52 protein-coding genes and 1 tRNA gene are annotated in these 56736 nt (G+C 61.9%); 33 read left to right on the top strand and 20 right to left on the bottom strand.

Features of this window, described 5'->3' with window-relative positions; all coding sequences use genetic code 11:
- Positions 1 to 1575: 1575 nt before the first annotated feature.
- The 5 genes from trxA to HAV21_RS12975 all read right to left on the bottom strand — a co-directional run bounded on the left by trxA (position 1576) and on the right by HAV21_RS12975 (position 7506).
- Positions 1576 to 1902, bottom strand: a complete 327-nt coding sequence (gene trxA, locus HAV21_RS12995) for a thioredoxin (protein ID WP_014923339.1) — start codon at positions 1900 to 1902, stop codon at positions 1576 to 1578.
- Between the two features lie 35 nt (positions 1903 to 1937).
- A complete protein-coding gene (gene trxB / locus HAV21_RS12990) occupies positions 1938 to 2894 on the bottom strand; it encodes a thioredoxin-disulfide reductase (RefSeq protein ID WP_166841995.1) in 957 nt (318 codons plus the stop codon).
- Positions 2895 to 3123: 229 nt separating this feature from the next.
- Positions 3124 to 4824 (bottom strand): ABC transporter substrate-binding protein, encoded by a 1701-nt coding sequence (locus HAV21_RS12985; RefSeq protein WP_166841994.1) that lies wholly within the window; start codon positions 4822 to 4824, stop codon positions 3124 to 3126.
- Between the two features lie 139 nt (positions 4825 to 4963).
- Complete coding sequence (murJ, locus tag HAV21_RS12980) at positions 4964 to 6976, bottom strand: murein biosynthesis integral membrane protein MurJ (RefSeq protein WP_166841993.1); 2013 nt, start codon at positions 6974 to 6976, stop codon at positions 4964 to 4966.
- A gap of 26 nt (positions 6977 to 7002) precedes the next feature.
- The gene (locus HAV21_RS12975) at positions 7003 to 7506 is read right to left on the bottom strand and encodes an NUDIX hydrolase (protein WP_026005276.1); all 504 of its coding nucleotides are present in this window, start codon (positions 7504 to 7506) and stop codon (positions 7003 to 7005) included.
- Between the two features lie 196 nt (positions 7507 to 7702).
- On the opposite strand from HAV21_RS12975, the gene HAV21_RS12970 reads away from it, so the two are divergent.
- From HAV21_RS12970 to HAV21_RS12950, 5 genes are all read left to right on the top strand, one after another.
- On the top strand, positions 7703 to 9172 hold the full coding sequence (locus tag HAV21_RS12970) for a CCA tRNA nucleotidyltransferase (RefSeq protein WP_166841992.1): 1470 nt from the start codon (positions 7703 to 7705) through the stop codon (positions 9170 to 9172).
- A complete protein-coding gene (locus HAV21_RS12965; RefSeq protein WP_142937308.1) occupies positions 9169 to 9750 on the top strand; it encodes a histidine phosphatase family protein in 582 nt (193 codons plus the stop codon). Before HAV21_RS12970 ends, HAV21_RS12965 begins: the two co-directional genes overlap by 4 nt.
- Positions 9751 to 10348: 598 nt before the next feature.
- On the top strand, positions 10349 to 10489 hold the full coding sequence (locus HAV21_RS12960) for a hypothetical protein (protein WP_166841991.1): 141 nt from the start codon (positions 10349 to 10351) through the stop codon (positions 10487 to 10489).
- Between the two features lie 156 nt (positions 10490 to 10645).
- On the top strand, positions 10646 to 12163 hold the full coding sequence (locus HAV21_RS12955) for a glycosyltransferase 87 family protein (protein ID WP_208096773.1): 1518 nt from the start codon (positions 10646 to 10648) through the stop codon (positions 12161 to 12163).
- Positions 12156 to 13601: an NAD(P)/FAD-dependent oxidoreductase gene (locus HAV21_RS12950; RefSeq protein ID WP_166841990.1), complete on the top strand. Its 1446-nt coding sequence runs from the start codon at positions 12156 to 12158 to the stop codon at positions 13599 to 13601. The genes HAV21_RS12955 and HAV21_RS12950 overlap by 8 nt, the downstream gene beginning before the upstream one ends.
- Before the next feature lie 83 nt (positions 13602 to 13684).
- Here HAV21_RS12950 and HAV21_RS12945 read toward each other — a convergent pair whose 3' ends face one another.
- Together HAV21_RS12945 and HAV21_RS12940 are read right to left on the bottom strand one after the other, a co-directional pair.
- The gene (locus tag HAV21_RS12945; RefSeq protein ID WP_166841989.1) at positions 13685 to 14386 is read right to left on the bottom strand and encodes an ABC transporter ATP-binding protein; all 702 of its coding nucleotides are present in this window, start codon (positions 14384 to 14386) and stop codon (positions 13685 to 13687) included.
- Between the two features lie 24 nt (positions 14387 to 14410).
- Positions 14411 to 15490 (bottom strand): ABC transporter permease, encoded by a 1080-nt coding sequence (locus tag HAV21_RS12940; RefSeq protein ID WP_208096771.1) that lies wholly within the window; start codon positions 15488 to 15490, stop codon positions 14411 to 14413.
- A 194-nt stretch (positions 15491 to 15684) separates the two neighbouring features.
- On the opposite strand from HAV21_RS12940, the gene HAV21_RS12935 reads away from it, so the two are divergent.
- The 7 genes from HAV21_RS12935 (at position 15685) to HAV21_RS12905 (ending at position 27591) form a co-directional block, all read left to right on the top strand.
- Positions 15685 to 16965: a sensor histidine kinase gene (locus HAV21_RS12935; RefSeq protein WP_166841987.1), complete on the top strand. Its 1281-nt coding sequence runs from the start codon at positions 15685 to 15687 to the stop codon at positions 16963 to 16965.
- A complete protein-coding gene (locus tag HAV21_RS12930; RefSeq protein ID WP_166841986.1) occupies positions 16962 to 17618 on the top strand; it encodes a response regulator transcription factor in 657 nt (218 codons plus the stop codon). Before HAV21_RS12935 ends, HAV21_RS12930 begins: the two co-directional genes overlap by 4 nt.
- Before the next feature lie 180 nt (positions 17619 to 17798).
- The gene (locus tag HAV21_RS12925; RefSeq protein WP_166841985.1) at positions 17799 to 21641 is read left to right on the top strand and encodes an NPCBM/NEW2 domain-containing protein; all 3843 of its coding nucleotides are present in this window, start codon (positions 17799 to 17801) and stop codon (positions 21639 to 21641) included.
- Between the two features lie 113 nt (positions 21642 to 21754).
- Positions 21755 to 23758: a penicillin-binding transpeptidase domain-containing protein gene (locus HAV21_RS12920; RefSeq protein WP_166841984.1), complete on the top strand. Its 2004-nt coding sequence runs from the start codon at positions 21755 to 21757 to the stop codon at positions 23756 to 23758.
- A gap of 44 nt (positions 23759 to 23802) precedes the next feature.
- Positions 23803 to 25485: an ATP-binding cassette domain-containing protein gene (locus HAV21_RS12915; protein ID WP_166841983.1), complete on the top strand. Its 1683-nt coding sequence runs from the start codon at positions 23803 to 23805 to the stop codon at positions 25483 to 25485.
- Positions 25486 to 25639: 154 nt separating this feature from the next.
- Positions 25640 to 26407 carry a DeoR/GlpR family DNA-binding transcription regulator gene (locus HAV21_RS12910; protein WP_166841982.1) on the top strand — a complete coding sequence of 256 codons (768 nt, stop codon included), beginning with the start codon at positions 25640 to 25642 and terminating at the stop codon, positions 26405 to 26407.
- Positions 26404 to 27591 (top strand): MFS transporter, encoded by a 1188-nt coding sequence (locus HAV21_RS12905; RefSeq protein ID WP_142937328.1) that lies wholly within the window; start codon positions 26404 to 26406, stop codon positions 27589 to 27591. The genes HAV21_RS12910 and HAV21_RS12905 overlap by 4 nt, the downstream gene beginning before the upstream one ends.
- Here the strand turns inward: HAV21_RS12905 and HAV21_RS12900 are convergent.
- Positions 27536 to 28240 carry a phosphatase PAP2 family protein gene (locus tag HAV21_RS12900; protein WP_166841981.1) on the bottom strand — a complete coding sequence of 235 codons (705 nt, stop codon included), beginning with the start codon at positions 28238 to 28240 and terminating at the stop codon, positions 27536 to 27538. The two genes, HAV21_RS12905 and HAV21_RS12900, sit on opposite strands and share 56 nt — an antisense overlap.
- A gap of 55 nt (positions 28241 to 28295) precedes the next feature.
- On the opposite strand from HAV21_RS12900, the gene HAV21_RS12895 reads away from it, so the two are divergent.
- The 8 genes from HAV21_RS12895 to HAV21_RS12860 all read left to right on the top strand — a co-directional run bounded on the left by HAV21_RS12895 (position 28296) and on the right by HAV21_RS12860 (position 37781).
- Positions 28296 to 29798 carry a bifunctional phosphatase PAP2/diacylglycerol kinase family protein gene (locus HAV21_RS12895; RefSeq protein ID WP_142937330.1) on the top strand — a complete coding sequence of 501 codons (1503 nt, stop codon included), beginning with the start codon at positions 28296 to 28298 and terminating at the stop codon, positions 29796 to 29798.
- A gap of 148 nt (positions 29799 to 29946) precedes the next feature.
- On the top strand, positions 29947 to 30891 hold the full coding sequence (locus HAV21_RS12890; RefSeq protein ID WP_142937331.1) for an ATP-binding cassette domain-containing protein: 945 nt from the start codon (positions 29947 to 29949) through the stop codon (positions 30889 to 30891).
- A 2-nt stretch (positions 30892 to 30893) separates the two neighbouring features.
- Entirely contained in the window at positions 30894 to 31745 is an 852-nt protein-coding gene (locus tag HAV21_RS12885; RefSeq protein ID WP_166841980.1) for an ABC transporter permease, read from the top strand.
- 26 nt (positions 31746 to 31771) lie between these two features.
- Positions 31772 to 33061 (top strand): histidine kinase, encoded by a 1290-nt coding sequence (locus HAV21_RS12880; RefSeq protein ID WP_142937333.1) that lies wholly within the window; start codon positions 31772 to 31774, stop codon positions 33059 to 33061.
- A complete protein-coding gene (locus HAV21_RS12875; protein WP_166841979.1) occupies positions 33058 to 33750 on the top strand; it encodes a response regulator transcription factor in 693 nt (230 codons plus the stop codon). The genes HAV21_RS12880 and HAV21_RS12875 overlap by 4 nt, the downstream gene beginning before the upstream one ends.
- A 180-nt stretch (positions 33751 to 33930) precedes the next feature.
- Positions 33931 to 34806 carry an intradiol ring-cleavage dioxygenase gene (locus HAV21_RS12870; protein ID WP_166841978.1) on the top strand — a complete coding sequence of 292 codons (876 nt, stop codon included), beginning with the start codon at positions 33931 to 33933 and terminating at the stop codon, positions 34804 to 34806.
- Positions 34807 to 34844: 38 nt separating this feature from the next.
- Entirely contained in the window at positions 34845 to 36152 is a 1308-nt protein-coding gene (locus tag HAV21_RS12865; protein WP_166841977.1) for a M18 family aminopeptidase, read from the top strand.
- A gap of 222 nt (positions 36153 to 36374) precedes the next feature.
- A complete protein-coding gene (locus HAV21_RS12860) occupies positions 36375 to 37781 on the top strand; it encodes an amino acid permease (protein WP_142937337.1) in 1407 nt (468 codons plus the stop codon).
- An 86-nt stretch (positions 37782 to 37867) separates the two neighbouring features.
- On the opposite strand, the gene HAV21_RS12855 is transcribed toward HAV21_RS12860, so the two are convergent.
- A complete protein-coding gene (locus tag HAV21_RS12855) occupies positions 37868 to 38527 on the bottom strand; it encodes a DUF1345 domain-containing protein (RefSeq protein WP_243753277.1) in 660 nt (219 codons plus the stop codon).
- A gap of 26 nt (positions 38528 to 38553) precedes the next feature.
- Positions 38554 to 38724 (bottom strand): hypothetical protein, encoded by a 171-nt coding sequence (locus HAV21_RS12850; protein ID WP_165450151.1) that lies wholly within the window; start codon positions 38722 to 38724, stop codon positions 38554 to 38556.
- 130 nt (positions 38725 to 38854) lie between these two features.
- Between HAV21_RS12850 and HAV21_RS12845 the strand changes: the two genes are divergently transcribed.
- Positions 38855 to 38937 (top strand) — tRNA-Leu (locus tag HAV21_RS12845).
- A gap of 91 nt (positions 38938 to 39028) precedes the next feature.
- On the opposite strand, the gene HAV21_RS12840 is transcribed toward HAV21_RS12845, so the two are convergent.
- The gene (locus HAV21_RS12840; RefSeq protein ID WP_142937338.1) at positions 39029 to 39367 is read right to left on the bottom strand and encodes a YnfA family protein; all 339 of its coding nucleotides are present in this window, start codon (positions 39365 to 39367) and stop codon (positions 39029 to 39031) included.
- A gap of 232 nt (positions 39368 to 39599) precedes the next feature.
- On the opposite strand from HAV21_RS12840, the gene rpsF reads away from it, so the two are divergent.
- The 4 genes from rpsF to rplI all read left to right on the top strand — a co-directional run bounded on the left by rpsF (position 39600) and on the right by rplI (position 41374).
- Positions 39600 to 39905: a 30S ribosomal protein S6 gene (gene rpsF / locus HAV21_RS12835; RefSeq protein WP_011776755.1), complete on the top strand. Its 306-nt coding sequence runs from the start codon at positions 39600 to 39602 to the stop codon at positions 39903 to 39905.
- Between the two features lie 49 nt (positions 39906 to 39954).
- Positions 39955 to 40536 carry a single-stranded DNA-binding protein gene (locus tag HAV21_RS12830; RefSeq protein ID WP_011776754.1) on the top strand — a complete coding sequence of 194 codons (582 nt, stop codon included), beginning with the start codon at positions 39955 to 39957 and terminating at the stop codon, positions 40534 to 40536.
- Positions 40537 to 40664: 128 nt separating this feature from the next.
- Positions 40665 to 40904, top strand: coding sequence for a 30S ribosomal protein S18 (rpsR, locus tag HAV21_RS12825; protein WP_003800144.1), 240 nt, complete (start codon positions 40665 to 40667; stop codon positions 40902 to 40904).
- A 17-nt stretch (positions 40905 to 40921) separates the two neighbouring features.
- On the top strand, positions 40922 to 41374 hold the full coding sequence (gene rplI / locus HAV21_RS12820) for a 50S ribosomal protein L9 (RefSeq protein ID WP_142937339.1): 453 nt from the start codon (positions 40922 to 40924) through the stop codon (positions 41372 to 41374).
- Between the two features lie 76 nt (positions 41375 to 41450).
- Here the strand turns inward: rplI and HAV21_RS12815 are convergent, their stop codons facing one another.
- On the bottom strand, positions 41451 to 41873 hold the full coding sequence (locus tag HAV21_RS12815) for a DUF1801 domain-containing protein (RefSeq protein ID WP_166841976.1): 423 nt from the start codon (positions 41871 to 41873) through the stop codon (positions 41451 to 41453).
- A gap of 72 nt (positions 41874 to 41945) precedes the next feature.
- On the opposite strand from HAV21_RS12815, the gene HAV21_RS12810 reads away from it, so the two are divergent.
- Positions 41946 to 42797 (top strand): PhzF family phenazine biosynthesis protein, encoded by an 852-nt coding sequence (locus HAV21_RS12810; protein WP_166841975.1) that lies wholly within the window; start codon positions 41946 to 41948, stop codon positions 42795 to 42797.
- A 6-nt stretch (positions 42798 to 42803) separates the two neighbouring features.
- On the opposite strand, the gene HAV21_RS12805 is transcribed toward HAV21_RS12810, so the two are convergent.
- The 3 genes from HAV21_RS12805 to HAV21_RS12795 form a co-directional block, all read right to left on the bottom strand.
- Positions 42804 to 44336, bottom strand: coding sequence for a DUF6297 family protein (locus tag HAV21_RS12805; protein WP_166841974.1), 1533 nt, complete (start codon positions 44334 to 44336; stop codon positions 42804 to 42806).
- Position 44337: 1 nt separating this feature from the next.
- Entirely contained in the window at positions 44338 to 45015 is a 678-nt protein-coding gene (locus HAV21_RS12800) for an ABC transporter ATP-binding protein (protein ID WP_166841973.1), read from the bottom strand.
- Positions 45016 to 45100: 85 nt separating this feature from the next.
- Complete coding sequence (locus HAV21_RS12795) at positions 45101 to 46213, bottom strand: acyltransferase (RefSeq protein WP_166841972.1); 1113 nt, start codon at positions 46211 to 46213, stop codon at positions 45101 to 45103.
- Between the two features lie 295 nt (positions 46214 to 46508).
- Between HAV21_RS12795 and HAV21_RS12785 the strand changes: the two genes are divergently transcribed.
- Entirely contained in the window at positions 46509 to 47408 is a 900-nt protein-coding gene (locus HAV21_RS12785; RefSeq protein WP_166841971.1) for a diacylglycerol kinase family protein, read from the top strand.
- Positions 47409 to 47414: 6 nt separating this feature from the next.
- Here the strand turns inward: HAV21_RS12785 and HAV21_RS12780 are convergent, their stop codons facing one another.
- Positions 47415 to 48302, bottom strand: coding sequence for a hypothetical protein (locus HAV21_RS12780; protein WP_166841970.1), 888 nt, complete (start codon positions 48300 to 48302; stop codon positions 47415 to 47417).
- Between the two features lie 616 nt (positions 48303 to 48918).
- Between HAV21_RS12780 and HAV21_RS12775 the strand changes: the two genes are divergently transcribed.
- Positions 48919 to 49212 carry a DUF4287 domain-containing protein gene (locus HAV21_RS12775; protein WP_142937349.1) on the top strand — a complete coding sequence of 98 codons (294 nt, stop codon included), beginning with the start codon at positions 48919 to 48921 and terminating at the stop codon, positions 49210 to 49212.
- Positions 49213 to 49288: 76 nt separating this feature from the next.
- On the top strand, positions 49289 to 49732 hold the full coding sequence (locus HAV21_RS12770) for an SRPBCC family protein (RefSeq protein WP_142937350.1): 444 nt from the start codon (positions 49289 to 49291) through the stop codon (positions 49730 to 49732).
- A 2-nt stretch (positions 49733 to 49734) separates the two neighbouring features.
- Here HAV21_RS12770 and HAV21_RS12765 read toward each other — a convergent pair whose 3' ends face one another.
- The gene (locus tag HAV21_RS12765) at positions 49735 to 50697 is read right to left on the bottom strand and encodes a hydroxymethylglutaryl-CoA lyase (RefSeq protein ID WP_166841969.1); all 963 of its coding nucleotides are present in this window, start codon (positions 50695 to 50697) and stop codon (positions 49735 to 49737) included.
- Positions 50694 to 51944, bottom strand: a complete 1251-nt coding sequence (locus HAV21_RS12760; protein WP_166841968.1) for a CaiB/BaiF CoA-transferase family protein — start codon at positions 51942 to 51944, stop codon at positions 50694 to 50696. The genes HAV21_RS12765 and HAV21_RS12760 overlap by 4 nt, the downstream gene beginning before the upstream one ends.
- Before the next feature lie 243 nt (positions 51945 to 52187).
- Between HAV21_RS12760 and HAV21_RS12755 the strand changes: the two genes are divergently transcribed.
- The 4 genes from HAV21_RS12755 to HAV21_RS12740 all read left to right on the top strand — a co-directional run bounded on the left by HAV21_RS12755 (position 52188) and on the right by HAV21_RS12740 (position 55407).
- Positions 52188 to 53264: an alpha/beta hydrolase gene (locus HAV21_RS12755; protein ID WP_166841967.1), complete on the top strand. Its 1077-nt coding sequence runs from the start codon at positions 52188 to 52190 to the stop codon at positions 53262 to 53264.
- Between the two features lie 58 nt (positions 53265 to 53322).
- A complete protein-coding gene (locus HAV21_RS12750) occupies positions 53323 to 54279 on the top strand; it encodes an alpha/beta hydrolase (RefSeq protein ID WP_166841966.1) in 957 nt (318 codons plus the stop codon).
- Positions 54280 to 54374: 95 nt separating this feature from the next.
- Positions 54375 to 55001 carry an FMN reductase gene (locus HAV21_RS12745; RefSeq protein ID WP_166842003.1) on the top strand — a complete coding sequence of 209 codons (627 nt, stop codon included), beginning with the start codon at positions 54375 to 54377 and terminating at the stop codon, positions 54999 to 55001.
- Positions 55002 to 55050: 49 nt separating this feature from the next.
- Positions 55051 to 55407 carry a zf-TFIIB domain-containing protein gene (locus tag HAV21_RS12740; protein WP_250820893.1) on the top strand — a complete coding sequence of 119 codons (357 nt, stop codon included), beginning with the start codon at positions 55051 to 55053 and terminating at the stop codon, positions 55405 to 55407.
- Positions 55408 to 55410: 3 nt separating this feature from the next.
- Here HAV21_RS12740 and HAV21_RS12735 read toward each other — a convergent pair whose 3' ends face one another.
- Both HAV21_RS12735 and HAV21_RS12730 read right to left on the bottom strand, forming a co-directional pair.
- Entirely contained in the window at positions 55411 to 55986 is a 576-nt protein-coding gene (locus HAV21_RS12735; protein ID WP_166841964.1) for a hypothetical protein, read from the bottom strand.
- 7 nt (positions 55987 to 55993) lie between these two features.
- Positions 55994 to 56467, bottom strand: coding sequence for a hypothetical protein (locus HAV21_RS12730; protein WP_142937382.1), 474 nt, complete (start codon positions 56465 to 56467; stop codon positions 55994 to 55996).
- Between the last annotated feature and the right edge of the window lie 269 nt (positions 56468 to 56736).

The raw sequence follows: 56736 nt of genomic DNA, 5'->3' as shown, positions 1-56736 counted from the left end.
CCGAACCGGTGTCATGGAATACATCGAGGGCTGGTACAACCGCCGCCGGCCCAACCGCCGAGCCGGCGGCATACCACCAGCCAAAGCCCACACCAACTACCAAACCCGCGCCCAGCAACCCCTGGCCTCCTAACCAAAAACAACAACGAGACCTGTCTCAAAAACTTGACGACCGCATGCCGGGAATTGGGCGGGAAGAGGAAGGGATAGGCGGAGGCAATCCGTTAAACAGCTCTGTCATCCCTTGGGTGCCCCATCGTTACGCAGGGTCCCTAGGCGCTGTAGAGCCCCCTTGCAGCGCCGTGTAGTCCAGACCCCTCTGCATCCCGCATGGGAGCCTCAGGGTGCGTGTGCACGATCCTCCCTTGCTCTACAAGCCTTCCCTGGCAGTCAGGGTGCTTGAGCCTAGACCAGGCTGTAGAAGGTGGCGTGGACGGCGAAGAGGGTCATCGTCAAGGCGCGTTAGAGCACCCTAGCCGGCCGCATCCCCGTCTAGAGCTCTGGAGCGCTCCGGAATCGAAGCGCTGTGTAATTGTGAGTGGTTGAGGATGCCGAGGTACCCGTCACTGCTGTGGACGACTAGATTTCTCACCGTCGTTGTTCCCTGCATTTTGGGCTTTCATCGATGAAAAGTCATGCTTTGCGTTGCCACATCTGCTGTAGCTCACGCGCTAGTGCGCCGAATTGATCTTCAAGCGGAGATTGGAAAAGGGGAAGAATGCACGTTGCTTTGACGACTGGAAGGCGCACCACTATCTGGATATCGTCGTACGGCTCCTGGCCCAAGGACCCTGTTGGCTAAGACTCGCTATGAGGTCCCTGACGTCGTAACCAGGTGACATTGTTTCACGTGAAACGGGCGCGATTTCATAGTCGACCGCAGGAGATATCGCCGGGTTTGTCGGAAGCTTGTTGATCGGACACCTCGCTGTTTCACGTGAAACATATGTTCCGCTTGAGTAGGCAGGTGCTCCGTGAATTGATCCGCCTATTCAGGCCTTCCCGGGACTACCCGTGCTCACGAGCAGGTTGAAGGCCCGACTCCCCAACACAACTTTGCTTGTGCTCATTCGAGATCAACGGCAGCGCTGGGCTTTCTGCGGGCTACTCAGCCCTCCCCTGGTCACACCTCTCCCGGCGAATCGACAGTAATAGAAAAATTGGGCTCAGCATCTATCAGAAGAGCCCCACCCAACACTCTCTGCGGACCCCCAATAGATGAACAAGGGACCACATGGTTTCGTTCGAACTCGAGGATAGGGCTTGGGAGGATCGGGTCCGCGAGAGGGCCGGGGCAAGCCGCCTTTGACGAGAAAATGGACTTCCGAGTGGCCATGTGAGTGCGCGGTGTGGCTGGGAGGCTATCACTGCTGGGAAGGTAAGGAAGTTCTCCCTACCCCAGGTCAGGAGAAGTTTCTCGCGAATTCCCCTGAGCGTTGGAAGCCTCTCAGCGAAAGAACATTGCGAAAGCGACCCATTTTGGTTCATTCCTCTGAGAACAGCAAAAAACCGGCGGATCCCACTCCTTCTGGAGCAGGAACCGCCGGTTCTCGTCGGACTCAGCTAGTCCGATGGTTAGGACAGGACGTCCGCAAATTCCTTTTCAAAGAACTGCTTCGGCTTGGCGCCGATGACGGTGCTCTTAACTTCTCCCCCGCTGAACAGGTACACGGCAGGGATGGACGTGATGCCATACTCTGCGGCGATGGCGGGGTTGTCGTCGACGTTGAGTTTCACAACGTCAACCTTCTCGCTGTACTCAACGGAGATCTCATCGAGGATCGGGCCGAGCTTGCGGCAGGGGCCACACCACTCTGCCCAGAAGTCCACGATGACCGGCTTCTCGGAAGCCAGAACATCCGTGCTGAAGCTTGCGTCAGTTACGTCTTTTGCGTTGCTCATAACTTTTCCCTTCGTATGGTTGCTTGAATGCAGCTTTAGGAGTGCAGGTCTGCGAGGTAGTGCTCAACATCGAGGGCAGCCACACAACCTGAACCCGAAGCCGTGATGGCCTGGCGGTAGGTGGGATCGATGACATCGCCCGCGGCGAAGACACCCTTGATGTTGGTCCGGGAGCTACGGCCCTCCACAGCAATGGTTCCCTCAGGAGTCAGATCAACCTTGCCCTTGATCAGGTCCGTGCGGGGATCATTGCCAATAGCCACGAAGACGCCGGTGACTGCGAGCTCGGACTCGGTACCATCGAGCAGGTTCTTCAGCTTCAGGCCGGTGACCTTGTCCTCGCCGAGCACATCCTCAACGGCCGTGTTCCAGACGAAGTTGATCTTCTCGTGAGCCTGGGCACGGTCACCCATGATCTTCGATGCCTTGAGGGTATCGCGGCGGTGGACAACCGTAACGGACTTCGCGAACTTGGTCAGGAACAGTGCTTCCTCCATGGCAGAGTCTCCGCCACCGATCACGGCAATGTCCTGATCTTTGAAGAAGAAACCGTCGCAGGTTGCACACCAGCTAACGCCGTGGCCGGAAAGGCGCTTTTCATTGGCCAGACCGAGCTCACGGTATGCCGAACCCGTGGACAGGATGATGGCCTTCGCCTGGAAGGTCTCCCCCGTCCCGATGGTCACGGTCTTGATGTCGCCGTCGAGATCCAGTGCGGTGACATCCTCGAAGAGGATCTCTGTACCGAAACGAGCGGCCTGCTTCTCGAAGTTCTCCATGAGGTCCGGACCCATAATGCCCTCGGGGAAACCCGGGTAGTTCTCAACGTCCGTGGTGTTCATCAGTTCGCCACCAGCAGTGACCGAACCGGCAATGAGCAGAGGCTTCATGTTGGCACGGGCGGTGTAAACAGCGGCTGTGTAGCCAGCGGGGCCTGAACCTACGATGATGACGTCACGCACCTGCGATGCGCTGTTTTCTGCAATGCTCACTTGGCGTGAACCTCTTCCTTAGTCGATGCTGCGGCTTTCGGGGCAGCCATCTGACTCAACCCCTGTTGCGTTCCAAATATTCCGTTGGAGTTGAGGACCGTGAAGGCCACCATCATTCAGGGTACCGTCTGCACGCATAGCGAATCTAAGCGTTGACACTGAACTGAGTAGCAGTTGAGGCCGTTTTGATAAGTCAAAACGGCCTCAACTGCTACTTAGTTGGGTGCTGCTACTGAACGGTGACCTCTGCCAGGCGCAGACCGAATCCGAAGCGCGTCTTCGGGGCGGCTAGCTTGGGAAGGGCGCTGATGACCACAATGACGTACTGGGTCTGCGTCGGTGCCGCAAGCGGCATGGTCAGTTCAGGTGAGGTGAAGCTGTTGGTTCCCACCAGCTTGGCACCATCCATGGCAGGACGATCGTTGGTGTAGACGCTGATGCTACCGCCGGAGCCACCCAACTGGTTGAGGACAACGGATTTCACCTCTGTGGGTTCCTTGAGCTTGACCACCAGCGGCATGTCTTCGAAGAGCCCGCCCCAGTTGGCCGACGCAAATTCCATATCTGACCAGTAGCTGGCGGCGTTGCCGTCAAAGGCCCTGGCAAGGTCCTTGTCATAGGTGGCAGCGAAGGGGAAGTCGCCCAGGCGGGTGATCCCTTCGATGGCCGGCGGCGCGGCAGGCGCCGGGGCCTCGGTTGGCTCAGGCTCCTCAGTCTCCGGGGCGGAGGTCTGAGGCGCGGGTGTGCTTTGCGTTGCAGCCGGTGCCCCGCTCGGCAGGAGGCTGCCAAGGTTGGTGACAGCAAGGACGAGTCCCACCACCAAAACGGCGGCAAGGAGGCCACCTACCAGCCAGCGAAGGGAACGCGGCTCCTTCTCAGGAGCATCATCCTCGTAAACTTCCTCGTCCTCGTAGTCATCGGTTACAGCGGAGGATGCCGGGAAGGTGTTCGCCGTCCGATCGTAGCCGGAGCCGTTGCCGCGGCTTCCGAAACCACCAGCAGCTGCACCGGCAGAGCCAGCTGCTGCTCCTCGGTCGCTAAACCCGTAGTCCTCTTCGGACCATAGCGAAACCTTGGGTTCCGTACGCGAATCGCGGCTGACAGGCTCACGTGTAGCAGGCTCAGGGCTGGCAGCTTGCGAGGAAACGGCTTGGGTGGGAGGCTGCGACGCGGTAGCAGGCGACGCTCCGTTCCCAGCGTTGGCAGAACCAGCGTTGGCAGAACCAGCGCCGGAAGCACCGGCAGAACCGTTCGCGGCAGCACCGGCGTCGTTGTTCTTGGAACCCGCGTGCTTCAGCGCCGCAGCGGCGGCAATGCCCGCTGCCCCGGCTCCGGCTGCAGCCGCAGCGAGCTTGCCCGCGATGCCGCTCTTGGGCGAGGACGGGCTGGACGAAGGCATGGGCGGCACGTGCGGCGCTGCTCGTGTTGGCGCGGCAGGCTCAGACTCCGGCTCGTCATACTCCGACGGGATGGGGTATCCGTTTTCGTCGTACTGGATGTATTCGGCTTCGTGCTCGTCATCCTCGTACAGGCCGTCGTACGTCTCAGGCTCATAGGTCCGCGGCTGCCCGAAGATTTCGCTACCGAGCGTCTCTGTGAAGAAGGGCTCGATGTAAGGCGGGTTGGTGGCAACCACCAGGTCCAGGAGGTCCGGGGCGGTGCTGTGGTTGGTGATCAGGTAGGTGGTGTTCTCACTGATGCCAAGGTCCAGAATCTGAACGTGGCCCGGACGCTCCCCTGTGGCTACTTCGCGGGCGCTCTGGGCCACTTGCTCAGCATTTCCAGGACCGGCAACAAGGATGCTCACGGGACGGTTGAGGACCTGGTCCACGCCGTCGAGCACCTGATCTTGGTCATGCGAGGTCAGTACATTGGCCGTGACCTTATAGCGGCCGCCAAGTACTGATCCGACGTCGATCGGGTGGGACACGTGTTCCTCCTAGGCTGTCCGGGAGCTGCGGTCCTGCGCATGGCGCACCCGGCTGACCGGTTGTGCCACTTCTGCAACTACCTATATTCGTTTCTAGCCTAGCGGATTGAGGTCCGCCGCCCACGTTGGCGGCACCGGCTTACTTCCTGTGGTTTCCACGCGCGGGGAAGTAAGGATTCTGTCCGGCGTCGCCCTGGTAGGTGCGTCGACCCGGCAGCGGGACCTGTGGTTTGAACTTGCCGCCACGGGCTGTGCTGGGAGTGTCCTCCTCAGGAAGATACGTCTTGGGCGCCTCGGGCGAGTCTTCGGTGGGTTCGGCGGCGCGCTGGGGTGCAAGCGACGGCCCGGCCCTGAAGGAAGCGGCATCGAACTCACCGGAGATGCGCGGAATCAAACCGGTATCGTCCGAGACCGTGGCGCGTGCCGGCGTCGTGGGTTCCGCGGGGGCGCCAACGGGTGCGGGAACACCGCGACCCAGACGACCCATGAGCGGACGCAGGAGGTCGCGCAGTTCGGTGACGTGGAAGACGCGCAGGAGGACCAGGTATGCGAGCAGCATGACAGGCCCGACGACGACTACGGTCACCAGGGCGGCCGGGCGGCTGCTCCATGCGAAGCCGTCGGCACGGTAGCTTCCCAGGAGCCACAGAGCCCCTGCGCCGGCAAGCGCGGAACCCAAGCCTGCGTAGCCCATGCGGATGTACGAATTGGCGATCCGGGGACCGTCGAGGTGACCGAGCAGGCGGCGCAGGAACACCACGCTGATCACCACGGAGAGAATGTTGCCCAGTGTGTAGAGGATGGCGATCGCGTAGATGATCTGTCCCACGGGAAGGAACTGGATGAAGAACGCGCCCACCACGTAAATCACAGCCAGCCACAACTGGACGTATAGGGGCGTGCGGGCGTCCTCGTTGGCGTAGAACACCCGCGACATCATGAAGTTGGCGCTCAGGAACGGTGTGCTCAGCGCGAGGATGGTGAGCGTCTGCGCCAGCATGACGCCGTCCTGCGGCTCGCCACCGGAGAAGAACATTCCCAGCGGGCCGGCCAACGCGAACAGCGCCAAGGCACCGAAAACGGTGGCAACGGCCATAGTGCGGAGGCCATGGGACAGGGCATCCCGCAGTTCGGCCTTGTTGCCGTCCTGCGATGCACGTGTCATGCGGTTGAAGAGAACGGTAGCCAAGGACAAAGCGATGATCGAGTGCGGCAACAGGTAGAGCTGGCTCGCGACTTCCAGGACGGCGTTGCCGGGCAGGACCGCCGCGGCCACGGTATTGCCCGCGTTGCTCAGACGGAGGCGCTCGGCACCGGGAATGGTGGCGATCCTCATGACGTACAGGAACGCCAACTGTCCGACGGCGGCGGTCGCCAGCGTCCAGACGCTCAGCTTTGCTGCCTGGCCGAGTCCAACGCCGCGCCAGCCGAACCGCGGACGCAGGCCGAGGCGCAGGCGGAAGACGGGGATGAGGAGAATGGCAGTCTGCGCGACCACACCGAAAGTGGAGAAGCCGGCAATCAGAAGCGTCTGCGTGGGCCCCCAATTGTCCAGGGTGTGGGGGTTGTAGACGTTCTCGCCCAGAAGCCAAATGAACATGCCCAGGCCTGCGATTGCCACAAGGTTGTTGAGAATGGGGGCCCACATGGCTGGGCCGAACGCTCCGTGGGCGTTCAGCACCTGCGTGAGAAGGGCGTAGAGCCCGTAGAAGAAGATCTGGGGTAGGCACCAGAAAGCGAAGGTCACTGCCAGGGCTTTTTGTTGTTCGGAGTAGCCCTGGGTGGTGAGGTCGATGACTAAGGGTGCCGCCAGTGTCACCAGCGCCGTCAACGCCAAAAGCACCAGTACTGCCAGTGTCAGCAGGCGGCTGATGTAGTCCGCGCCTCGGTCCGGGGCTTTGCTGGCCTTAATGATCTGTGGGACCAGGACGGCGTTAAACACGCCGCCGGCAACCAGCAGGAAGATCAGGTTCGGCAGGTTGTTCGCGTTAATGAACGTGTCATTGATGGTGGAACCCAGGCCGAGGGCGGCGCCGAGCATCCACGTTTTGGCGAAGCCAAGGAACCGGGAAACCAGCGTTCCTGCGGCCATGATGGCGCTGGAACGTGCTTCTCCGGACTGAACGGACTGGGTGGTTTTGGCTTCAGACATCGCCTTTATCGTCCCATGTACCCGGGTCAGAGATGTTCGGGCAGCACTTCCCGTGCCAAATCGGCGATGCGGCGTTCATTCGGGAAGGACAATTTTCGGGCCAGTTCCTGGATGGGAACCCAGGCGGCGTCAACGGCTTCCTGGTCCGGATCATTCTCGATAGTCAGCTCTCCACCCGTTGCCCGCAGAAGAAAATGGTGCACGGTCTTATGGACGCGGTGGCCGCTCACGGTGAACCAGTAGTCGATGCTGCCCAGGGGCGCCAGGATGCTGCCTTCGATGCCGGTTTCCTCGGCGATCTCGCGTACAGCGGCTTCCTCGTTGTTCTCGCGACCTTCCGGGTGGCCCTTCGGGAGGCACCACTCAAGCCGGCCGCCCCTGTTAAGGCGGGCGATGATCGCAACCCGGAGTTCGCCGTCGGACGTGTCTACTACTACACCGCCGGCTGACACTTCCTCCACAGTGGGAAGCGAGGCCTGCACCGGGTGCTGCTGGGCAGGCGCGACGTGTGCACCGATTGCCGACGGCAACGGTGCGTTTGTCCTCCTGCCAGGAGCGCTCGGGATCGGGTTGGCCATGAGGTCCACTCTAACGACTCTTGCCCCGGAGTGATGACCGGGACATGGCCACAAGATGGACTACGGGCGATGGTCTGTGGACACATGCCTGATTTCGCATGGAACAGTGGCCCACTGCCGAGTAAAAATCTGCCAAGCTTAAGGGACTATGGCGCACGTATTGGACAGCTCTTCAGTTAACTTCACCATCGACCCGGTGGTGCTCGACCTCGGGCAGCGCTTTGTCGATGCCGGCTTCGAGCTGTCGCTGGTGGGTGGACCTGTGCGCGACCTCTTCCTGGGAAGGACATCCCCGGACCTCGATTTCACCACCGATGCAACGCCGGATCAGACTATTGGCGTCATCAAGAAGTGGGCGGACAACTTCTGGGAAATCGGCCGTGCTTTCGGCACGATCGGGATGAAGAAGAGTGGTTTCCAGATCGAAATCACCACGTACCGCGCCGAAGCTTATGATCCCGATTCGCGGAAGCCCGTGGTGGCGTTCGGCAACTCCCTGAAGGACGACCTCCTGCGCCGCGACTTCACCATCAACGCCATGGCGCTGCGGTTGCCCAGCCTTGAACTCGTGGATCCGTTCGGCGGCGTCCGCGACCTCCACGCCTCGGAGCTCGCCACGCCGGGCGCTCCTGAAGCGTCCTTCTCGGACGATCCCTTGCGCATGATGCGCGCGGCCCGTTTCGCTTCCCAGCTCGGCGTGTCGGTCCACGACGACGTCCGGCTCGCCATGTCCCAAATGGCCGACCGCATCAAGATCATTTCCGCTGAGCGGGTCCGTGAAGAGCTGGTCAAGCTCATTAACGGGGCCCACCCCCGGGTTGGCATTGATCTCCTGGTGGATACCGGGCTCGCGGAATTCGTTCTCCCTGAAGTTTCCGCCCTGCGCCTCGAAGCCGATGAGCACCACCGCCATAAGGATGTGTACCAGCACTCACTGCAGGTGCTGGAGCAGGCTGCCGCCCTGGAAACGGGTCCAGACGGCGCCGTGCCCGGCCCCGATTTTGTGTTGCGGTTCGCTGCGTTGATGCACGACGTCGGCAAGCCGGCTACGCGCCGCTTTGAACCGGGCGGCGCGGTGAGCTTCCGCCACCACGATGTTGTTGGTTCGAAGCTGACAGCCAAGCGCATGAAGGCGCTGCGTTTCGACAACGAGTCGATCAAAGCAGTTTCCCGACTTGTTGAGCTGCACATGCGGTTCTACGGCTACGGCGATGCCGGCTGGAGTGACTCCGCAGTCCGCCGCTACGTGACCGACGCCGGTCCCTTGCTGGAACGCCTCCACCGCCTCACACGGTCCGACGTCACCACGCGTAACCAACGCAAGGCCGACCGCCTGTCGTTCGCCTACGATGACCTTGAGCACCGCATCTCGAAGCTGCTGGAACAGGAATCACTGGCGGCTGTCCGGCCTGACTTGGACGGAGCGCAGATCATGGCGCTTCTGGGACTGAAGCCTGGCCCCGTGGTGGGGAGGGCCTATAAGTTCCTTCTGGAAGAGCGGATGGAACACGGACCACTGTCCCCCGAGGAAGCCGAGCAGAAACTCTTGGCATGGTGGGAAGCGCAACCCGAGTCCGCCGTCGTCGAGCCATTGACCGAAACTGAGGAGCCCTCATGAACGCTGCGACTTCACCGCGTCCGCAACTCTGGATCCTTCGCCACGGCGAAACCGAATGGTCCAAAAGCGGCCAGTACACCGGTCTGACTGACCTTCCCCTCACCGTTGAGGGCGAGCAGCAGGCTGTTGAGGCACGCAAGGTCCTGGAAGGCATCGACTTCGACCTCGTCCTGACCTCGCCGCTGCGCCGCGCCCGCCGCACGGCAGAACTCGCAGGCTACCCGGAGGCCGTCCATGAGCCGCTGGCAGTGGAATGGAACTACGGCGACTATGAAGGCATCAGCTCGGACCTGATCCGCAAGGACAACCCGGACTACCTCATCTGGACAGATGGCGTCCCCAACGGGGAAACCCTGGATGAGGTTGCTGCCCGGGCCGACAAGATCATTGGACGAGTCCTGGAATCAGGAATGGACAACGTTCTGATAGTGGCCCACGGTCATTTCTCCCGCATACTTACCGCCCGCTGGCTCGAAATGGATGCAAGCGAAGGCCGACACTTCATTCTGGGAACGGCCAAAGTGTGCACCCTCGGCTGGGATAAGCGGACGCCTGCAATTGTGCGTTGGGGACTATAAAACTCGTATTTAAAGAAAATTTAGGCGAATTAGCTAATTTCGCTGGTCAAACTCCAGCTACATGGGGTAGCTTATATCTTGTTCCCAGAGCGACCCGCCGGGAACAAGGCGCGCATTCACCGGTACAGTCAACCGGGACAATGCCACAGCAGGCTGTAAAGGCCGGAAGGAGGTTGGGAAAAATGATTACTTTGACTAGCGGACGGAAGTTGACCGTCACTGCTACCCCGGCCTCTGCTGATGACATGCGCCATTTTTGCTCTCTGACCCACTCCTGAATTACCGGACCGGCCTGTTGCCGGCGGTATTCCTTAAGGCCCTCCTATCTTTGGATGGCTGAGTAGTCAGTTGTAGGCGCGGACCCACGCAGCATGCCGCGGGTGCGCAGTTTCCCCATAGTTCGGAACCAGCTTCTTGTTGGGTCGGCTGCCGGAAGCACGCGCTATTGCACGACGAATCCCTTTTGGGTTCAGTCCGCGAATCCCCTTTATTAGCCTCGGTTATTTATGCCCTTTTAGCCTGGATTTCTTGTGAATTCATATGGCTCTAATTGGTGCGTCTAAATTCCGACTACATATCTCCCGAAAGGAGGTGAACCATGCGAAAACGCCCTGAAGAAATGCGGTTCGTCAAGAGCACCAATGCTCCCAAGGACCGCACCCTGTTCAACGGCCAGTTGCTTGACCAGCGCCGTGAAGACGTCTACGTTGTCCTGCACCAGATGGGACTCATCCGCTGATGCCCAACGGCTGAGCCCGAAGGAGTTCAGATGCCACACATTCATGCTGAACCTCAAGGAGCCCACGCGGCTACGCGTGGGCTCCTCCCCTTTTAACGTGGGGAACCCCTGAACTCCTCATCTTGTGGAACCCCGGAGGACTGTAAGCTCGATCCCATGCAGGAGACGAAGCCTCACCGGCTGCAAAAACGTGCCCGCTTTGTGGTTCCAAGCCGCAGTGACTCCCTGCTTCGAAATTTCACTGAACTTGTGGGCGGTCCCCTGGGCAAGCACTCTTCCCCCGGGAAAATGACGTCCGGTCCGTTCACTGTGGAACGTGTCCTGATCATCCTCACCGTATTCGCTGCACTGCTGGCTGTGCTCGCCAAGGACTACTGCCGAGTCCGTGGCTGGGAGACTCCCGGCCAGTTTTATGCGACGTGCTATTCGGATTTTCCGGAGCTTTTCCGGAACCGCGGCCTGGGTGACGGTGCCCTTCCGTTCTTCACCCAAGGCAGCCTGTTCGAATACCCGGTGCTGATGGGCGTCATCGCCGGCATCACGGCCCTGCTCGTGCCCGGCCAAGGTGCTGGAAACGAGCGCGTGCTGGGCTACTTCGACATCAACGCAACACTGATAGTCGCCGTTTGGATCGTCACGGTGCTCCTGACCGCAAGGATCAACAGGCTCCGCCCCTGGGACGCCGCCATGGTGGCAGTGGCCCCGGGGATCATTCTGGCCGGATTCATCAACTGGGACATGTGGGCCGTGGGACTGCTGGCCCTGGCCATGTACTTCTTCTCGCGGGACAAGCTGATCCTGGCCGGTGTGTTCATCGGCTTAGGAGCGGCCACCAAGATGTATCCGGTCCTCCTACTTGGTGCAGTGCTGGTGCTGGCTTTGCGCACCGGCAAGCTGCGCGCATTCTTCATTACTGCTGGTACAGCCTTGGCATCCTGGCTGGCAGTGAATCTGCCCATAGCAGCACTGAATCCATCGGGATGGGGATACTTCTTCGAATTCAGCCAAAACCGCCCTGCCGGGTACAGCTCACCGTGGTTCGCTTACAACCTCGTGGCTGACCGGGTTCGCTGGGTTCAGATTGACGGCGCAACCGTCAACGCGCTGGCCCTGTCCCTGTTCGTCCTCGCGTGCGTCCTTATTGGTGCTTTGGCCCTCTGCTCCCCACGACGACCCCGGTTGGCCCAACTGATGTTCCTTCTGGTTGCCGCCTTCATTCTGACCAACAAGGTGTACTCCCCGCAGTTCGTCATATGGCTCATACCGCTGCTTGCCCTGGCCCGGCCCCGCTGGCGCGACTTCCTCATCTGGCAGGCGGCTGAGGGGCTCCACTGGGCGGCCGTCTGGATGTATTTGGGCCAAACAACCAGTGGCGGCTCCGTCCAGCACAACATCGACATGTCCTACTACGTCTTGGCCGTGGGATTGCATATGGTGGCCACCGCCTATCTCATGGCACGGGTGGTCATGGATATTTGGGATCCCGCCCAAGACCCACTCCGCGCCCATGGCGTGGATGATCCGCATGGGGGACCATTCGACGGTACCCGGGACTGGCTGCGGCTCGATGTGTTCCGCCCGTCACGGTCAGTCCTGCCGTGGCGTCCCCGGGCTACGGTGGAGACTACCGATCCCAAAGCACCCCAGCGTACGGAGGTAAACAGCGATGGTTGATGTCGCCGTCGTCGGTGCCGGTCCTAACGGCCTGGCCGCCGCAGTGGTGATGGCCCGCGCGGGCCTGAGCGTCCATGTTTACGAGGCCGCTGATGCGATCGGCGGAGGATCGCGGACCAGCGAGTTGATGGAGCCCGGATACCTCTATGACGTCTGTTCGGCCGTGCATCCCATGGCTGTGGCATCCCCCTTCTTCCGCGCTTTTGAGTTGTCGAAGCGCGTGGAATTGCGGCTGCCGGAGGTCCAGCACGGCACACCGCTGGACAGTGGAGGGGCGGCCCTGGCCTACCAATCCCTGGATCGAACGGTACAGGAGCTGGGCGTCGATGGGCAGGCGTACCGTCGGCTGCTGCAGCCCCTGCTGGAGCGCGTGGACGGGGTGGTGGAGTTTACGTCCAACCAACTCCTGCGCATTCCAAAGGATCCCATGGCGGCTGTCAGGTTCGGTTTGGCCACTCTGGATCAAGGGACGCCGCTCTGGATGCGACGATTCCGCGAGGATGCCGCACCGGCCCTGTTGACGGGTGTGATGTCCCACGCCCTTGGCTCGCAACCGTCCCTCAGTTCAACGGGTGCCGGACTGTTGCTCAGCGTGCTGGCCCACGCAGGTGGTTGGGTGATTCCTGTTGGCGGTTCGATGTCCATCGCCACAGCAATGGCTGACGACCTCAGGGCCCACGGTGGCACAATCCACGTGGGTGAGCGCGTGGACTCCTTGGACCAAGTCCGGCCCTCTAAGGCGATACTGCTGGATGTTGCCCCGCCAACTCTGGCGCGCGTGGGTGGTGCGGAAGTTCCAGACCGCTACCGCCGCGCGTTGGAAGCATTCCGATTCGGGAATGCAGCGTGCAAAGTGGACTTCATCCTCTCCGGGCCTGTTCCGTGGCGCGACCCCGGATTGGCTAAGTCCGGGACGGTCCACGTTGGAGGTTCGAGGCTGGCGATGGCCGAGTCGGAGAATCTAGTGGACATGGGCAAACACCCAACGGAGCCGTACGTTCTGGTGTCCCAGCCGTCGGTGGTTGATTCCACCCGGGCACCGGAGGGCCGCCACGTTCTGTGGTCCTATTGCCACGTACCTGCGAACTCCACCGTGGATATGGCCGAAGCCGTCATGGCTCGCATTGAGCGTTACGCGCCTGGCTTCCGCGACGTCGTGGTGGCATCGAAGACCACGACGGCGGCGGAACTGTCCGCATATAACGAGAACTATGTTGGGGGAGACTTCAGTGCAGGTCTGTTGGACCTGCGGGGCCTGGTGCAACGGCCGGTGGTCTCCAACGTGCCGTGGCGAACCCCCATTTCCGGCGTGTACCTGTGTTCCTCGTCTACTACGCCTGGGCCCGGAGTGACGGGAATGTCCGGGTATCACGCGGCAAGATATGCCCTCAAGGACATATTTAGAATGCGCGTACCTGGGCTAGGCGTAGGACTGTAACTACCCCTGACTACGCCGCCTCACCCACCTAGGTCGCAGCAGAGCGCGTTTTGAGGGGGGCTCAAAACGCGCACTGCTGCTAGTTAGTTGGGTTGCGCCGACGGAACCAAGGCGCGGCTGATGCGTCCGTCCCTCATAGTCGCGACGGCGTCGGTGAGGGGAAGGAACTCGGTGTCGTGAGTGACCATGACGGTGGCGGTGCGGAACTCGTTAGTGACCCGCCGGAGTAGCCGGACGATCGACTCGCTGCGTTCGTGATCAAGCGCGGCCGTTGGCTCGTCGACGAGGAGAACAGTAGGGCTCCCCATGAGGGCCCTGGCAATATTCACCCGCTGGCGTTGGCCGCCGGATAATTGGTGTGGGCGCTTATGCGCAGCGTTGGACAGGCCAACGACCTCCAGCAGCTCAGCTGCTTTCTCCCGTTCTCCGCGCACACGCCTGCCCCGGAGGTGCTCACGTATCAGCAACTGCTCGACGGCGGTCAGTGCCGGTAGCAGGTTGGGTTGCTGGAAGATGATGCCCACCTTGTCCCGGCGAAGGGCCGTGCGTTCGGCGTCCGAAAAGGCGGTGACGTCCTCTTCGTCGATGATCACCAGCCCGGCTGTGGGCTTCACGAGGGTCGCCGCGACGGCGAGAAGTGAGGACTTGCCGGAACCGGAGGGTCCTACAAGGGAGAGGAATTCGCTTCTGTGCACGCTCAGGTTGACGGCGTCCAGCGCCTTGAGGGTTGAGGTGCCGTCCGGGTATTCGAGGGAAACGTTGACCAGGTTCAATGCTGTACTCACGATGCATGCCTTTCTAGGAATGTTTTAGTTGCCGCCGAGTGCCAACAGCGGATCCACTTTGGTGACGCTTCTTACCGCCAGGACTGCGCCCGCCAGGCCCAGGAGGATGATTCCTGCAATAGGCAGCAGCGTGGTCATGGGTGTGATCAGAAAAGGTGCGGCCTGGGCCGCAAACGTTCCGCCGGCCAAGCCCAGAAGACCGCCCACAGCCGCTCCTACCAGCAGCACCATGGCCGCCTGGGTGAGGGCGTCCCGCAACGCATAGCCGGACGAAGCCCCCAACGCCTTGAGGACGGCGATGTCGCGTGTGCGCTGCACTGTCCACACTGTGAGGAACGCGACGATCACCAAGGCCGAAATGCCGTAGAGGAATGCCTGCATCAGCATGAGTGAGCCGTTCTCGCTCTTGTACGAGGCAAGTGCCTGGAACGAACCCACGGGGTCCGTACTGACCGTGCCGGCCGACGCGTTGGCGGCGTCGAGGTCCACGGAAGCTCCGGCGTCGAAGGTTGCGGTGATGACCGTTGCGGTGCCAGGTGCTGCGTGGGCGATGGTCCGCCAGGTCTCCAGCGTTGTCCACACCACGCCGGTGTGCGAGTACCACTGGTCCTCCACAACGGCTGAAACCGTCAGGTCTGTCCCGCCCGCACGAACCCGGCTGCCAACTTCCAGCGTCAGCTCTTTGGCCAGCGACTCACCCACCACCACCGTCCCGTCCTCCACAGCCGATGGAGCAATCGCGCCGCCAAAGACTGCGACGTTCGCGGTTCCGGTCGGGGTCCCCCCGCCACCCAACGACTGGAAACGGGTCTGGCTGATTCCCAGCGCCTCCGCGGACGTCACACCCGGCTGGTCCCGCCAGGCTCCGAGCTGAACAGGGGAAACTTCGGATTCGGTGTACGAGGCCTTTGGATCACCTCCGGCGGGTGCACCAAAAACAATCTGCTGCACAGGCAGGGCCCCCAGCGCGGACGTCGACTGGTTGCCCAGGCCTGCAGTCAGCCCGGAGAGCATGACCAGCAGCAACGTGATCAGGGCGACCACGCTGCCCATGAGCGCAAAACGACCCTTGGCGAAGCGGATGTCGCGGATGGCAAGAAACATCGGATTCCTTCGATTCAATGCGGGCTTGATCCCGGCTATCTCAACTCTTCCGGCGATAGGCCGCAGGGGCATCGGGAGCCGGATGGATCGGCTGGCATCGTGGGGTTGAACCGGCGATCATCCGAATGGTTGATTCAGGCCCTGGGGCGCGAAATTTGGTTTATGGAGGGAGCGCCGGGGATACGCTGTGAAGCATGCAGTCTCCCGCTGGCGCCGCCACAATCCTCCGCGTGCTGCGCGTGAGCCTTCATCTGGGTTTCGCGGTTCTGCTGCTGGTGGCCGTTGTCCGCTTGGTGACGGGAATGGGAACCAACGGTCCGGCGTCGGCTGTTGCTGTGATTGCCGGACTAAGTCTTTCGGCCCTGCTGGCATTGGTGTACCTCAGCGGGACTCTCTTGGAAAAACGCCATGCAAGCCATCCCACCCGGTTCAATCCCACACCCTACGCACGCTGGTGGCTTGGCGCGGTGATGCTCCTATGGCTGCTGCTCCTCCTGGTCAGCAGCGACTTCGCATGGGTTGCCTTCCCCTTGTTCTTCCTGCAACTGCACCTGCTCCCCCGCGCGCTTGCTTTGCCCGCGATTGCTGTGAGCACTGCGCTTCTGGTGGGCACGCTGTGGTTCCATAGCCGGGGTTCGTCCGACGGCGGCCTGCAGCTTGCGATGGTCCTTGGACCGGTGTTCGGGGCAGCATTCGCGGTGGTCACGGGCTTGGCCTATCGCGCTTTGTTCGTCGAAGCCGAGAATCAGCGCGCTGTTGCCGACGAGCTTCGCAGAACCCGCGCCGAACTCGCACAGACACAGCACGACGCCGGAATGCTGGCCGAACGCGAACGGCTTGCCCGGGAAATCCACGACACCTTGGCGCAGGGCTTCTCAAGCATTGTCCTGATGGGCAGGTCCGCCGAGAAAGCGTTGGACGATGGCGACGCCAGTGCTGCACGGGAGCGGCTACGAACGGTTCAGGACACGGCGTCTGCCAATCTTGCCGAGGCGCGGAGCTTTGTGCGCGGCCTGCGTTCGCCGGATCTTGAGCGCTCGGGACTCGTGGATACCCTCAGCCGCCTCTGTGAGAAAACGGAGACTGAGGCGGCTGCCCGGGGGTCCGCGCTGCGCTGCCGCTTCGAGCTGGTGGGTACGCCCATGGAACTGCCGAATACGTACCAGACCACCCTGCTCCGGGCCGCGCAGGCTTCCCTCGCCAACGTATGGGCGCACGCCCACGCGCGCACCGCCGTCGTGACCCTGTCTTTCCTGGGCGCTGAGGTGACCTTGGACGTTTTCGACGACGGGATTGGATTCGAGCCCTCGACGGCGGCCGGTACGGCGCGTGGCGACGGAACCGGCGTCGGGCTTCAAAGTTTGCGGGAGCGGTTGGCGGCACTGAACGGCAGCCTGGAGATTGAGTCGGCGCCGGGTGAGGGGACCGTGGTTGCGATCCGGGTGCCGTTGCCGGCGGATGGGGGTGCCGCGTGAGTGAGATTCGGGTGTTGTTGGTGGATGACCACCCGGTTGTTCGGGCAGGACTGCGGGCCATGCTCGCCGACTTCCCGGGGGTGACCGTGGTTGCGGAGGCAGCTGACGGTGATGCCGCGCTGGTGGAACTCAGCAAGCTCAATACTTTGGGTGAGCCCGTGGACCTGGTGCTCATGGACCTGCAGATGGGCAGCGGCATGGATGGCGTAACGGCCACAGAGAGGATCAAGGCGGGTGCGGCCGGGACTCCCCCGCCGCCTGTGCTCATTTTGACCACCTATGACACAGACGCGGACATCCTCGCCGCAGTGGAGGCCGGTGCAAGCGGCTATATGTTGAAGGACGCACCGCCGGAGCAGATCCGGCAGGCCGTGTTGTCCGCGGCGGCCGGGCAAACCGCGTTGGCACCGGAGGTTGCGGCGCGGCTCATGGGGCGCATCCGGAATCCTTCCCCGGCTTTGAGCGCCCGGGAAGTCCAACTCTTGGAGCTCTTGGCAACGGGTATGAGCAACCGTGCCATGGCCAAGCAACTCTTCATTTCCGAGGCCACGGTGAAGACCCACTTGGTGCACATTTACTCGAAGCTCGGCGTGGACAACCGGACCGCTGCCATAGCCGTCGCGACGCAGCGCAGGATTATCCGCTCGCGCTGACTCTCCCCAACTGAGTCGCACCTGTGCGCGTTTTGAGCGCCCAAAACGCGCACAAATGCGACTCAGTCGGGTACGAATTTTGGTTAAACGGTTGACCTTTGATCCTTTTGCAGTGACGATTAGTGCACGTTTCGCTATGAGTTAGATCACAAAAAGTCACTCGTCGAAAGTTGGCCTCACATGTCCGCACCCACATTGGGCTTATCCGGCACTGCCCCCGGCAGCTCCGGACGCACCAAAAAGCTAGTCAGGAAGGCCGCTTCCCTCGGCCTAGCCTCGCTGCTCCTCGCAGGAACCATCCCCGCACTCACCTTTGCCGCGGCCGCCAATGCCGCTCCAGGTGATCCCGCGGCCATTAAAACCGTCACCCCCGAGGTACCCGTCGATGCCGCCGGAGTACCTCTCGGAGCGGTGACCGGGTTTACGCAGTCCGGCAACGTCGTCGACCTTTCCGCTGAGAAAGGCGCCATCCGCGTCACGTTCCTGGACGACGGCACTTTCCGCCTGGAAGCTGACCCCAGCGGAAAATTCACCGATCCCGCCAACACTGACCAAGGTGATCCCGCCCGGACCGCCAACATTGTGGTGGGTAAGGATAAGTTCCCCGGCGCCACCCCAACCGTGACCGACGGCGACTGGCTTGTCCTGAAGACCCCAAAGATCAGCATTGAGATCAACAAGGCCACCACCCAGCTCCGCGTTCTCAGGGCTGACGGCTCGGTGGTTCTGGAGGAGTCCGCCCCCATCACCTTCGGCGCCAACTCAGCTACGCAGCACCTCGCCCAGCAGGACGGCGAGCAGTTCATCGGCGGCGGCATGCAGAACGGCCGCTCCGTGCACACCGGTGCACTGATCAACATTGCCAAGAACTTCGACTGGGACGATGACGGCTACCCCAACGCCGTGCCGTACTACATGTCCTCCAAGGGCTACGGCGTTCTCCGCGACACCTTCGCCCGCGGCTCCTACAACTTCGGCGGCCAGCCCACCACCACGCATGAGGAAAAGCGCTTCGATGCCTACTATTTCGTGGGCGACTACAAGCAGTCCCTTGGCGCGTACACCACGCTGACCGGCAAGCCCATGATGCCCCCGGTCTACGCCTTGGAATACGGCGACGCCGACTGCTACAACCGCTCCAACCCGGGGTACTCCTCCTCGGGCTACGGTGATCCCGACGGTGCCAAGCAGCGCACGCCCGACGCCATCAAGACGGCCCGGAAGTTCGTGGAGAACGACATGCCCGCCGGCTGGATGCTGGTCAACGACGGCTACGGCTGCGAGTACCAGCAACTCCCGGAAACCGTGAGCAACATCGAGGAAGAAACCGACCTCAAGGTTGGCCTCTGGACGCAGCGTTCCCTGACCAACCAGGAGTACGAAGTGGGCGAGGCCGGCGTCCGGCTCCGCAAGCTGGACGTCGCGTGGGTAGGCCAGGGCTACCGCCAGGCGCTCACCGGTTGCGAGGCCGCGCACGGCGGCATTGAACAGTATTCCAACGCCCGTGGCACCTCGCTGATGGTGGAAGGTTGGGCCGGCTCCCAGCGCTGCGGCATGCAGTGGACGGGTGACCATTCAGGAAACCTCGACGCCGTCCGCTGGCAGGTCTCGGCCCTCACCGGCGCCGGCAACTCGGGTTTGGCATTCACCACGGGCGATGTTGACGGCATCTTCGGCGGTTCCGCTGAGTCGTACGTCCGCGATCTCCAGTGGAAGGCCTTCGCTCCGGCGCTGTACTCCATGTCCGGCTGGGCAGCCACTGACAAGCGTCCGTGGCTCTACGGTGACGAAGCCACGGCCATCAACCGCCAGTACCTCCAGCTCCGTCAGCAACTCATGCCCTTCATTTACACGCTGGCCCACGAGTCATCCACGAGCGGCGTTTCCATGATGCGCTCCATGGCTCTTGAGTTCCCTGACCAGGAATGGTCTTATGGCGCCGAGGCAAACAACCAGTTCATGCTCGGTTCCGACTTCCTGGTGGCACCCGTCTTTACCCAGACCGATGTCCGCAACGGCATCTTCCTCCCGGCAGGACACCAATGGGTGGATTACTGGACCGGCAAGCTCTACCAGGGCGGCCAGATCCTGAACGGCTACAACGCGCCGCTGGACAAGCTGCCGGTGTTCGTCCGTGCCGGAGCGGTGATCCCGCAAGGCATCGTGGCGCGCAACGCGTCCTTGGTTCCCGAAGATTCCATGATCACTTTGGACGTCTACGCCCAGGGCCAGGACACCTTCACGCTGTACGAGGATGACAAGGTCACCCGCGAATTCAAAGACGGAAAATCGTCCGGCCAGGTGTTCGCAGTGGACGCCCCGGGCAAGGGCAACAGCAGCGTCAAGGTCTCCATCGGTGAACGGAAGGGCGAGTACACCGGCAAGGCTGCTGCCCGTCCCTACGAGCTGAAAGTCCACGCCGGCGCAGCACCCAAGGACGTCAAGATCGGCGGCACCAAGCTCGCCCAGCACGCCACCCAGGCCGCCTACGCCGCAGCAGCAACCGGCTGGTACTTCGATGAGGCCAACAACGGCACCATCTGGGTGAAGACAGGGTCCATCGCTTCCAACCAGTCCGCCACAGTCCAGCTCCAGCAGGCCGGTCCGTTGGGCGGCAAGAGCCAGGAGGACACCGCAGCCGAGGTTCGTGTGACCACCGGCCAGCAGGTCTTCCAGGATCAGGAAACCACCGTCACCGCGGCTTTCGTGAACACTGGAACCAAGGCAAAGAGCAACGTGGTGCTGACTCCGGTGCTCCCTGAGGGCTGGACTGTGGTCTCTTCCTCCGGCGCGACAGCCGCCAAGGTGGAAGGCGGCGCTGCTGCAACCGCCACGTTCGTTATCAAGCCGGGGACCAGCGCGAAGGCGGGCCAACAGACCGTTCGGGTATCGGCGTCGTACGCTTCTTCCGGATCCAACCAGTCTGTAACCGGCGGCAACCAGATCTATGTCGCCTACGGTTCCTTGGCAGCCGCCTACAACACCGTCTCGATCACCACCGTGGCGGGCAAGGCACTAGGAAACTTCGACGGCGGAGGGGCCACCTTCGCTGCCGAACAGCTGGCGGCCGCTACGGTTCCTGCCGGTGGAGTCCGGCCGGGCAGCACAGTAACGGTGGACGCCGGAAAACCGACACAGGTTGACTACACGTGGCCGGCCGTCGGACCCGATGTACCCAACTCGGTGGCACTGTCTGCGCAGACCATTGCCGTCAAGGGCAAGGGAACGCACCTGGCCGTGCTTGGATCCGCCGCGGTGGGCAATGGAACCAGCCCGGTTTTGACCCTCAGCTACGCGGACGGAACAACCGAGCAGCAGTCCATCTTCTTCCCCAACTGGTTGCAGCCGTCCGTCCTCAACGGGGCAGTGGTGGCCGTTTCCGAACAGGGTAGGAACAACGCCAACGGGCCGTCGCCGGAGTACACACAGTACAAGTACCAGGCGTTCTCCAACACGGTCCGGCTCAACCCCACCAAAGAGCTGGCCTCCGTCACCTTGCCCACCGACACTCGAGTGAAGTTCTTCGACTGGAAGGTGACATCTCAGCCACTGCCTGCCGTACCGCTTGGCTCGGTGTACGCCTCTGAAACGCCGTGGGTCCAAGCATTGAACGGCTACGGCGTGATCGGAAAGAACGTAGCCAACAAGGACTCGGCATCATCGCCGGACAAGCCGCTGGTCATCAACTACACCGATCCTGCAACCGGTCAGCAGCCTGTGTTCAGCAAAGGCCTGGGCGTCCACGCGGCATCCAAGATCACCTACTACCTTGGAGGGAAGTGCACCTCATTCACCTCCCAGGTGGGCCTTGAGAGCGGCTTCGGCGGCAACATCATCTTCAAGGTCAATGCCGACGGCGTGAACAAGTACCAGTCGCGGACGTACACTCCAGGATTCGCCCCTGAGGCCGTATCCGTGGACCTCACGGGTGCTGCATACGTGGAATTGGTGGTGGACCCCTCCGGATCCATCAACGGCGCTCATGGTGTTTGGGGTGATGCGAAGTTCACGTGCGCTTCGTAGCCTGACGTGCAGACCGCCGTCGCCCGCTGCCTCCGTCCGGGGCAGCTGGCGACGGCCGTCCGTCTAACGGGCACAACAAGAAAGTGTCAGGGGAACGGGGCATAATGTCGCAAATGGGGAAACTGAAAAAACATCGTCTTGTTCTTGGTCTCGTAACGCTCGTGATGGCCGGCTCGCTAACCGCCTGTGATGACGGCCGCGCCGGTGCGGAAGGGGCAGCGAAGCAGCTCGCTTCCTCTCTGTCAGCGCTCGACGTCGGTTCGCTCACCGTGGAGGGCAAGGACGCCGCCGCGGCCAACGAACAACTCAAAGCCGTGTTCGAGGGACTCGACGCCAAACCGGCAGTAGAGTCAGGCGACGTTAAGCTCGACGGCGACACCGCAACGTTCCCCCTCAAGTACAGCTGGAACATCGGCTCGGCAAAGTGGGAGTACAGCTCCGAAGCCACACTGAAGAAGGCCGGTGACAAGTGGGCTGTCCAATGGGCACCTGCACTCCTCGCCCCGGAACTTTCCGAGGGTGAAACCTTGTCCGTCAAGACTGTTCCCGCCCAGCGTGGCCAGATCCTGGGTGCTGGAGATGCCCCCATTGTTGAGGACCGTCCCGTCTTCCGCGTGGGCATCGACAAAACAAAGGTTCCGGCGGAGCAAGCCGACGCTTCCGCGCGTGCCATGGCTGCACTCCTCGGGTTGGACGCAGAAGAGTACGCCAAGCAGGTTGCTGCGTCAGGTCCGCAGGCATTCGTTGAAGGCCTCGTTCTCCGCGCGTACACGGCGGATATCACTGAAGCGAAAATTGAGGCCATCCCCGGCGGTTCAAGCATCCTTGACTCCATGGCCTTGGCGCCAACCCGCACCTTTGCCCGGGCATTGCTGGGCAGTGTTGGCCAAGCCAGTGCTGAACAAATTGAAAACTCCAATGGTGCGCTGCGTGCCGGGGACACCACAGGTACCGGCGGTCTGCAGCAGAAGTACGACTCATTGCTGCGAGGTAAAGATGGCGTGGAAGTCCTGGCAACTCCCGAGGTTAAGTCCGAAGGTGAGACCCCGGGCACCAAAGTGTTCTTCTCGTCCCTCCCGTCCCCGGGCACCACGCTGAAAACCACGCTGGACCTGAAACTCCAGCAGCTGGCGGAGGAAACGTTGGCCGGTGTTGGGCCCGCGTCGGCCATTGTTGCCCTTAAGCCATCCACCGGCGCTGTACTAGCCGCAGCGTCCGGACCAGGCAGCAACGGCTACAACACGGCCATGCTTGGCCAATATGCGCCGGGTTCCACCTTCAAGATTGTTGATTCCCTGGCCATGTTCCGCAACGGCGCCACCCCGGATTCCAAGGTTGAATGCCCCTCAACGCTGACCGTGGACGGCCGCACGTTCAAGAACGCCGAAGGGTATCCGGAAAGCTCCCTCGGCTCGGTGCCCCTCCGCGACGCTTTTGCGCACTCCTGCAATACGGCCTTCATCAACGCCAGGGATTCCATCAGCCAGGACCAGCTCGAATCCGCAGCACAGGCCTTGGGCGTGGCGGTTGAAGCTCCCAAGCTGGGGGCTGATGCGTTCTTGGGTTCGGTTCCCGGGGCTGCCGAAGGTACCGAGCACGCAGCTTCCATGATTGGCCAAGGCAAGGTGCTCTTTTCCCCGCTCTCGGCCGCGGTCATGGCAGCTTCCGTCGCCAACGGCGCACCTGTTTCTCCGCAACTCGTGCTGAACGCTGACGCCGCCCAGTCCCCGGCCGCCACCCAGAACCCCAGCTCCGGTGCCACTCCCACCGAAGGTGGCGCCGCGTCGCCGTCGTCCGCGTCCGCTTCAGTGAGCGCCGTTCCTGTGTCGCCGGCGTCCACCAAGCCGATCACCAAGGAAGAAGCCGCTGCACTGTCCGACATGATGCGGGCTGTAGTGACCTCAGGCCACGCTGGCTTCCTCGCCGAAGTTCCCGGTACGCCGGTGGGGGCCAAAACAGGCACCGCGGAATTCGGCAATGACAACCCACCAAAGACCCATGCGTGGATCGTGGCGACGCATGGGGATCTGGCGGTTGCCGTGTTCGTGGAAGAAGGCGGCTTGGGTGCCACTACCAGCGGACCCCTGCTGAAGTCGTTTCTCACCGCAGCCGGCTGACACCGCCGTCCAGTGCCAATCCGCCGCCATGGGAGGATTGAAACGTGGCCCATATTGACGTTTCCGGCATCGACTACTTCCTCTCCGACGGCACCCAGCTGCTCAACGGGGTGACCTTCAAGGTCCCCGATGGCACCAAAACGGCGCTCATCGGGCCCAACGGAACGGGCAAGACCACCCTGTTCAAGATCATCTCCGGTGACCTCACGCCGGACGAGGGTGTTGTTGGCCGCTCCGGCAACATGGGCATCATGCGGCAGTTCGTGGGCCAGGTTCGGGACGAATCCACTGTCCGGGATCTCCTCGTTTCCACGGCGCAGGCCAGCCTCGCAGCCGCTGCCAAGGCTGTGGAGGACGCCGAGCTGGCCATGATGGAGCACGACGACGAGCCCACGCAGATGAAGTATGCGCAGGCGATCGTGGACTGGGGAGACGCCGGCGGGTACGACGTCGAGACCGTCTGGGACGAGGTCTGCATGGCAGCCTTGGGGATTTCGTTCGACAAAGCGCAGTTCCGTCGCGCCTCCACCCTGTCCGGTGGCGAGCAGAAGCGCCTGGTCTTGGAAGCGCTGTTTGCCGGCCCTGACGAACTCCTGCTCCTCGACGAACCGGACAACTACCTTGACGTCCCTGGCAAGCGTTGGCTTGAGGGCAAGCTCAACGAGTCCAAGAAGACCGTGCTTTTCATCAGCCACGACCGCGAGCTGCTGAACAATGCTGCGGGTCGCATCGTGACGCTGGAGCCAGGCATTAATGGTGCCAGCGCGTGGATCCATGGTGGTGGTTTCGGCTCCTACGTTGAGGCGCGGGCGGACCGAAACGCCCGTTTCGAGGAACTCCGTAAGCGCTGGGATGAGGAGCATATAAAGCTCAAAGAACTCGTCAACATGTACAAGAACAAGGCCGCTTTCCGTTCCGATATGGCTAACCGGTACCAAGCAGCGCAAACCCGTCTGGCCAAGTTCCTGGAAGCCGGCCCACCCGAGGCCTTGCCGATCGAGCAGAACGTCAAGATGCGCCTCAAGGGTGGGCGAACAGCCAAGCGTGCCGTCGTGGCCGAGAAGCTGGAACTGACCGGTCTTATGAAGCCGTTCTCCACAGAGATCTGGTTCGGCGACCGCGTTGGTGTTCTTGGTTCCAACGGTTCGGGCAAGAGCCACTTCCTGCGCCTCCTGGCCACCGGCGGCACCGATCCCGAGCGTGAGCACCTGCCGGTGTCCGAGGTAGTGATTGCTGAAGTGCCGCATCAAGGCACCGTGAAGCTGGGTGCGCGCATCCGGCCAGGGTTCTTCGCACAGACGCATGTCCGGCCTGATCTGTTGGGACGGACGCTGCTCGAGATCCTGCACCGTGGCGACGAGCATCGTTCCGGACTCGCCCGTGAGGCCGCCGCCGGTGCCCTTGATTCCTATGGCCTGGCCGGCCAGTCCGAGCAGAAGTACGAGTCGTTGTCCGGTGGCCAACAGGCACGTTTCCAGATCCTGCTGCTGCAGCTGTCCGGCGCTACCCTCTTGTTGCTGGACGAGCCAACCGACAACCTGGACCTTCACTCGGGCGAGGCATTGGAGCGTGCCATCGACTCTTTCGAAGGCACCGTCCTTGCTGTCACGCACGACCGCTGGTTCGCAAAGTCCTTTGACCGTTTCATGATCTTCGGTTCCGACGGCAAGGTCTACGAGTCGGAGGAACCCGTGTGGGATGAGAAGCGGGTGGAGCGCGCCCGCTAGTTCCAACGGTCTCTCACATAACCGCCCCTTTCGGCGAACGCTCTTGCACCTGCTGCGAGAGCGTTTCGCTTTGAGCCATGGGATGTGAGAGAGCGACAGTGCTCAAATGATCATGCTATGTGATTATTTGAGCAAATGTTGCTACGGTTGAAGGATGGGAACTGCTGACCGCCACCGGCTCATTGGCGAGCTGTTGCGCACCCGCGAGCAAGCAACAGTGGAAGAGCTCGTCCAAGCAACAGGAGCTTCCGGCGCCACCGTCCGCCGCGACCTGGAAATCCTCGCCGCCAACGGAGTCCTGAAGCGCGTCCACGGCGGTGCACGCAGCCTGTTGGCGCGCGGAGACAACCCAGGTTACGGGCAACGCGAATTGGAACACCACGAAGCCAAGGTCCGTATTGCAAAGGTGGTGGACCAGCTGATCAGGGACCGCGAATACGTGTGGCTGGACAGCGGATCCACGGCAACGGAAATCGCGCGACGCCTGGGTAACCGTGAAATCACGGTAATGCCCATGTCACTGTATGGCGTCGAGGCCCTCACTCACACCAAGGACGGCCGCGCGCCGGAGCTCATTCTTCCCGGCGGCCGTCTCATCCCGGGGGAACAGTCGTTCCGGGGACCCATGACCGAAGCCAACATTCGCTCACTGAGGTTCGACACCGCCGTCGTAACTCCCTGCGCACTTAACCTCAAGGACGGCCTGCTGGCCCACGATCTTGATGATGCCGCGGTGAAACGTGCCGGACTGGAATCCGCGGCGCGGGTCATCGCGGCATCCGCAGGCAGCAAGTGGAATGCCAGCGCAGTAGCTCTCGTGGCAGCCATGGAGGCTGTGGACGTCATCGTGACAGACCAAGAACCATCCCCCGACGATCTTGCCCGGCTCAACAAACTCTCCGTGGAAGTTGTGATTGCATGACCACCAACACCAGAAGCACCACCAACGTCAACGCCGCGGCCGTGGCGACGTTCCTGATCTTCGGCATGAACGGATTGGTCTTCGCCAGCTGGGCTGCGCGCATCCCTGCTGTGACGGAGGCGCTCAGCCTGACGTCCGGCCAGATGGGCACGCTATTGCTCTGCACCGCTGTGGGTTCTCTACTGGCGCTGCCATCGGCCGGATGGGTAGTGGGCAGGATCGGTACAGCCAACACGGTCCGGGTGGCCGGCATCGTGGCTGGCGCCGCAGGTGCAGCCATTGCCTTCTCACTGATGACCGCTTCCGTTCCGGGTACGGCGGTAGCCCTGTTCTTCTTCGGCATTGGCATCGGGCTATGGGACGTGGCTCAGAACATCGAAGGCGCTGACGTCGAGCACCGGCTCAAGCGCACCATCATGCCCCAATTCCACGCTGCCTTCAGTGGTGGGGCGTTCCTGGGCGCCCTGATCGGTGCCGGACTCTCCCAACTGGGTGTGGGCTTGCCGGAGCACTTGTTGGTTATCGCGGCGATCGCCATCGCCTTGGCGCTGACAGTTCCCAAGTACTTCCTGCCGCACGAGGTGGAAGAAATTCACGACGGCGGCGCGGTGGCTGAGAAGGGTCCCACAGCTTGGCGGGATGGCAGGACGCTGCTCATCGGTGTGGTGGTCCTCGGTGCCACGCTCACCGAAGGTGCGGGCAATGACTGGATCGCGAAGGCTGCGGTGGACGGCCTCGGAGCCTCGGAGTCCACCGGTGCGTTGCTCTTTGCGCTCTTTGTCCTGGCTATGACCGTCATGCGGTTCTTCGGCGGCAAGGCGATCGACAAGTTTGGACGAGTGAACGTCCTCCGGGCCAGCATGGCAGCAGCCGCCGCAGGGCTCGCACTGTTTGTCTTCGCAGGCAATGTGGTCCTGGCCGGCGTTGGTGCGGCACTGTGGGGCGTTGGAGCGGCCTTGGCCTTCCCCATGGGGATGTCGGCCGCAGCGGACGACCCCAAGCATGCAGCCGCCCGGGTATCCGTGGTTTCCACCATAGGCTACGTAGCCTTCCTGGCTGGTCCGCCACTGCTGGGCTACCTCGGCGACCACACCGGAATCCATATGGCTTTGCTTGCCATCGGTGCGCCTATTTTGCTTGCTCTGCTTCTTGCCGGCGTTGCGAAGCCTTTGCCGACCAAATAGTGCGCCCGTCTGCCAGCTCATTCTCCTTAATGCATGTGTCTCGGAAGTACCACCACATGAGGAGCACAGTGCCGGCGGCAAGGCACGCCCCGCCCAGGACATCACTGAGCCAGTGGGCCGAGAGGTAAGTGCGACTCATCATCATGGCGATCACGCCAAGGGCGGCGATCACTGCCATCCACCAGCGTCCGATCAGCAACGTGGTCACCAGGAGGAACGCCGTGGTTGCAGATACATGCCCTGAGGGGTATGAACCTGTATCGGTGAGAACCCTGGCCCCCTCTGGCCGGTCCCTGCCCACCACGGCTTTCGCCAGCTGCGTCAGCGCCAGTACGGAAAGGCCGCTTGCAGCTGCGAAGATGGCTGCTTTGGGTCGGCGCCATATCAGGAGCGACGCAGCCAGCACCGCGTGGAAGAAAAGCATCCCGGCATACCCTGCCCAATTGAGGACTGCGTTCACCTGATCCCAGAACGGGGAGTGCAGGCTGAAGGCGTAGGATTGCCAGCCGGTATCCGCCCGGTTGAAGGCCGGCTCGCCTGGCCCTGCCATGATCAACACCCCGGGAACTGCAAAGGCGCACAGCAGGAGTACTCCGGGGGTGACCAGCTGCCAGCCGGGGCGCGGACGTGGATGGAGTACACGAATCATCCATTCATGGTAGCCATGGCAGATGGGTGGCACCGGCAGGCGTTAGTGTGAAGGCATGCGAGGCTTCTTGGGCAAAGGCCCCAAACGGGTTGCGAGGTTTGACCATTTCCTGGTGCGGGCAGTGTCCCGGCAACCCCAGGGCGATCACGATGTCTTTTTCCGGAGACTCTCCGCTGCGGCCACCAAAGGGAAGTTGTGGTTCGGAATAGCCGGAGTCATGGCCGCCTTTCCCGGTAAACCGCGCAGGGCGGCCCTTCACGGGGTACTCGCGCTAGGTGTCGCGTCAGCGGTCACCAACCTCATCTTCAAGCGGCTGCTCCCTCGGGCCCGCCCCCTCCCGACGCACCTGCCGCTGTTCCGCTTCGTGAACCCGCAACCCACCAGTTCCTCCATGCCCTCGGGTCATTCCGCGTCCGCCGTGGCATTTGCTGTGGGCGCTGGGATTGTCTCCCCCGGCCTGGGTCTGGCCTTTGCTCCGATTGCTGCGGGAGTGGCCTACTCACGCGTGCACACGGGCGCCCACTGGCCCTCCGATGTGGTGTTCGGTTCCGCACTGGGCGCCGGAGCAGCCGTCCTGACCCGTAAGTGGTGGCCTGCCAGACCTGCTGAACCGACACCTCGCCGAACGCCTGCGAAGGCGCCGGCAATATCTGATGGCGACGGGCTGGGTATAGCGGTCAATGCCCTGGGTGGGTCCTACACCCCTGAAACCGCGGAACTTTTGCGGGGCATATTCCCTAAGGCGCATATACGTGAAATTTCCGAGGGTGAAGACGTAGCGGCTGAAATCGAGGCGGTCGCAACTCGCCCAGGCATCGTCGCCTTGGGCGTTTGGGGCGGCGACGGAACGGTGGGCACTGCGGCGGCTGCCGCCGTCGAACATTCACTGCCGCTCCTGGTCCTGCCAGGGGGAACCCTCAACCACTTCGCCCGCGACCTCGGTACCAGCTCCATAGACGATGCAATCGACGCCGTGACCCGAGGGCAGGCGGCTTCCGTCGATTTGGGCCATGTGGTGGTCCAGCGGGGCCTTCCCGAGGCGCCCGAGACCACCGAGTTGGCCATGCTGAATACTGCCAGCTTTGGCGTCTATCCGAATCTGGTGCGTCGCCGGGAGAGATTGCAGCCCGCTATGGGTAAGCCGTTGGCCGGCGTGGTGGCATCGCTCCGCACCTTCGGAGTGAACTCCCCCACCACACTCCTGGTTGATGGGGTGAAGCACAAGCTCTGGATTCTCTACATGGGCAGGGGCAGGTTCTACCCCAGCGACCATGCACCACTACGCAGGCCGGTACTGGATGACGGTGTTTTCGATCTGCGCATGATCACTGCGGACGAGCCGTTTGCCCGTGCAAGGCTGCTCTGGGCAGTCGTGACGGGTACGGTTGCCGCCTCCAAGGTCACCCACCTGACCGAGGCCACTACCGTTACCGTGGAAGCGATTGGGCAACCCTTGGTTCTGGCGGTTGACGGGGAGCCGAAGCCTGGCGTCCGCAAAGCCACCTTCACGGTGAAGCCGGGCGAGCTTACCGTCTACTCGCCGCTGCCGGAGGCCTAACGCGCGGGGGCATCATCCGCGAGGACTACCCTGACTGAACCCTGAATCATCCCTGAGACAGGCGATTTGTGTTCCTTCCGTGAGTAGCGTTGTAGCTACATTCGAAACTCACTTGCACGCACATGTGCTCCGAGGAGGGAACGCTTCCATGATCGAAGCAAAAGGCCTGACCAAGGTCTACGGCGAGAAGACCGCCGTGGGCGGCGTCAGTTTCACTGTCCAGGCCGGACGGGTGACGGGCTTCCTGGGTCCGAACGGTGCCGGCAAGTCAACCACCATGCGCATGATCATGGGGCTGGACGCTCCTACATCGGGCTCTGTAACCGTCAACGGTGAGCCCTTCGCGCAACACAAGGCGCCGCTGCGGGAGATCGGTGCCCTGTTGGACGCCAAGGCTGTTCACACGAGCCGCACCGCATACAACCACCTGCTTGCTATGGCAGCAACGCACAGCATCCCCAAGAGCCGTGTCCGGGAAGTCATCGAGATGACCGGACTGGGAGACGTCGCCAAGAAGAAGGTCAAGGGATTCTCACTCGGAATGGGTCAGCGCCTTGGCATCGCCGCAGCGCTGCTGGGTGACCCGCAGACCATCATCCTCGATGAGCCGGTGAACGGTCTTGATCCTGAAGGCGTGGTGTGGGTTCGCAACCTCGTCAAGTACCTGGCTTCCGAAGGCCGCACGGTGTTCTTGTCCAGCCACCTCATGAGCGAAATGGCGCTGACTGCAGACCACCTGATCGTGATCGGCCGCGGCAGGATCATCGCCGACGCACCCATCGCCGAAATTATCACCGGCAAGGGCCATGCACGGACCCGCGTCCGCACGGACCAGCCTGAACGCCTCATGCAGCTCCTGGCCGGCACCGGCGTATCCGTGGAGGTCCACGAACGCGAACTGCTGGAAGTTTCAGGGCTTGATCCCCGCGGCATCGCCCGTACGGCTTTGGACAACCAAGTGATGGTCTACGAGCTGACACCGCTCCAGGCAAGCCTGGAAGAGGCTTACATGGAACTGACCAAGGACGAGGTCGAATACCACTCGCACATCACCACCGGGGCCTCGGTTCCCGCCCAGGCCGGAGGGAAATAGACATGAGCACCACCACTGTGGACCGCAAGTCCATCCGCAACTCCGTCGGTCCCGGACCGGCATTCCACCGCGTACTCAACTCCGAGTTCATTAAGTTCCGCACGCTGATGTCCACGCTGATCCTCCTGGCTTCCACTGCCTTGGTGATGGTGGGTTTCGCCGCCCTCTCAGCATGGGGAACAGGACAGTTTGCAGAGCAGGTGGCCAAGGACCCTGAGGCCGCTGCCGCCATGGCAGCGCAGGGTGGGGACCTCGCGGTGAGCATACCCACCTCGGGAATCTCGTTTGCCCAGCTCATCCTCGGGTCCTTGGGCGTCCTGCTCATGAGCTCCGAGTTCACCACCGGAATGGCACGCTCCACCTTTGCCGCCGTTCCCAAAAGGCTTTCGCCCTTCCTGGCAAAGCTGATTGTGGTGATGGTCAGCTCCTTCCTCCTGACCGCCGTGTCCATCTACATCGCCGGGCTGGCGTCGCTCCCTATCGTGGATAACTACGACCTCAAGCTGGATCTGGGCAGCTCACAGTCGGTCAAGCTCCTGGTGGTCAACAGCATCTACGTGGCAGCAGTAGCAGCCATCGGCATGGCCCTTGGAACGATCGTGCGGAACTCTGCCGGCGGCATCATGAGCTTGGTTGGACTGCTGTTTGTGGCACCCATCGCTTTCCAGCTCATCCCCGGTGATTTCTTCAAGGAAGCCAACAAGTACCTGCCCACCAGCACCATTAGTCCGTTGACCGCCGTCGAGCATGTTCCGGAAACGCTGGAAGCCTGGCAGGCAGGCTTGGTCCTGGGAGCTTGGGTTATTGTCCCGGTTGCGCTGGCCATGATTTTGCTCAAGAAGCGGGACGTCTAGGACGGAGTGCCGTCTAGGCTCGATTCATGACTGAAGCTCCACAGATGAAGGACGTATCGGCCACCACGGCCGATGCGTCCTTCGCTGAAATTGCCCAGCGACGCAGGGGCCGTATCCGGCGCTACTTCTTCAAGCGTCCCCGCGCCATGGATGCCGTGGTGATCCTCTGCTACGTTCTCCTGGCGCTGCCCACCATCATTCCGTCGGCCGTCGACGGTAAATGGCTCGTGGTGGTAATTCTGCTGTTGATCGCCTCGGCGTTGTTCTTCAGGCGACGGTTCCCGCTGCAGGTGGTTCTGGCAGTCGCGCTTCTTGAAATAGCGGCCACCATCCTGAACCCATGGGGCTCGAACGTTTCCGCTGGCCTGTGGTTCGCACTGTACGCGGTGGCGGCGCTCCGGAGGCGTGCGCTGACCCTGGTGGTGTTCGCCGCGGCCAGCCTCCCGTTGAGCCTTTTGTACTTGTTCATGTGGACCAGCCCCAGCCAGATGGACAATTTGCAGGACGTCCCGGAGAACTTCCACCTCATCAACAACATCGCCACCGCCGTGACCATCATGCTCTCCAACCTCCTCGCCACGGGCATCGGCATCTCGGTACGCCAGCGCAGGGAGCATGAGGCGGAGATCGCGGCCTGGGCTGCGCGGACAACGCAGCTGGGCAAGGTCACCGAACGGAACAGGATCGCCCGCGAAATGCACGACGTCGTTGCGCACTCGCTGACGGTAATGATCAGTCTCTCGGACGGTGCCGCCGTGGTGGTCAAGAAGGATCCGCAGCGGGCCGGCGACGTCCTCGGCGAACTGTCGCGCACGGGAAGGGCCGCCTTGGCAGATATGCGCCGGGTGCTCGGTGTCCTGCGCGACGATTCCGGGCGGCCAGCACCGCTGACACCCCTTGAATCCGGGCAGAACCTGGCGAAGCTCTTGGACGGTTTCCGAACTGCCGGACTGCCGCTGCACTATGCCCATACGGGACCTGGCCTCCCGGCTGACCCAGCTTTCGAACTGACGGTCTACAGGATTGTGCAGGAGTCGCTGACCAACGTTTTGAGGTATGGGCGCTCGCTCAGCCGGGTTGATGTCCAGGTGGCTCGCGACGGCGATTTGGTCACCATTGACGTGCTCGACGACGGCCGGGGAACCCGCGAAGGTGGCAGCGAGTCCGTGGGCAGCCTGGGGACAGGACAAGGCATTGCCGGAATGAATGAACGCGCCGGAATCTATGCTGGAATCGTTACTGCCGGTCCGGGAAAAAGGGGAGGCTGGGCGGTCCACGCCGAGCTCCGCTGGAACGGCGAAAAGGGGGAATCATGACCGAAGACATCATCAACGTGCTGCTGGTGGACGATCAGCCACTGCTGCGGATGGGCTTCCGGCTCATTCTTGAGGGCGAAGAGGACTTCCACGTTGTGGGCGAGGCGTCGGATGGGATTGAGGCCGTACGCCAGGTAGAGGCCCTGCAGCCGGACGTGGTCCTGATGGACGTGCGTATGCCAGGCATGGACGGCATCGAAGCAACACGACGGATCTCGGATTCAGGCTCCGATGCGCGGGTCATCATCCTGACCACTTTCGACCTTGATGAGTACGCTTTCAGCGGCTTGCAGGCCGGTGCTTCCGCGTTCCTACTTAAGGACGTTGCGCCATCTGAGCTGGTTCACGCTGTGCGCCTGGTAGCCAGTGGCGATGCGGTGGTGGCGCCGCGAGTCACGCAACGCCTGCTGGAAACCTATGTTCGCGGCGGCGCGGTGCCCGGACATTCTCCGAGCCCGCACCGGGACCCGCTCCTGGATGAGCTCACACCGCGTGAAACCGAAATACTCACCACCATTGCGGAGGGCCTCTCCAACGCTGAGATCGCCCATAAATTCTTCCTCTCCGAGGCCACGGTGAAGACCCACGTCCGCCGGATCCTGAGCAAGCTCCAGTTGCGGGACAGGGTGCAGGTTGTGGTGTATGCCTATGAAACCGGACTCGTGGTGCCCAGCAACCCGGACTACTAGTCTTGTCTGTGGCTTCCTGACCTCCTTTAATGAGAAAAAGTCGAAATGACAACCTGTCTGGGTTGCTGTTGACTTACTTGTGCCTCAAAGGGGGTCAGGAAGCAACTCGACGATCGGGTGCACAGTCGCGGCACAGCTTTCCCATATACAACCCCTAGGCGCGGCGCGTTTCATGGATGCATGACTACTCCTCACCCCGACCACGACCGCGGCCTCGAGTTCGACCTCTCCACACTCCTGAGCCGGCGACGCGGCCTGGGGATGCTCTTCGGCGCAGGCGCGGCAGCAGCCCTGGCGGCCTGCACGCCAAGTGCGGGCGGTGGCAGCGCATCGCCGTCGAGCACTGCCACCGCAACGGCAAGCACGACGGCGGCCGCGTCGCCTTCCGCATCGGCCACGAGCACGGTGACCCGTGCCTTCGCTGAATGTGGAGTGGAGATCCCGGAGGAGACGTTGGGGCCCTATCCGGGCGACGGTTCCAACGGCCCCAACGCGCTGGAGGCCTCCGGGGTGGTTCGTCGCGACATCAGGTCCAGTTTTGGCGGATCCACCACCAAAGCCGAAGGCGTACCCTTGACAGTTACACTGACGCTTTTGGACAATTCCAACGGTTGCGCCCCCTTGGCCGGAGCCGCCGTCTACGCCTGGCATTGCGATCAGGGTGGCAAATACTCGCTCTACGACTCAGGCCTTGAGAACGAGAACTACCTCCGCGGCGTTCAGGAAGCCGACGCCAATGGGCAACTTACTTTCAGCACCATCTACCCGGGTGCGTACAGCGGTCGCTGGCCTCATATTCACTTTGAGGTATTTGAATCCATGAGCAACGCGACGGCGGCCGGGCAGGTCCTCGCGGTCTCCCAAATCGCGCTTACCGAGTCTGCCTGCAAGGAGGTTTATGCGACCTCCGGCTATGAAGCCAGTGCCCGGAACTTCCCGAATACCACTTTGACCTCGGACAACGTCTTTGGGGACGATGGAGGAGTATACCAACTGGCGACTATGTCCGGCTCGGTCTCGGGCGGATACACAGCCGCGCTGAACGTCACTGTATAGCCCGGTAAGCACGAGGAGCGGGGGCTAGACTCGGTGGCATGCCTTCGAATGCCTCCGCCGCAATTGACCACATCAAGGACCTCGGTGCGTACGTGTCGGCATCCCCGTCCAGTTTCCACGCGGTGCACGAAGCCGCACGCCGACTGGATGCTGCCGGCTTCACCGGATTGGATGAACTGCAGCCGTGGAATGGTGCAGCGGGTAAGTTCTACGTAATCCGCGACGGTGCACTCATCGCTTGGGTCACACCCGAAAGCGCCGGACCAACCACTGGTTTCAATATCCTTGGTGCACACACGGATTCGCCGTCGTTCAAGCTGAAACCGAAGCCCACCACCGGCAAATTCGGGTGGCTGCAGGCTGGCGTCGAGGTCTACGGTGGACCGTTGCTCAATTCCTGGCTGGACCGGGAATTGCAGTTGGCCGGCCGATTGGTACTGCGTGACGGTACTGAGCACCTGACGGCGACAGGTCCGCTTCTTCGCTTCCCGCAGCTTGCCATTCACTTGGACCGCGGCGTCAATGACAATGGGCTCCACCTGTCCAAGCAGCAACACATGAACCCTATCTTCGGTCAGGGCGATGCTGCCAGCGAGGACCTTCTGGGATTGCTCGCCGATCGTGTGGAAGGCGCCACTGTTGATGCCGCGGACATCGGCGGTTACGACGTCGTTGTGGCGGACACGCAGGCACCTGCGGTTTTCGGGGCCAAGGGTGAGTTCTTCGCCTCCGGCCGGCTGGATAACCTTTCCTCCACGCACGCGGGACTACTGGCGCTGATAGCCCACGCCTCAGCAGCGCCTGCGTCAGGCCCGATCGCCGTCCTCGCAGCGTTCGATCACGAGGAGATCGGTTCCAATTCCCGATCCGGCGCCTGCGGACCCATCCTCGAGGACATCCTGGTGCGCATCTCCGACGGCCTTGGCGCTTCGGTGAGTGAAAGGCGGCAGGCCATAGCGGCGTCGTTCTGTGTTTCTGCGGACGCCGGCCACGCCGTCCACCCGAACTACGCGGAAAAGCACGATCCCGCCAACAGGCCAGTGCTCAATGGTGGTCCACTACTGAAAATCAATGCCAACCAGCGCTACGCCACGGACGCTGCGGGAGCTGCTTTTTGGGCCAGGCTTTGCGCCGAGTCCGGCGTTCCGTACCAGGAGTACGTCTCCAACAACGATCTCCCGTGCGGTTCCACCATCGGGCCTCTCACTGCTACCCGCCTCGGGATCCGGACGGTGGACGTGGGCATCCCGCTGCTGTCCATGCACTCCGCGCGGGAACTGTGCGGGGTGGAGGATCCCAGGAGCCTGGCCACTGTGGTGGAGCTCTTTTTCGCCACTTCGGTCTAGGCTGAAGCGTCAAGCACTCATTTCAGGGGTATTACAAATGTTTCCTATAGGAAACTTTGGATGCTTTGAGGTTTACATTTTGTGCACGGTTCCTGTTTGGGCGTCTTCAAAATGTTTGGTTGCACAGTATTCAGCGCGGTGTAGCAGGTTAGCGTGATGTAGTCATGTGGCCCGTGGCACACCACTGTGGCCAACCCCAAACCCAAAGGACGGCGCAGAACCATGCACGCTGACCAACAGCTTTCCAAGTCCCTGAAGCCCCGACACCTCTCCATGATCGCTATTGCCGGCGTCATCGGAGCCGGACTGTTCGTTGGTTCCGGAGCCGCAATCCAGCAGGCCGGTCCGGGTATTCTTGTTGCCTACCTTGCTGCCGGACTGGTGGTCATCCTCGTCATGCGCATGCTGGGTGAGATGGCTGCGGCCAACCCTGAGACGGGCTCGTTCTCCACCTATGCGGACAAAGCACTCGGCCGTTGGGCCGGCTTCAGCATCGGCTGGCTGTACGCCTGGTTCTGGATCATCGTCCTTGGCATTGAAGCCACGGCCGGTGCGGCCATCATGCATCGCTGGGTTCCCGGAGTGGATCAGTGGATCTGGGCACTCATTCTGATGGTGCTCCTCACGCTGACGAACCTGGGATCCGTGAAGTCCTACGGCGAGTTCGAATTCTGGTTCGCGTCTATCAAGGTTGCGGCAATTGTCATCTTCCTGCTCGCTGGCATCGTTGCAATCCTCGGTCTCATGCCGGGTGTTTCCGCCCCCGGTGTCGCCAACCTCCTGGATCAGGGTGGCTTCATGCCGAACGGTCCGGGCGCAGTACTGGCCGGCATCCTCGTAGTGGTCTTCTCGTTCTTCGGCGCCGAAATCGCCACCATCGCCGCCGGTGAGTCCGAAAACCCGGTGGACGCCGTCAAGAAGGCAGTGAAGTCCACCGTGTGGCGCATCCTGATCTTCTACATCGGCTCCATTGCCATCGTGGTGACCTTGCTGCCGTGGAACGATGCTTCCGTGGCCAAGAGCCCATACGTAGCCGTCATCGAGCTTTACGGAATTCCGGGTGCAGGCACCATCATGGACATCGTTGTCCTCACCTCGGTTCTCTCCTGCCTGAACTCTGGGCTGTACACGGCCAGCCGAATGCTCTTCTCCCTCTCGCAGCGTGGCGATGCTCCCCGGTCCTGGATGAAGATCTCCAAGCGTGGCGTTCCGGCTGCTGCAGTGCTCGCTTCCACCGTGGTGGGATTCCTCACCGTTGGTGCCAACTACATCGCGCCGGACTCCGTGTTCCTGTTCCTGGTGAACACCTCTGGTGCAATTGCGCTCTTCGTGTGGTTGGTGATCGCAACTTCGCAGCTCATCCTGCGTAAACGAATGGGTGCAGCCGCCAAGGATCTCGATCTCAAGATGTGGTTCTTCCCGTACCTTACGTGGATTGCCATTGCAGCCATCGTGGCGCTGATCATCGGTATGGTCATCATCGAATCCACCCGCGAATCGTTGTTCCTTTCGCTGGCGTTGGCCGCGATCGTGGTGGGCATCGGCGTGCTTCGCTACCGCCGGAAGGGTGCCACACCTTCCAACCCGGTGCCCGCCGGGGAAGCTGAGGACGCCAAGATCGGTTCCTGACAGGGTTGGTTTTTTCGTAGCGGGACAGCCGCCGTCAATACCCGACGGCGGCTGTCCTGTTTCGTTTTAAGGGCACCGGTATGCGGCTACTGGGCCAAGCCGATGACCAGGTTGATGGTGACGGCCAGAATGACAGTGCCGAACATGTAGGACAGCAGGCTATGTTTGAGTGCCTCGGCGCGGATCGTGTGATTGCCGAGATTAGTGTCCGACACCTGATACGTCATGCCCAGGCTGGTGGCCAGGTAGGCAAAGTCCGTGTACTGCGGAGGGCGCTCTTGGTTGAAGCTGATGCCGCCCACTTCACCTCCGGCCCGTCCATCCTGGCTGTAATACAACTCGGCGTAGCGCAGCGTGAAGAGGGTTTGGACCAGCATCCAGGACAATCCCACGCATGCCAGGGCGAGTGCCGCAGAGGAAAGACGCGTGCCGGTTCCTTGCGTGTGCGAATCGACGATGACAGCGGCGACGGCTGCAAGGCTGGCCAGGTTGGCGATCAGAATCAGCACGTCCGTGAGGCCGCGAGATGGGTCCTCGGAGGTCGCGTGCTGCTCGGTCTCTTCCGGATCCAGCCGTGCAATCACCAACCACACCCACGCCACATAGACCAGGGCGGCCACGGCCCAGCCAATTGCCGGAGCTTCCACCCAGTTGCCCAGGGCGCCGGCAACGGCAAAGGCCGAGGCGCCGGCCAGAACCATGACGACAAAGCGCAGCCGGCTCCGCTTCACCCTGACGTTGTGCATGTGCTCACCCTAACCAGCGGAAGAGCTCAAAAGTCCGTTTGGCGTGACGGGTCGCTGGCATCTTGCTCATTGCGCTTTTTGTCGGCCTGCAGGATGCCGTCCCTTACGCCGGAGCGGATCACGAAGTACAAGAAGTAGAGGGCGATCGCGGAGAAGACGACCGTCAGAACCAGGGCATTCAGTGGTGTGGCATCCATGGCCCCAACCCTAGTGGCAGGCTGTCACGGCAGGCCAAGCCGGTAGGAATCCACGAATTTCCTTTCTTCGTGCTAATGTCTTTGACGCTGTCAAGGAGAAAAACGAAACACTGTTTCTCCTGATCACCTTGCGCGGGTGGCGGAATGGCAGACGCGCTAGCTTGAGGTGCTAGTCCTCGAAAGGGGGTGGGGGTTCAAGTCCCCCTCCGCGCACAAAGAAACCCCCGGAAGGTGATCTTCCGGGGGTTTTGTCGTTCCTGGGCGCTAGGTCCGGCCTCGGACGCCCGGCCTTGGATGTCCGGCCTCAGCCGCCCGGCCGGGGTGCGAACATGATGACGCCTACACCCACCATGCAGATGGCGGCGCCGATCACGTCCCAGCGATCCGGCCGGAAGCCGTCCATCAGCATTCCCCACGCCAAGGAACCGGCAATGAACACGCCGCCATAGGCCGCCAGGACCCGGCCGAAGTGAGCCTCGGGTTGGAAGGCCGCGAAGAAACCGTAGATTCCCAGCGCCACGACGCCAAGCCCTGCCCACCACCACGCTTTGCCTTCGCGCACGGACTGCCAGATGAGCCAAGCTCCGCCGATCTCTGCGACGGCTGCCAAAACGAAGAGAATGGTGGACTTCAGAATGGTCATAGTTCCAGTATTCCTTGCTGCCCCACCGGGTTATCCACATACGCAACTTGGCCGGTTTCGGCCGGAGATTCCGCCGAATAGCTTTGAGTGCAGGAGATGCACTAAGATATTGAAGTCTGTGTTACGCCCTCTTGCCGTGTTTTAGGCCAGGGAGCGCCAACGCAGCATCGCAAATGAACCTCCTGTTACGGAAATACCGTAACCGCTTAGCCCAAAGGAGGTGGGTTCACATATGCGTCCTTACGAATTGATGGTAATCATCGACCCCGAGGTCGAAGAGCGTACCGTAGAGTCGTCGCTTCAGAAGTTCCTCAATGTCATCACCACCGATGGTGGAACCATCGAAAAGGTTGACATCTGGGGCCGTCGCCGTCTGGCGTACGACATCAAGAAGAAGTCCGAAGGTATCTACGCCGTGGTGAACTTCACCGCAGCGCCGGCTACCGCCAAGGAACTTGATCGCCAGCTGTCTCTCAACGAGACGATCATGCGCACCAAGATCATCCGCCCTGAAGACCAGAAGGTCGTTGCTGAGTAATCAGCCCCTTCCAATCTTTAACCCGCAGGAACGAACAAGGAGGCAGTAGATGGCAGGCGAAACCACTATTACGGTCATCGGTAATCTCACCAATGACCCCGAGCTGCGGTTCACCCCGTCTGGCTCAGCAGTAGCGAACTTCACCATCGCTTCTACTCCCCGGACCTTTGACCGCCAGTCCAATGAGTGGAAGGACGGGGAAACCCTGTTCCTCCGCGCATCGGTATGGCGCGAAGCAGCCGAGAACGTGGCCGAGTCCCTTACCAAAGGCATGCGCGTCATCGTTTCCGGCCGTTTGAAGAGCCGTTCTTACGAGACAAAAGAAGGCGAGAAGCGCACCGTAATCGAGCTTGAGGTCGATGAAATCGGCCCGAGCCTGCGTTACGCAAACGCCAAGGTCAACCGTACCCAGCGCTCCGGCGGTGGCCAGGGTGGCTTCGGTGGCGGTAACGCCGGTAATTCCGGTGGCTTCGGAGGAGGCGCTCCTGGTGGAAACCAGGGCGGCGGCAACTCCGGTGGAACCTGGGGCGGCAACCAGCCCGCACAACAGCAGGATGATCCTTGGGCGACGCCCGGTGTCAGCAATGCTGGCGGCTGGGGCAATGGCCCGGATTCCGAACCTCCCTTCTAAACACCAAATAAACGTCCGACGCCGGACACTCACCGTAAGTGCCGGAAGGCACCATGGTGACAACCGCCGTCGAACACCACCATCCCGTGGATCAATATCCACGGGCTCCATAGAAAAGGAGCTCCACGATGGCTAAGGCTGAACTCCGTAAGCCCAAACCAAAGTCCAACCCCTTGAAGGCCGCTGACATCACTGTCATCGACTACAAGGACGTAGCACTGCTGCGCAAGTTCATCTCCGACCGCGGAAAGATCCGCGCTCGTCGCGTCACTGGCGTTACCGTTCAGGAACAGCGCAAGATCGCCCAGGCAATCAAGAACGCCCGCGAAGTTGCTCTGCTGCCTTACTCCGGCGCTGGCCGCGGCTAAGGAAGGGATTAACTAACATGGCAAAGCTCATTCTGACCCACGAAGTAACCGGCCTCGGTGCTGCTGGCGACGTTGTGGAGGTCAAGGACGGTTACGCACGTAACTTCCTGCTCCCCCGCGGCTTCGCTCTGACCTGGACCAAGGGTGGCGAGAAGCAGGTTGAGACCATCAAGGCTGCCCGCGCCGCTCGTGCGCACGCTTCTGTTGAAGCTGCACAGGCACAGGCTCAGGCTCTGTCCTCCAAGAAGGTCAAGCTCGAGGTGAAGGCCGGCGAGTCCGGTCGTCTCTTCGGCACCGTCAAGCCTGCTGATGTCGCTGCTGCTGTTGAGGCCGCTGGCCTCGGCGCCATCGACAAGCGCAACGTTGAACTGCCGAACCACATCAAGTCTGTCGGTTCGTACACGGCCAACGTTCGCCTGCACGAGGATGTTTCTGCTGTCATCGACCTCGAGGTCGTTGCTAGCAAGTAGTCTCTGACTGCAAGGAAGGCCCCCGCTACCGGATTCCGGTGGTGGGGGCCTTTTGCTTCCCCCAACTGGCGGGGGATTACGGTGTGTGGAGCTCCTCCATGACGTGCTTGTAGCCGGTTCGGATCATCTGAGCCAGAACGTCCCGGTCCACGTCATCGAGCTTGTTGACGTAGAGGCAGGCGGCCCCGGTCTTGTGCTTGCCGAGTTCGGGTAGCAAACGGTCTGCATCGGGACCGTAAGTGAGTCCGTACAGCGCCAGGTTGGTCTTGCGCGGAGAGAACCCGACGGCGGCTGAGTCACCCTCGCGGCCGCTCTCGTACTTGTAGTGATAGCTACCGAAGCCGACGATTGACGGGCCCCACATGACGGCTTCCTGGCCGGTGATGTCGCGCATCATTTCCAGCAATTCAAAGCCGTCCTCGCGCCGCTTGGGGTGTTCCACCGCGGCTAGGAATTCTTCCACGGAGACGTCCGTGGGTTGGGTCTTGTTCTCTGCCATAGGGGTAGTGTGGCAGACGCGCCACGGGTGCGTCAGCACATCGGGTCAGCACCCCGGTGATAGCCTTCAGCGGTGACTTCAGAAGCCCTGCGTATTCGCCCGTTCCACCAAGTAGACGTCTTCTCTGAGGTCCCGTACCTCGGCAATCCGCTCGCGGTGGTGGTGGATGCCCTAGGCCTCAGCACTGAAGTGATGCAACACTTCGCCAACTGGACCAACCTCTCCGAGACGACGTTCCTGTTCCCTCCCACCCACCCCGAAGCGGACTACAAGGTGCGGATCTTCACGGGCAGCGAGGAGTTCCCTTTCGCTGGTCACCCCACGCTGGGCTCGGCGCACACGTGGCTGCAGGCCGGGGGAGTGCCCAAGACTGGCGGCGTTGTGGTTCAGGAGTGCGGCGCGGGTTTGGTGCGAGTAAAGCACGACGCCGGTCGCTTGGCGTTCGCTGCGCCACCGCTGACCCGCTTCGGTCCGGTGGATGAGAATTCGCGGGCGCAGCTCGCTGCCGGCCTGCAGCTGCCCGAGGATGCCCTGCAGGATGCGTCGTGGCTGGTCAACGGACCCACGTGGATCGGCGTGCTCCTCGGTTCGGCTGAGCAGGTCCTGGCCGTGGAGCCGGATCTCGCTGCCATGGGTGACCTGAAGGTCGGGATCATTGGCCCCCACAAGCCCGGGGCCGGCATCGACTTCGAGGTGCGTACGTTCATTCCCGGTGACGCCATGGTGGAGGACCCGGTCACGGGAAGTTTCAATGCCGGTGCGGCCCAGTGGCTGATCGGCAGCGGCCGGGCTCCCCACGAGTATGTTGCCGCCCAAGGTACTGTCCTGGGCAGGGCTGGCCGTATTCACGTCAAGGCGGAGGATGGCGAAATCTGGGTGGGCGGCGCCTCAGCCACGTGCATCGACGGCACGGTGCTGCTCTAAGCGCTGCTAGGAGCGCTTGGGGCGTGTCAGGACAACCAGCAGGAAGATGCCGGCACTGAAGGCCGCCTGGACAGCAACAACGGACGTCGGTACGTGGCCAAGGTACAGCGCCAGCAGCATCGGAACCACGGCCAGGACGGTCACGTCCAGCCCGCGCATCAGGGAGCCGAGTTGGGCCCGCGGTACCGGCCCGAAGGGGGTATCCGCCGGCGGGGCAGTCCAGTCGGGCGGGGTCCTAGTGGCTGCGCGGAGTGTCCCGGCACCCATCCCGACCCCGGCCAGGGCACCAACGCCTATCAAGGCAGGGTTCGCAGCCCCGAGCAGCACCAACAGACTGCAGAGCACAGCCATCCACACGGACATCGCGACGCACGGCATCAGTGTCCGGCTTGTTCGCACAAGTGCCGGATGCAGCGGAAGCATTGCGTCGAGTTCAGGGACCAATGCCGTTTTGCGGGCCACACCGCCCAGTCCGGAAGCCGTGGCACACCCTGCGATCACGATCACCGTCAACTGTGCGAACTCGGGTAGGCCACCCTCCACCAGCAGTATGGCGATGCAGGCGGTGAGCCACAGGACCGGTGGCGTCACCGGGGGATTGAGCCTGAGGAAGGCCACCGCGTCAGCACGGATCAGCGCCCTCAGTGGGCCCCGCGTGGGGCGGGCGTAGAAGCGGGCTGCCCTGCCGCCGTCGATCCTTTTACGATTGCCGCCCAGCGCTCTGAGCACCTCGTTGGAGTCCATCATGAACAGCGACGCACCGGCGTGCCCGGCAACGGCACCGCCGCGTACCAGGTCGTCTCCCCGCACCTGGCCGGCGCGCGGCGCCACCACGGCAAGGAGTCCGACGGCGGCAACGGTCGCCAGTGCTGTGGGCCACGGAGAGGATGAGAACGCCGGAAGGACAGAGCACGCAAGAACTCCCGCCGTCGCAATTGTCTTGCCAAGCCGCGGACTCAGTAGGGCAAGCTGCTGAAAGGCGGCTAGAGTCACCGCGATGGAACCCGCAGCTCCGAAGGTGAGTGCGGCAAGAACGTGTTCGCCAGGAGCACGGTCAACAGCGGTCACCATGCTGAAGGGCAGGTAGATGATGGCTGATCCGGCTGCGGTAAGGGCCACCCTGCGAATGAAGGGTGGCAGAACCATGGGCCGGCGGTCGACCGGGAGCGTGAGCCACCAAGTGCTCTCCGCTCCCTTCACTGATATCGGTCCAAGCTTCCGGGCAAGGTTGCTGATGACCAGGAGGGCCGCGAGTGTGATGGACGTCCACAGCAAGGACTCCGGCAGCACCACCCATTGGGCCCGGATGATGCTGTTCTGCGGTGATGTCCTCTCCGCGATTTCGTTGCGCAGCGCCAGGACGAACGAGGCCGCAATGGTCAGGGAAACACCTATGCCGAGTCCCCAGCTGTAGGCGTCAACGAAGCGGGTTCCCCACGAGATCCGGCTGCGTTTGTAGCGCCGGGCGGATTGGCGGGTGAAGCGGACAATGTCCGAGGCCAGCTCCCGGTATTGCGGGGAACGTTCAAGGGCAAGCACGTCAGGATCCGGCAATGATCGAGGCCCCCTGCTCGGGGTGGAACTCCTGGACTTCCTCGTCAATGACCAAACACGTGGTGGCCGTGGCGAGCAGCAGTTGCGGATCGTGGGTCACCAGGACCACGGCACCACCGTCTTGGGCATGCGCGGCGATTCGATCCACCAGGGCGTCGCGCATCTTGGGATCCAGCCGCTGTTCCGGCTCATCCAGGATAAGGAGCGACGACGGGCGGATGAGCCCGGCGGCAAGCAGTAACCTGCGGCGCTGGCCGGAGGACAACGCATCCGGAATGGCGTGGGCCCTGCCCAGGAGCCCAAAGAAGTCCAGTTCTTCTTCAACGCGAGCTTCAGGGTCATCCAGGGAGTGCCCACGGGCAATGAGGAGCAAATGCTCGCGGACTGTGAGTGACGGGAAGAAGAGATCGTCGTCGAAAACTGCGGAGACGTGCCGACGGAACGGTACCGCGTCCGGATCAATGAGGAGGCCGTGGACCTTTATGTCTCCGGCCAGGGCGCTCTGCCGTCCCGCAATGGTCCGGGCCACCGTGGACTTTCCGGCGCCGTTGACGCCTACCATTCCCAGGACTTCACCAGCGTCCACCGTCGCGGTCACTTCGCCGCAAACCGGCGACCCGGCATAGCCAACCAGCAGCCTTTCGGCCTCCAATACTGTCCCCATGGTGCAACCCTACCGGCGGGATTGCGTCACCCTCTGATAGCCAAAGGTGCTGCCCACTTCGCGGCGGAGAAGAAGAGATGCCTGTTTAGGCCTTGTTGGCGGGTACTGAGTACGGGGCATTCGTGCGCCTCGCGGTGGATGTCAACCGCTTCCCTAACAGAATCAGCGGCTGTTCGACGGTACGGGCCAGTACCTCTGCAACACCGAATGACATGGCGGCGGCTAGGACCAGCCTGACAATAGCGAGCCCAAAATTTCGTTGGTCAGCAGGGATAGCCATGCTCACCACGTCGATGCAGAAAGGGTGGAAAAGGTAGATCGCATACGTCCTGGTCCCCAGGAAAGCTACAGGCTTCCAGCTCAGCAACCTTGTGAGGGGCGAGGTAGCAAGGATGAATGAAGGGAAAAGAAGCGCAACGGTGAAGGAGAACAGGACGTGCGCATTGCCGCTCTCGGCGCCGCCGGGGAGGACCGGGTCAAGAATGTAGGCGGTGATAGCTACAGGTATGAGCGCGGCAGCCACTCCGGGGTGCGCGAGCTTTGACACCATCTTGAATCCCCGGTGGGTGTGCATGGTGAGGCCAAGGACGCAACCGGCAAGAATGGCGGTGTAAATCCCGAAGTATCGCGCACCTTCAAAGTAACTGGCCGCGGAGGCGAGGACGAGCAAAACGCTGGCCGTGGCCAGTCGATGCCTTCTTATCAGCGGTATGGCGAACATAAGGAACGGCCACACGATGTAGAACTTTTCCTCGATGCCAAGCGACCAACTGTGGACAAAGCTGCCACCGCTGGCGAGATCCCCATTGAACGTTGCCAGGAGCGGTAACCGCTCCGCAAATTTGACCGGACCCTCACCCAGGCCGAACACGAAGACGCCCACTGCGGCCGTTGAAAGCGCAATGTAATAAAGCGGCAGGATGCGAAAGGCCCTTCTTACATAGAACTGAAAGATCGACACCCGGCCACGTCGGCGTTCCTCGCGGATCAGGAGCGATGTGATCAGGAAACCGCTGATCACAAAGAAAAGAGTCACTCCCATTGACCCGTTGAGAAATCCCCAGATGTGGGGGTCGCTCATGTGAGAGACGAGGACTATTGCGATGCTGACGGTTCGGAGCCCGTCTAGCTGCGGCCAGTACCGGGCGGACAAGAAGGACGACTCAAGCTTTTCCACGGATCCCTTTTCAGGCTTCACTGCCTGCCTTGAGACATCACGGCAGGTTCACGCCAATCGTCTAAATAGTGTGAACGGACCAGGGGGTTTGGTCCGTTCACACCATCTATTTGGTCTACGCAGCGCGGTGGTGTGGACCTGCGTAAAGGCGTGTGGTTAGTGCCCGACTTCTCCGTGGCCGCCTATCGTGGCAAACTCAAAGAGCTGGACGGGCACATGAGGGCTGGCCGCCCCTACCTCACTCACTCCACCGGCACCTGATTGACGCCCAGCGCATTGGGTAGAAGTTAAGCGGGCGCATCTAGGAGGAGCACATATGGATACTGCACGGACCTTTGAGTCGATTGTCATCATCTACAACCCCAACAGCACCGGGGACGCACCTGAGCTCGCACAGCAGCTGCACGACAAGCTCAAGCAGCTGCTCACGTACCAGTCCGAAATTACACTTCAGCCCACTGAGCATGCCGGGCATGCTGTGGACCTGGCGCGTGAGGCGGCCTCAAAGGGCGGCGACGTCCTGGTGGTCTCCGTCAGCGGCGATGGGGGGTACAACGAGGTTGTCAACGGCGTCATGCAGGCGGAGAATCCGCGAGCCGTTTCCGCGGTTTTGGCTGCAGGCAACGCCAACGACCATAGCCGGATCATTGGCACCAAGCCGTTGGAAGAGGCCATTGTGGAGGGCCGCGTCCACAACATCGATCTTCTTCGTATTCACACGGGTCAGAATGATGATGCGCCCTATGAATACGCGCATTCCTACATCGGATTTGGCCTGACCCCGGTGGTGGCCACCGAACTGGAAAAGGGCAGTAAGGGTGCTCTCAAGGAAATGGTCACCGTGATCCAGACCTTTTCCAAGTTCGAGCCTTTCGGCATCCGCCTGGCGGATGGAAAGCGCCGGAAGTTCGACAGCCTGGTGTTCGCCAACATCAATGAAATGGCCAAGTACGCCACTTTGAGTGAGGCAGAGGATCACCCGTCCGACGGAAAGTTTGAAGTCATCACTTTTCCGCACATGCCCAAGTGGCGTGTTCTGCTGACCGCGCTAAAGGCCACCACCCAGGGCCTTGGTGATCAGCCGAGCGTGAGCAGCTATGAATTCACCACGCTCAAGCCGCTGCCGTATCAAATGGACGGCGAGGTCAAGTCCGTGGAGGCTAACGTCAAGGTCAGGGTGGAGTGTGCTCCCGGGGCGTTGGCTACCCTCGGCTAGGCACCTCTAGCCTGCCGGGGCACAGGCGGCCGTAACGAAGTCATAAATCCGGCCGCGCAGTTCATTCGAGGCCGCAATCTTCAGCACGCCCCTCCGGTCACCAACGGTCACCCTCAGCGGCAGGAGGGTGCCCACCTTGTCTTCAGCAACAGCGTGGGGATCGCAGCGGGCGGGCCGGATAGTAAGAGGTAGTTCCTGTTTGCGCGCGCCCACGGCGAGATGTGCCGGCCAGGGGTCTGCCGGAGATTGCGCCAGCAAGGTGGTCTCCTCAAATGACTCGATAGTGAGGCTTCCCGGGTCAGTCCCCGGCGTGGCCGGCGTGATGAGAAGGCGTACGACGGCGGTGCGGCCGTCAGCGGCAACCTCCAGCGCGGGGTCCAGGACCATGACAGCGACGGCGGCGGCCTCCGATGCCAGGCACAGCTCGCCGGCGTTTCTGGAAAGGACGCCGAAGGGATCGGAAGCGTTGGTGCTGGCCTCCACGGGCTCCTTGCCCGGTTCTGCGTAGGTGATCCTGGCGTTAAGTGCTGTTGTTGTGCCTTCTGATACTTCGCAGGAGGCCGCGGGCAGTATTGCGGGCAGGCTCTTCGGCTGACGCGGCGGCAGTTCGAGGCCGCCAGCAGAAGGCTTCCAGGCGATGTCACCTTGGAACAGCGGGGATTGCAGCTGCGCCACAGTCACAGTTATTGGCGAATCCGTGGTGTTGGTGAGCTGCAGCAGGATGGCCTGTTTTCCGTATTGGTCCCGGGACTGGTTGATCTCCACAGCCACGGGCTGGGTACTCCCGCTGCCGGAGGGAGAGCCGGTACTGCCGGAGCTGCAGGCGGCCAGAAATGGCATGGTCATGGCCAGAGCCAGACCCGCCGCAAGGAAAAGCCACCGCCGGCACGTCATGCGATCAGTGTAGGGGCGCGGACGAGTAGGAGGCTCCGGGCCAACCAGTTGGAGCCCTTCCGCGGTCCGCTCTTGCCCGGTATCCGCTTCGCGGCTAGTACTCTGAAATAAGAGGCGAATATGACAAGGAGATCCATAGCTTCCCCGCACTGCTATGGGCGATTCCGGTGCAGGTTTTTCTTAGAGTCCACAAGTTTGCTGCCCCGCAACGGTGCGAAGCCAGGCCCATTTCGGCTGCCAGGGATTCGGCAGTATGCGGTGCTTCGACCTCTACTGCCATTTCCCGCCAACAACCACCCGATCCACATTCAGTGGAAACAGCCCTTGGTTGACTGGGGCCGGGAATCGAGGGAAATGCTGAATCCGGTGGAACGGCGCCCTCGTCTATTCCTGTCCAGAGGATGGAGCACACCCATGCAAACAAGACCACTCCAATAAGGAGCACGGCAAAGCATCCTAAGCGCGGACGTGTTTGAGTTTTGCCCGGTTCAGCCACTGATTCCCCCATTTTGCCGATCCCAGCCTACATGGGCATGATCTGTTGCCTTGAGCTGGGTAAGATGACCGCACGCACGCAGAATTCTGCTCGTTGATTTCCGGACGAAAGGCCACCCTGATGTCATTCCAGGCTTACCTTGACGCTATTGAAGACAAGACCGGTCTCACTCCGCGTCAGTTGGTTGAAATAGCAGACACCAAGGGCTTCAAAGACCCTTCGGTGAAGGCCGGGGCGATTCTTGAATGGCTCAAAGCGGACTACGATCTTGGACGCGGTCACGGAATGGCGTTGGTGCATGTCATCAAGAAGGGGCCGCGGATTGACAGCAAGCATGTGGGATCGGACGGCACGCACCGCGACGAATCGTACACTCTCTGGTTGGATGGCAAGGCGAGCAAGCCCACTCCTTAATGCCCCTGTGACATGCTGACGCTAAGCATGCTTAGGTTAATCAAGCCATCCTGGTGAGCACGCAGAGAGGACCACCATGTCCATAGTGACCCAGTTGTTCAAAAGCCCCGCCGCGGACGTATGGAAAGTGATCGAGGATGGCTGGCTCTATACAGGCTGGGTGGTGGGTGCCTCCCGAATCCGCTCCGTGGACGCGGCATGGCCCCAGCCAGGTGCCAAGCTGCATCATTCCGTGGGCTCTTGGCCCTTCCTCATCGATGACAGCACCAGTGTCACCGCCGTGGAGACCGGCCGTAAGCTGGAGCTGCTTGCCCGGGGATGGCCCATGGGTGAAGCGAAAATAGTGATCACCCTTGAAGATTTGGGTGGCCATCAGTGCCGTGTTTCCATTGCCGAAGACGCCGTGCGTGGGCCGGGAAAAGTGGTTCCCAAGGTCCTGCGGGATCCTGTCATCGGGGTCCGGAACCGGGAGACCTTGAAGCGCCTCGAACTGATGGCCGCTGGTGGGGCAGGCAGGTAGGACTAGGTGGTGTAGCGCGACGGCTTAACCCAGTCAAAGGCCGCTGCCTTGGACCTCGCGCCTTCGGCTGCCTTGGAGCGGTTCGGTTCGCCCAGTTCGGCAAGCAGCTTCTCGGACAGGACTACGAGCTCCCCGAAAACATCCGGGGTGAGCCACTCGGGCCGGGTTGCGAAGAGGATGTCCTCGCTGGAGGTGTTGCCGCTGGCGCCGGGTGCGAACGGGCAGCCGCCCAGTCCGCCGAGGGCCCCGTCCACCATTGCAGCACCGGCTTGGATGGCGGCAAGTGTGTTGGCCACGCCCAGGCCCCAGGTGTCGTGGCCGTGATAGACGATTCGCCGGGCGGGGGACTCGTCCCGGACCCGGGTGATCAGGCGGGCTACCTGCGCTGGAATGGCTTGCCCCAGGGTGTCGCAGATGACGATGTCCGTGGTGCCCTCGGCCCGGGGGTCGTTGGCGATCGAAAGAATGCGCTCCTCCGGAACGTAACCTTCGAACGGGCAGGTGAAGGACGTTGCGATGCACAGCTGGATCTGGCCGTTCACTGCGCGAGTGTACGCAACAGCTTCGGGCAGGGCGGCCAGGCTCTCATCAGTGGTCCGCCCGATGTTCGCCTTGTTGTGGGAGTCGGAGGCTGACAGGCAGTACTGGAAGTTCCGCGCACCAGCTGCTGATGCTTTGGCTACGTGGCCTGGTGTGGCTACCCAGATCCAGCATTTCTCCAGTTCTTCTGGGGTGAGGGCCCGGACTACTTCGAGTGTGTTGGCCATGGTGGGGACAAGGTCGGCGCGGGCCATGGAGCCGAGCTCGATGGCGGGAACGCCCAGCCGCAGCAGTTCCCGCACGGTTTCGATCTTCTGGTCCGTGGGCAGGAGTTTGCCGGTGAGTTGGAGTCCGTCGCGCAGGGTGACGTCCCTGAGGATGACGTTGCCCAGCGTGGATGCCAGGGGGCTTTCGAAGCGGTTCATGGTCGGAGGGCCTCCTCGCGGCCGGAAGCCGCATTGATCTGCGCTGCATCCATGGTGAGGAGTCCGCCAAGGATTTCCTGCGTGTTTTCGCCCAGGTCGGGGCCGAGGTTTCGGATGGGCAGGGACTGGTCTCCGATCACGGGAACAATGCCGGGGAATCCGACGCCGGGGAGGATTTCCTCGCCGGTGGAAACGTCGAACTTCTGGATCATGTTGCGGGCGGCGTACTGGCTGTCCGTGCTGATGTCCGCCGCGGTGTAGATGGGACCGGCGGGAACACCGGCGGCTTCGAGGGCTTCGAGGGCCTCGGCGCCTAACAGCGTGGCTGCCCACTCGCCGATGGCCTGGTCCAACTCTTCACGCTTGGCCCAGCGCCCGGCGTTTGTCTGCAGGGAAGGGTCTTCTGCGAGGTCAGGGCGACCAATGGTCTGCATGTACCGCTGGTAGATCGAATCCCCGTTACCGGCCACCACAATGCTCGCGCCGTCCTTGCACACGTAGGCGTTGGACGGAGCGATGCCCTCCATGCGGCCACCGACGCGCTGCCGGTCCACGCCGTATGCCTGGTAGTCAGGGATCAGTGACTCCATCATGGAGAACATGGCCTCGTTCAACGCGACGTCGATGATGCGCTCGGTGAGCGGAACAGCGCCAGCCGAGTCCCGGCGTCGTGCTTCACGCTGGTACAGGCTCATCATGGAACCGAAGGCGGCGTACAGGCCCGCGATTGAGTCTCCGATGGAGACGCCCACCCGCACCGGCGCGCGGTCCGGGTCGCCTACCAGGTTGCGGAACCCTCCGTAGGCTTCGGCGACGGCGGCGAAACCAGGCCGCTGCGACAGCGGTCCCGTCTGCCCGAAGGCAGAGATGCGGGTGACGATGAGGTCCGGGTTCGCGTCGTTGAGAACCTCGGGCCCCAAACCCCACCTTTCCAGGGTGCCGGGACGGAAGTTCTCCAGAAGGATGTCGCATTTGGCTACGAGCTCCAGCACTGCCTGCTTGCCCGCATCCGTGCGGAGATCCAGGACCACTGACTTTTTGTTGCGGTTCAGGGTGCGGTACAGCATGGACGTGTTGCCCTTGTGCAGGCGCCAGTTGCGTAGTTCGTCGCCGGTTCCGGGCCGCTCCACCTTGATGACTTCAGCTCCGAAGTCGGCCAGCAGCCTGCCTGCCGTGGGCGCGGCGATGTAGTTGCCGAGCTCCAGAACCCGGACGCCGTCCAGAGGGGCGATTGTTTGGTGTGTCATGGTCTTCTTTCGTGCGGGGCGGATAGGCGGTGGGCGCGCCGATGTGAGTGCACCCCTACACTCTGGCTCAAAAGTGACTGCAGGCGCTAGAAGGCGTCGTGGGTTACACGCGGTGGATGGTCGTTATGACGTTCGACGGCGGTGAGGGGTTCCGCTGGCGGCGGCGCGGCCGCTGTCCTGACCCTCGGGGACGACCCTCCGCCTTAGCATGGTCCAGAGGTACGCCGACCGGGGGAGTGTGTGATGGGGCCGTTGGAATCGAACCAAGCCAGTACGAGGCAGGATGAGCCGGCACGTACGGGCCTACGTTCCAGCAACAAGCGAAAGGGCTCCACGCGGCAACGGAAGCTTGAGTTGGCGATCCTGCTGGTGCTGGTAGTCGCGCTGGCCCTTTCAGCTACTCCGTGGCCCTCGGCGCTGCTGATCCGTGCTGTTTTTGAGCGCGGAGCACAGGCAACCATTGACGAAATGACTCCATACGTTCCGGATACGCCGCTGCAAACCCAAGAAGGGGTGGTCTACAAGCCCGGATCCACCTTTGATGTCTTTAGTCCTCAAGGCACCACGGCGGCACTTCCCACTGTGGTGTGGATTCACGGTGGCGCTTGGATTTCAGGAGCGCAGCGCGACGTGAATCCGTACCTGAAGATCATCGCGGCCGAGGGCTACACCACCATCGGCATGAGCTACCCCATCGCACCGGAGGCCACCTACCCCACGGCGGTGCGGGACATCAACGAAGCTCTCGCCTATATCAAGGCCCATGCCGCCGAGCTGAACGTGGACGCCAGCCGCATAGTTCTGGCCGGTGACTCCGCCGGCGCCCAGCTCGCCAGCCAGATGACCACGCTCACCGTAAACCCCGGGTATGCCAATCTGATGGGAATTCAGCCCGCGCTCCAGAAATCGGATCTGGCTGCCACCATCCTGCATTGCGGCGTGTACGACCTCAGGGCCATGGCGGATCTCAACGGGATTGTGGCCTGGGGATTCAAGACGTCACTGTGGGCCTACACGGGCACCAAGGACTGGTCCGCTACCTACGCCGGGGCCACCATGTCCACCATCGATTTCGTGACCGACGACTTCCCTCCCACGTTCATCAGCGGCGGCAATGGTGACGGGCTCACGTGGCTCCAGTCGGTTCCCTACAGCAACCGGCTGAAGGATGCGGGAGTTCCGGTGACCGAGCTGTTCTGGCCGGCCACTCACCAGCCCGAGCTACCTCATGAGTATCAGTTCCATTTGAACTTTGCCGAGGCCCGTGAGGCGCGGGACAAGACGTTCGACTTCCTGTCCGAGCACGCGCTGAGGCGTTGAGCACGGCAGAACCCTAGCGGACTTCAATTTATCTCCATGATGGAACTATTCTTGAGGAATGACTTCCTCCTTACAGGTCACCGCAGACAAGCGCCTACCGGTCTTGTTCTGGGTTTCCGCCGTGTGCGTGGCCGCGTTGGTCCTAGTTCCGGGGTGGATGCTGCTGGGAAATCCGGCCGTACTGCGTGGTCATCCGCTCCTGCCGTCGCTCCTGGTGACGGCCGCCGCCGTCGGAGTTCTCTGGGGTATTTTGCTGTGGCGTCGACGCCGTAGCTCCTCGAAGCCGTCCTTGGCCAGGGCTGTGGGTGCGTGGGCCGCGCGCGTCGGCGTGCTGGCACTTGTGGCCATGCTGGCGTGGCTGAATCCCTTCGCATACCAGGCCTCCGAAGCGGCTGAAGCGGGATCGCTGGCCGGATCCATGGTGGAATCGCCCACAGCCATCACCATGAAGCCGGCCGGGGCAGCAGTCACCAAGGGGCTCGTTTTCTATCCGGGCGCTCGCGTTGAAGCGCGGGCGTATGCGGACATCCTCAAGCCAGCGGTGGACGCCGGGGTCCTCGTGGTGATTCTCAAGACGCCCCTGAATCTCAGTCTGCTGGACGGAAACCAAGCGCGCGGGGCCATGGCTGACCATCCTGAGATCTCCACATGGACGGTGGGTGGCCACTCACTGGGAGGGGTGAGCGCGAGCTCTTTTGCTCTGGGAAACAAAGATGTGGATGGCTTGCTGCTCTACGCCTCCTACCCTTTGGACTCCTTGCGTGACCGGTCGGGACTGCAGGTTCTGTCCATTTCCGGCACCGAAGATGGCCTCAGCACGCCGGCGAAGATCGACGCCTCCCGTGAGTTGCTGCCCGCCGATGCCACCTTCGTTGAAATCCGAGGCGGGAATCACGCGTTCTTCGGAAGCTACGGTGCGCAGCCCGGCGACGGCGAACCCTCTGTGGATCGGGGCGTTGCCCAAGAGCAGATTTCCGCGGCAACCGTGGCGTTTCTGATGCAGCTCAAGGAGTAGCCAAGACGCCGCGGGAATACTTCTGACTCATCACCTGTTCAGTGATTTAGATGCAAATGCATGTAAGCTGGATGAACGAGCAACAGGAGAATGCCATGGAAACCCGCCGCATCACCGTACTTTCCGCCGGACTCGGCGTCCCGTCGTCGAGCCGCTTGCTGGCCGACCAGCTGGCCGCCTCCACCGAACGGCAACTGCGCGCGGCCGGGTACGACGCGAAGATTGACGTCGTTGAACTGCGCGACCTCGCAGTGGACATCGCCAACAACTTCGTCACCGGCTATGCCGCACCGCGCCTGGCGGACGTGATTGCCGGCGTCGAGGATTCTGACGCCATCATCGCCGTCAGCCCCGTCTTCAGCGCCTCTTACAGCGGCCTGTTCAAGTCGTTCATCGACGTCCTGGACCCGAAGTCGTTGGACGGCAAAGCCGTGCTGCTGGGCGCCACAGGCGGCACCGACCGCCACCAGATGGTCCTCGACTACGCAATGCGTCCCCTGTTCAGCTACCTGCGCACCAGGATTGCGGCCACCGGCGTCTTCGCGGGGCCGCAGGACTGGGGAAACACCGACGACGGCGCCTCGCCCCTGTCGGTGCGCGTAGACCGAGCGGCCGGTGAACTCGTGCAACTATTGAGCGGTTCCCAGCCGCACCGGAAGAACGATGCACTTGAGTCGCTGCCGTTTGAACAGTTGCTTGCCGGAATCTCGGCAGGCAGATAGGACGAACTAATTGCCAGGGCCGATCGTTGGGGCAAACATGAAATGTCCTGTGGATTCCATTGACCTGGTGATGAGCGAACGAAGCGGCGTGGAGATCGACTACTGCCCGCAGTGCAGGGGCGTGTGGCTGGATCGCGGGGAGCTGGACAAGATCATTGACCGGGTCGCTGCGGAGACCATTCCAGCCCCTGCCCGGCCTGCCGCCGCACCGTCCCAGCCGCCGATCGCGCCCCCGCCCATCTACAACCCCTTCGAGTCCCGGCCACAGCAGCCGCGGTACGACGATAGGGATAGGCGCGACTACGACCGGAGGGATGACGACCGACGCGACGGCTATGGTCGCGACCAGTACGGCCGCAAGCGCAAGAAGAAGGAAGGTTTCCTGGGGGACTTGTTCGACTTCTAGCTTTTAGTCGTCCAACAGCTCAATGAACTCGCGGGCCTGCTTGATGTTGATGTCTGAGTGGCGCGTCAAAGCAAGTGCCGCGCCCTCAACATCGCCGCTCTTTGCCAGCGTGCGGATACGACCGTAAATCTCGTCGTTGAGCATGTTGCTGCTCACTTCCCGGGTGACATCGCCCTTACTGACGATTGCCCTGTACCTGTAGGGGAAACGTTCAGGCTCGTCGTCGTCGTCGGCAATCAAATCTTTGGGTGTGGCTTCCGGAGTGAACGGCTGGGGGTGCGCCGCCAGTGCGCCGACGGCGTCACGCGAGGCCCGCAGGCCCTCTCCAGTCGCCTGCAGGTAAAGCTTGATGGCCGCCATGCCCTGTCCCTGGGCAATGAGCGAGTAGAGCTGCCTGTGCTGCTCTTGATTCAGCTTCGCTGCAGACTCTCTGGCCAACTCAACCGCGTCCTTGGGTGCATTCGCCGCTGCGAAGTCGGCCTTGCTTTCGACGGAGCGCTTGGTGAAAGAGCGAATAAGCAGGAGCACTCCCGCAATGACCGCAACGAGGATCAGGAGCGGGATGAGGATGGAATCCATGGCGTCGTCATAGCCGATCTACGTAGTTCTTGGCAGTAAGCAAATCTGAATGGGTGGCCTGGCGGAGGACTTTGATGGCCTCGATCTTTTTACCGCTGCGGACCAGGTTTTGTAACTCGAAGGCCAGTTGAGGGTTCAGTTGACCGTTGGGGAGCACTGCTGGTTGGTGTCCCGTTTGTCCGGCAGCGTGAGACCGCGCAGCCTGTGCCTGAATGGCCGTCCTGCTGTTCTCCACCTGCTCGCGATGGCTGGCCTCGTTCTGGCTCGGCTTGGTAGTGGCATCTATGCGGGCGCGAAGGGCCAGTGCCTCCCGCACTTGGGACGCTTGGTGGGCAGCGGAACGTGCCGCCAGTTCGCGTTGATACCTCTCGGCGTCGGAAAGGCCGGTATCGCGCGGCTTGAAGGCTGCCGTGAGCGCCCACAGCAGGCCCACGAGGACAAGAAGCGGAAGGACAATCGTCAGTACGTCACCAAAGTTCATCCCCATGCCTAGAGCTTATGCCAGAACTTGGTTATCCACAGCACATTCCACTTCCGGCATAGGCTTCTGAGAGATCTCTGTCAAATTAAAGACGGTTTTGTAAGATGCATCACATTTCGAGTATGTATCACCGGATTTTCCGTCCTTGGATGACCCCCGGAGCTGTAGTGTCTGTGGATTAATTGCTGGCAAAACTTTCTCGCGTCCACAGCGTGTGGGAAGTGTTTCCGCAGGTCAGAGCCTTATTTCCCGTGAAAGAAATTCTCTAT

The sequence above is a fragment of the Paenarthrobacter sp. MSM-2-10-13 genome, assembly GCF_011605365.1.
Lineage (GTDB): Bacteria > Actinomycetota > Actinomycetes > Actinomycetales > Micrococcaceae > Arthrobacter.
Note: the sequence above shows the minus strand (reverse complement) of the source record. Positions and strands in the feature narration are given on the sequence as shown.

Coding starts and splice junctions, on each gene's coding strand:
- trxA (WP_014923339.1), bottom strand. CDS start 1,902: ATGAGCAACGCAAAAGACGTAACTGACGCAAGCTTCAGCACGGATGTT.
- murJ (WP_166841993.1), bottom strand. CDS start 6,976: ATGTCTGAAGCCAAAACCACCCAGTCCGTTCAGTCCGGAGAAGCACGT.
- HAV21_RS12970 (WP_166841992.1), top strand. CDS start 7,703: ATGGCGCACGTATTGGACAGCTCTTCAGTTAACTTCACCATCGACCCG.
- HAV21_RS12965 (WP_142937308.1), top strand. CDS start 9,169: ATGAACGCTGCGACTTCACCGCGTCCGCAACTCTGGATCCTTCGCCAC.
- HAV21_RS12960 (WP_166841991.1), top strand. CDS start 10,349: ATGCGAAAACGCCCTGAAGAAATGCGGTTCGTCAAGAGCACCAATGCT.
- HAV21_RS12955 (WP_208096773.1), top strand. CDS start 10,646: ATGCAGGAGACGAAGCCTCACCGGCTGCAAAAACGTGCCCGCTTTGTG.
- HAV21_RS12950 (WP_166841990.1), top strand. CDS start 12,156: ATGGTTGATGTCGCCGTCGTCGGTGCCGGTCCTAACGGCCTGGCCGCC.
- HAV21_RS12940 (WP_208096771.1), bottom strand. CDS start 15,490: ATGTTTCTTGCCATCCGCGACATCCGCTTCGCCAAGGGTCGTTTTGCG.
- HAV21_RS12935 (WP_166841987.1), top strand. CDS start 15,685: ATGCAGTCTCCCGCTGGCGCCGCCACAATCCTCCGCGTGCTGCGCGTG.
- HAV21_RS12925 (WP_166841985.1), top strand. CDS start 17,799: ATGTCCGCACCCACATTGGGCTTATCCGGCACTGCCCCCGGCAGCTCC.
- HAV21_RS12920 (WP_166841984.1), top strand. CDS start 21,755: ATGGGGAAACTGAAAAAACATCGTCTTGTTCTTGGTCTCGTAACGCTC.
- HAV21_RS12910 (WP_166841982.1), top strand. CDS start 25,640: ATGGGAACTGCTGACCGCCACCGGCTCATTGGCGAGCTGTTGCGCACC.
- HAV21_RS12905 (WP_142937328.1), top strand. CDS start 26,404: ATGACCACCAACACCAGAAGCACCACCAACGTCAACGCCGCGGCCGTG.
- HAV21_RS12900 (WP_166841981.1), bottom strand. CDS start 28,240: ATGATTCGTGTACTCCATCCACGTCCGCGCCCCGGCTGGCAGCTGGTC.
- HAV21_RS12895 (WP_142937330.1), top strand. CDS start 28,296: ATGCGAGGCTTCTTGGGCAAAGGCCCCAAACGGGTTGCGAGGTTTGAC.
- HAV21_RS12890 (WP_142937331.1), top strand. CDS start 29,947: ATGATCGAAGCAAAAGGCCTGACCAAGGTCTACGGCGAGAAGACCGCC.
- HAV21_RS12885 (WP_166841980.1), top strand. CDS start 30,894: ATGAGCACCACCACTGTGGACCGCAAGTCCATCCGCAACTCCGTCGGT.
- HAV21_RS12880 (WP_142937333.1), top strand. CDS start 31,772: ATGACTGAAGCTCCACAGATGAAGGACGTATCGGCCACCACGGCCGAT.
- HAV21_RS12875 (WP_166841979.1), top strand. CDS start 33,058: ATGACCGAAGACATCATCAACGTGCTGCTGGTGGACGATCAGCCACTG.
- HAV21_RS12870 (WP_166841978.1), top strand. CDS start 33,931: ATGACTACTCCTCACCCCGACCACGACCGCGGCCTCGAGTTCGACCTC.
- HAV21_RS12865 (WP_166841977.1), top strand. CDS start 34,845: ATGCCTTCGAATGCCTCCGCCGCAATTGACCACATCAAGGACCTCGGT.
- HAV21_RS12860 (WP_142937337.1), top strand. CDS start 36,375: ATGCACGCTGACCAACAGCTTTCCAAGTCCCTGAAGCCCCGACACCTC.
- HAV21_RS12855 (WP_243753277.1), bottom strand. CDS start 38,527: ATGCACAACGTCAGGGTGAAGCGGAGCCGGCTGCGCTTTGTCGTCATG.
- HAV21_RS12850 (WP_165450151.1), bottom strand. CDS start 38,724: ATGGATGCCACACCACTGAATGCCCTGGTTCTGACGGTCGTCTTCTCC.
- HAV21_RS12840 (WP_142937338.1), bottom strand. CDS start 39,367: ATGACCATTCTGAAGTCCACCATTCTCTTCGTTTTGGCAGCCGTCGCA.
- rpsF (WP_011776755.1), top strand. CDS start 39,600: ATGCGTCCTTACGAATTGATGGTAATCATCGACCCCGAGGTCGAAGAG.
- HAV21_RS12830 (WP_011776754.1), top strand. CDS start 39,955: ATGGCAGGCGAAACCACTATTACGGTCATCGGTAATCTCACCAATGAC.
- rpsR (WP_003800144.1), top strand. CDS start 40,665: ATGGCTAAGGCTGAACTCCGTAAGCCCAAACCAAAGTCCAACCCCTTG.
- rplI (WP_142937339.1), top strand. CDS start 40,922: ATGGCAAAGCTCATTCTGACCCACGAAGTAACCGGCCTCGGTGCTGCT.
- HAV21_RS12815 (WP_166841976.1), bottom strand. CDS start 41,873: ATGGCAGAGAACAAGACCCAACCCACGGACGTCTCCGTGGAAGAATTC.
- HAV21_RS12800 (WP_166841973.1), bottom strand. CDS start 45,015: ATGGGGACAGTATTGGAGGCCGAAAGGCTGCTGGTTGGCTATGCCGGG.
- HAV21_RS12785 (WP_166841971.1), top strand. CDS start 46,509: ATGGATACTGCACGGACCTTTGAGTCGATTGTCATCATCTACAACCCC.
- HAV21_RS12780 (WP_166841970.1), bottom strand. CDS start 48,302: ATGACGTGCCGGCGGTGGCTTTTCCTTGCGGCGGGTCTGGCTCTGGCC.
- HAV21_RS12775 (WP_142937349.1), top strand. CDS start 48,919: ATGTCATTCCAGGCTTACCTTGACGCTATTGAAGACAAGACCGGTCTC.
- HAV21_RS12770 (WP_142937350.1), top strand. CDS start 49,289: ATGTCCATAGTGACCCAGTTGTTCAAAAGCCCCGCCGCGGACGTATGG.
- HAV21_RS12765 (WP_166841969.1), bottom strand. CDS start 50,697: ATGAACCGCTTCGAAAGCCCCCTGGCATCCACGCTGGGCAACGTCATC.
- HAV21_RS12760 (WP_166841968.1), bottom strand. CDS start 51,944: ATGACACACCAAACAATCGCCCCTCTGGACGGCGTCCGGGTTCTGGAG.
- HAV21_RS12755 (WP_166841967.1), top strand. CDS start 52,188: ATGGGGCCGTTGGAATCGAACCAAGCCAGTACGAGGCAGGATGAGCCG.
- HAV21_RS12750 (WP_166841966.1), top strand. CDS start 53,323: ATGACTTCCTCCTTACAGGTCACCGCAGACAAGCGCCTACCGGTCTTG.
- HAV21_RS12745 (WP_166842003.1), top strand. CDS start 54,375: ATGGAAACCCGCCGCATCACCGTACTTTCCGCCGGACTCGGCGTCCCG.
- HAV21_RS12735 (WP_166841964.1), bottom strand. CDS start 55,986: ATGGATTCCATCCTCATCCCGCTCCTGATCCTCGTTGCGGTCATTGCG.
- HAV21_RS12730 (WP_142937382.1), bottom strand. CDS start 56,467: ATGAACTTTGGTGACGTACTGACGATTGTCCTTCCGCTTCTTGTCCTC.